Origin of the sequence: Phyllobacterium endophyticum, from assembly GCF_003010935.1 — a bacterium.
Classification (GTDB): Bacteria; Pseudomonadota; Alphaproteobacteria; order Rhizobiales; family Rhizobiaceae; genus Phyllobacterium; species Phyllobacterium endophyticum.
Window position 1 is genome coordinate 57672 of sequence record NZ_PGGN01000006.1, and the last position, 55718, is coordinate 113389.

Sequence of the window (55718 nt, forward strand, 5' to 3'; positions counted from 1 at the left end):
CGCCGCCTGCCCATCGACGGACGGCCCTTGCGACGAACGCATCATCTTGACGGTCCAAAAGGATGCCACCCGCCGCAAGCTGATTGCGCGTTTCGAGCGGGATGACAGCACCGACCGCAACGAACTTGGCGGGACACTCAGTCTGAACGGCTTCACCGGCTCCGCGCGCTGCGACATGCCGATAGGCGGAGACTACAGCGCGAGTGGCATATGCACTCCAGCCAGACTGGACGCATTCGATTTATTGTCCATTGCCGATCATCTTCAACTTGCCTGGTCTGCGCCAAATGCCTCGGTCGTCACCGACCTGAGGGGACTTTCTGCAAGAGGCATGGATTCGCTTACCTTCCGCATTGGCGTGGTGCGCCCCATGGGCCAGGAGGTACTGGTCACACTAACTGACGGCGCGAGCAGGACTGCAACCTTGACGGCAAGCGATTTCAGCAATGCGCTCTACAATGCACCAAGAGCAAAGGCGGACGGCCGACCACTGGTTGACCATCCCGACGATGCAGCCTTCGCCTATCAGGGCGAGGTGAAGATCCTCATGAACATGGTCGCCATCCCGCTTGCCGCCTTCGAGGGTGTCGATACCAACAACCTCAAGGAGTTGAAACTCGTCTTCCCCAAGGAGGGCGGCAAGGTGGCGATTACCGATATCGAGCTTCAGAACCTTGGCCGGGACAAGCCGGCACAAAAGCTCGCCGGGAAATAGGAGTGTCGCAAGCTTCACCCTCCCCTTGACGGGGAGGGTGGGACCGCAAGGCCGGGGGGCGCTATAGAGGGTTCAGGTTGCGACCGAGACATACTCTCGTCCGCCACCTTTCTGTCATCGCATCCCCTTCCGTCATCCTCGGGCTTGACCCGAGGACCCACACTTTCTCGAAGAAACAAGAACGCAGTGCTGGACACCCCAATGGGTCCTCGGGTCAAGCCCGAGGATGACGGAGGGGGGTACGTTCACCTGAAAGGCTCTAGGCACCCACCCCGAGTTCTTTCAGCCGCTGCACCGCTGTTGGCGGCATGGGCGGCGGATTTTCCGATTTCGCCGCTTCGATCAGGAGCTCGTCGCAAGCGGCTTCGGTGACCTCTTCGAGCTTTTCGAGGAAGGCATCATTGTCCAGGCCGGGCTGGATAGGCGGCAGGATCCGGCAGCGGATTACCCCGGGATAGCGCATGAACTTGCGCCGCGGCCAATAGAGGCCGGCATTATGTGCTATCGGAACGACAGGCACGCCAAGTTCGCCATAGATATGCGCAACGCCATATTTGTAATGCGGCGGCGCGCCGGGTGACGTACGCGTGCCCTCGGGATAGATCATCAGCTGCCGGCCTCCCGCGACAGCCGCGCGCGCGCCCCTGACCGCCATTTTCATGGCCGCCGAACGCTTGCCGCGATCGATAGGCACCATTTTCATCTTCTGGATGTACCAGCCGAACAGCGGAATCCACGTCAGCTCCCGCTTGAGGATATAGACCGGGTCGTCGATATGCGGCAGGAAGGCATAGGTGTCCCAGAAGGATTGGTGCTTCGGCGCGCAGATATACGGACCGTCCGGTATGTTCTCCAGCCCTTCGATTTCAAGGTCCGTGCCGACGACCGCTTTTTGCAGCCACAAGTTCGAGCGTGCCCAGTTTTTCGGAACGCTCCACGCCTGCTTGCGCGGGCTCAGGAAATAGTAGGGCGTGAAGATGATCATCTGGACGATCAGATTCAGGTAGAAGAGCGTGTTGAAGGCGAGTGATCGAATGATCGTCATTAAGAGCCTCTTGCGACAATATTGGCGTAGTTCTGTTTCTCGGATGGCGAGGCGATCCACGCGGAAGGTGGCGAGGTCGATGCTTTTCCATCGTCCCACGCCGCCTGACAAAGTGGTTGGCCGCCAGCCGGAAACCCAGCCGTTGGTTTGCTTTCGCAAACCAACAAGCTTTTAAACCCGCTGATCGAATTAACCGCGTTTCGCAGAAAACGCGGTTCGATCAGTGGGCCGGGAGAATTCGAACCAAATCCATCGGGCTTCGGCATCGTCCGAGGAAAGGCATCGGCCTCGCCATACCTCTTGACCTTGTCCACAAATTCCTCCGGCAGAACACGTCAATAGTGTCGCAAGAGGCTCTCAGGTCGGGACTCTGGGTTGGCCTGCGGCCTTCCTATACCAATGCGGCGCTGCCGTGAACTCTCAAAACGACGGCAGGCTGTTGCGCACCGATCCCGCCAGTCCGGCAAAGCTTGCAGGAAGACGCGAGCGGATTTCGGCGCCGATATATTTGATATATTCGACCAGTAGCACCCGCAGCACCATGCCGCGTGTAATCCAGTCGCCGTCGCGCAAATTCGTATTGATGATCGGATAGGGGATGAACTCGATGTCCTGCGACACGCGCCGCAGTTCCACCATCGTGCGCGGGATATGATAATTGTTCGTGACGACAATCACGCGCTTGTAGCGATTGGAGTGCGCCCATTTTACGCTTTCGGCAGCATTGCCGACCGTGTCCATCGCCGAGCGATCGATGTCGACGCAACACTCGAACAGGGTGGCGTCGCCGCCGGTCACGCGCTGCAACTGACTGCGATTGGTGGTCGGATGCACACCGCTGATGAACAGGCGCTCTCCCCGCTTGTTCTTGAGAAGGTCGAGCGCTCCTTCGATGCGGGAATAGCCGCCAGTCAGCACCACGATCCCATCGGCAGCCCGTGTCAGGTCCGGTGGCTCCAGCGTCGTCACGCGATCGGCAAAAAAGATGAAGCCGCCAGTGAACAGGACTATACCGGCGATGCAGATGATGAACAGCGGCAGCACCACCCGCCGGCGCACGAATGAAAGCATTCGGTCCGCGCGGCCCGTAGCCATGTGATCAGTCTGCTTGCTGTCGTTTGCGCCGTCCATGATGGATCGAAATTCGCCTTGCTCGAGATAATATAAAATTCAGTCGTTAAAATGAAGTAGTGGCCGTTCAGGTTTCGTGGCTTTCGCCGCTGCGCCCGTCGACTCGTCTTAAATGGGCTATGACTGTCATTCGTGTTGTAATCATGGTCAAGATGCTGACGGCGAGTATGATGAGAACCACGCCCGTATAACCGCCGGATCCGATGGAGAAATTGCCAAACAACGCTGTTGCCTGGTCCGCCTCGGGCGTTGCCAGATTATGGGACGACCACCACCCGATGCACAGGAAAATGATGATTGCCAGTGCTCCGCCGCATGCTGCGCCCTTGAGTGCAGTCCAGAAGAAATGCCGCTCGAATTGACGCGCCACGAATTTCTGTTCCGCACCGATGAAATGCAGCACCTCGATAATGTGTCCGTTGCCGGCCATCGCCCCGCGCGTCGCGAAGATGACGGTCAGCACGGTCGCTGCCACGACGAGTGCAAGCACCGCCGTGCCGATCAGGACAGTCGAGCGCGCCATGGATACGAGACGGTCGACCCAATTGCGGTGATCGTCGAAACTCGCACCCGGAACCTCCTTGACCAGCGCCGTGCGAAGAGCGGCGAAATTTGGCGGAGACGCTTCGTCGAGCGTCACGATAACCAGCCGGGGCACTGGCAGTTCGTCGATGTCGAGCCCGGTCCCGAGCCATGGCTCCAGCAGGCGCTCGGTGGCGGCGCGGTCGACGATGCGCGTCGATTTCACGCCGGAAAAACCCTGCGCGATGGTGCTTGCCTCGTTGAGCAGCGCCTCCATGTCCTGGCCCTCGACCGGGCGTATCTGGATGGTGGCTTCGGTCGATATCTGGCTCTGCCAGGTCGCGGCGGTCGATTGAACGAGACTGACCGCGCCGATGGTGAGGCAGGCAAGGAAAGTCATGATGGCGATGACGATCATCAGGGCGTGGCCAACCACATTGCCGGCGGGAACGATGGGAGCCTGGCCGCTCGTGGCGCGAAACCGCTCCATGCCCCGCCCGAACAGATCGAGCGCCAGATATTTTATCCGGGCGGCATCAATCATAGACATCGAGCCTTCCCTGGTCGAGGATCATCCGGCGCGCATTGATCTGGTCCATCAGGGTCAGGTCGTGAGTTGCGATGACCACCGCCGTGCCCGATCGGTTCAACTCGCCGAAAAGCCGCAGAAGACGTCTCGCCAGCGGCGGATCCACGTTGCCGGTCGGTTCATCCGCCAGCAGGATCTCGGGCTGGTCAATCAGCGCACGCGCGATTGCCGCGCGCTGCTTTTCACCGCCGGAAAGCACTGGCGGCAGAACATGCATGCGCTCGCCAAGGCCCACCCAGTCCAGAAGCTCTTCCACTTCGGCCCGGTAGGTCGCCTCTTCCTTGCCGCGCACACGCAACGGCAGCGCGACATTCTGATAGGTCGTCATGTGGTCGAGCAGGCGGAAATCCTGGAAGACAACGCCGATCCGCCGCCGCAGCAGCGGCATTTCCTTCGACGAAATCGTCGCGATATCCTTGCCGAATACGTTGATCAGGCCGCGCGTCGGCTTCAGCGTCATGAACAACAGGCGCAGCAGGGATGTCTTGCCGGCGCCCGACGGGCCGGTCAGAAACTGGAACGACCTCGGTGAAATGTGAAGGCTGACGTCGCGCAGAACCTCCGGACCCATTCCATACCGCAAACCGACATTCTCAAAGCGAATCAAGCGTAGCTTTCCGATCTCATATCCATGCATGTTCTATTTTGTGTGGATCGCTTTGACCACCCATCAAACGCGCTCAGTTGTGACCGAAACATTAATTTTTATCGGTTACGGTTCGCCATGATTCGGAACAAGTTGCCTGCATGATGGAGGCTGCCCGAAAAACCGTTCGCAAAGATCGATACCATGGAAGCCAACGACAATCCGCAATCTGCCTCCACCTCGTCCACCGGCGAAGCCGCTTCCTGCATGGACAGAGACGGTGCCGAGGACGCGAGCTTCGAAAGCCTGGCGCCGCGCCGTGCCAGCAGTCAAGCGGGTGCTGATACGTGGCAGCTTCTGTTGCCGAGCGACGAGGCGATGACGATATTGCAGGCTTCGGAAACAGCCGGCAGACGTGCGCCCGGTTTCGGTTATTGGCTAATGGTCGCTCTGGTTGCAGGATCGGTCTTCTGGATTTCGGGCGGTCACGTCTTGGTCGCGAACGGCCCGTCCGCAAGCGCACCGATGATCGATGCATCCATGACAACGGGGTCGATCGAGCACGGGAACGAACCGGCCCGCTAGGTCTAAACCCTGGAGTTTCGAGCGACCTGGCTGCAAAACTCGCATGACCTGAATTTTGGACCGGCACTGGATTTGCCGGCAGCGATCGGGCTATAGCGGTTGCAGTCAGGGCCGCCACGGCAGAATATCCTTCGGGCTCTCAATCAGGAAGAACTGCATGCCAAAAGTCGGCGGTAAGAATATTGACGTACTTTTCAGCGCCGAGACCATCGCGGCACGGAATCTCGAGCTGGCGAAGGCAATCGTAGCGCGCAATTTCGAAAACTTGCTGGTCATCTCCATCCTCAAGGGATCGTTCATTTTTGCCGCCGACCTCATCCGCGCCATGCATGATGCAGGAGCGGAGCCGGACGTGGAGTTCATCACGGTCTCGAGCTACGGCAAGGGCACCGAGAGCACCGAGGTGCGGCTTCTCCGGGATATAGACAGCGACGTGCACGGCCGCGACGTGCTGTTGATCGACGACATTCTCGAATCGGGAAAGACACTGAAATTCACCCGCGAGCTGATGCTGCAGCGCGGCGCCCGCAGCGTTTCGATCGCCGTTCTTCTCGACAAGAGCGTCAAGCGGAAGACCGACATAGAGGCCGATTTCAAGGGCTTCGAATGCCCGGATTATTTTGTCGTGGGATATGGCATGGATGTCGGCCACTCTTTCCGGCAACTGCCCTATGTGGGTGTAGTCACCGAGTAGCTTGCGATGTCGATCTCCCCCCTTGTGGGAGAGATGATCGGCATCCGCGGTGTCAATCGAATTTCAGCAATCTCTCGAGATATTCTTTTTCCATTTGCGGGCTGAGGGCGTTGCCGAGGCGTTTGCGAATTTCTTCGAGGATTTCGCGCGCCCGCTGAATATCCAGTTCTTGCGGCACCATGTTCTTGGAATCGTCGACGAATTCACCGGTGGCGCGCTGGCGTCCGAGGGGATCGAGCCTGCCGTTTTGCTGCTGCTGTCCGTTGGGTCCGCCGGTCTGGCCTTCCTGACCCATCGCCTGCTGCATCTGCTTCATCATGTCCTGTCCGCCGCGGCGCAGGGCATCGAGCGCATTGCTCTCCTTGTCGAGCGCCTGGCCGCCATCGGCCTGGCCCAGCGCCTTGCCTGCCTCGCCCATCGACTTGTTGGCATCGCCAAAACCCTCGCCGGGGTTGATACCCAGACCCTTCAGGTCCTTCATCATCTGCTCCAGGTCAGACTGCACCTTGCCCTGCCCTTCTTGCAGGCCGCGCAGGGCCTTGGCGATATCCTCTTCGGACATCTGGCCCTGTTGTCCCTCCTGGCCGTTTTGCCCCTGCTGTCCCTGGTCCTGCTGCATGCCGTTCTGACGCTGCTGCTCCAGCCGGTGGGTCTTGTTCATCAGGTCCTGCTGGCGCCGCATCAATTCGCCCAGCTTGTTCATCTGCTCCTTCATCGGGCCTTGCTGGCCCTGCTGATTTTGCTGCTGCTGGCCCATCTGCAGGTTGTTCATCATGTTTTCAAGCTCGGAGAGAAGCTGCTGCGCCTGATCCTTCGCGCCCTGCTTGGCCAGATCCTCGATACGGTCGAGCATCTTGTCTATGTCTTCCTGCCGCAGTTCCTGCATGTTCGGATTTGGCAGCTGGGCCATGTTCGGGTTCTTCTGCGCTTTCTCGGCAAATTCACGCAGGTACTCGTTCATCGCCTCGCGCAGTTCCGTCATGCGCTTTTCGATTTCCTCCTGGCTTGCCCCCTGCTCGATAGCCTGTTTCAACGCCTCCTGTGCCTGGCGCAGACGCCTTTCAGCATCCGAGAGAGCGCCATCCTCGATGCCGCGCGCGACCTGCCACATATAGGCAACGACATCGCGCAACTGGTCGTCGCTGCGAGCGAGATTGAGTCGCGAGCGCACACTGCGCAGCGCGAGATAGTGAGAAGCATTCTTGATGGTCTCTTCCGGCCAGATCGTGATCGCATCCACCATGTCGAGAACAGCCGGCTTGGCATTGGCGTCCAGCGCCAGAATACGCCTCTGTTCGATGACAGCCTTCGCCAGCGGATTGGCGAAGGGGCGCTCGGGCATGACCAGCATCTTGGTCTCGCTCCTCGCCTCCTGCTTCGCGTCGTCAGTCGCGACAAGGGTCATCCGGATTTCGGATCCCGCCCATGGATGTTCGGTAAGATCCTTGGTGGTCTTGGTTTCCTTGGGCTGGTCGCCCCGCCGCGGCATGGCCAGTGGCAGTTCAGGCGCCTTGAAAAGCGGGCGGGCGTTCTTGTCCGCCGGCAGTGACTGTTCGATCTGCGCCACGGCGCTTGCCGCGCCATAATCATCCTTGATCTCGTAGGAAACCTCCATCGTGCCATTGGCAGCACTCGAAGGTTCTTTGGTGAAACGGATCGACGGCGGCTGGTCGGGCGTCACCGCAAACGTCCAGCCTGCAAGCACATTGCCATCGTCGGACAGGCTTACCGAACTATCGACCTTTATCGGCATTTCGAAATTCTTTGGACGTGCTTTGGCCGTTGCCGGGTTTTCCTCCGTCTTGCCCTGTTCCTTCGCGGCGATATCGGCTGCGTCACCGTCCATCGTCGTCTGCGTGACCTTCTCGGACCCGCTGCCGCCAATGATGCGAACGACCAGCGTACTATCCTGCGGAACGGTAAACTGCTTTTCCTCGGCATTGGCTGCGGATGTCAGAAACAGCGGCGCACGCCCGGTATAGCGCGGCGGTGTTATCCACGCGTCTATGCGCGGCGGAACCGCTTCGCTCTTGCTGTGACTGCGAAACGCATCGCTTATCCGCCCGCCAAGGGGTCCACCGGAAAAGGCAAAGGCGATGACGAGAAACAGCCCGATGACACCGCGCACGGCCCAGGGATCACGCTCTGGAATACGGGTCTGCGGCAGGCCGCTCTTCAGGTTGTTGATGCGCTCCGCCATGCGCTTGCGGTGTTCGTCCCACAGCGCCTGTGCAAATGGATCGATGGTCCTGTTGGCGAGTTCTTCCGATTGTACGCTGATCGGCTGGTGATCCAGCTCATTGACCTTTTCAAGCCGTCGGCTGATTTCCCCATGATCCGGAAGCCGGAATTTCAGCAGGAGATAAAGGCAGGCGGGCACGCAAAGAGCAAAAAGCGCCAGCAGGCCCAGGCGCAGGACATCTGGAACGATCCGGAAAATACCAAACCAGGACAGGCACAGGAAAACCGCGATTGCCAATAGAAGCGGCAGCACCAGCGGCCACAAACGCTCGAAAACAACGGTCAACCACGTGGACAAACGAAGGCGATCGATACTCCTGAAAATATCGAACCTGAACCTGATCGCGTCCCCCTGTTCGGGTTGTTGATCGGTCATGCGCGCTCCATCTCGCCGGTATCGAAAGGTATCGGCCTCCCCTGACAATACCATTCATCATGGCAAAGGCGAGGCCTTGGGATCAAAAAGCGATCATAGTTTTGTGTAGAGGCGAAATTGGCCTCCCCGCCGCTTCGCTCTGTCCCTTCCCACATGGCAGGGCCAGGCGCTAGCTCATCTATCCCAGAGAATTGCATGAACGTGCATTGATGGTGCACCGGTCCCGCCCTCCCCCCTTGTGGGTAGGGAGGCTGCGTAGCAGCAGGGAAGGGTCTATTCGAGGAATGCTAAAGCCACTCCGGAATGGAATCCAGTCCGATCAGCTCATCATAGGTCGTGCGCGGGCGCACCACATGGAACAGGTCGCCGTTCACCAGCACCTCTGGCACGAGAAGGCGGGTGTTGTATGTTCCCGCCTGCACGGCGCCATAGGCGCCCGCCGTCCCGATGGCGATCAGGTCGCCGGGTGCCGGGCGCGGCAAATCACGGTCAAGGCCGAGATAATCCCCGGTTTCGCAGACCGGACCGACCACATCCCCGCGGATGCGCGGAGCATTGGCGCCGGGCTCCTTGACTGGATGCATGATGTGGAACGCATCGTAGAGCGTCGGCCGGATAAGATCGTTCATCGCCGCATCGACGATGACGAAGTTCCTTGCGTCGCCTTCCTTGAGATAGATGACCTCGGTAACCAGAATTCCAGCGTTGCCGACGATGAGGCGGCCTGGCTCGAAGATGGTTTTCAGGCCCAGCGGCTTGATATGCTTCTGCACGATCTGCGCATAGGCGTCGGGAAGCGGCGGCGGGTTGTTATCGAAATGGTAGGGAATGCCAAGGCCGCCGCCGAGATCGACATGCTTGATGTCGTGACCGTCCGCCTGCAACTGCGCCACCAGTTCGGCCAGCAGCCTGAAAGCATTGTCGAACGGCTCGAGATCGGTGATCTGGCTGCCGATATGCATGTCGACGCCGGTGACCTTGAGGCCGGGCAGTAGGGAAGCACGCGCATAGATGGCGCTGGCCTTCGCCAGCGGAATTCCGAACTTGTTCTCGGATTTCCCCGTCGAGATCTTCTTGTGGGTCTTGGCATCGACATCCGGGTTGATGCGTAGCGATACCGGGGCGATTTTTCCGGCAGCAACGGCGCGCGCCGAGAGCATTTCTAGTTCCGGCTCGGATTCGACATTGAAACAATGGATCCCCGCGGCCAGGGCAAAATCCATCTCGCCCTGTTTCTTGCCGACGCCGGAAAAGACGATCTTGCCTGCAGGGATGCCTGCGGCGAGTGCCCGGCGCATTTCACCCTCCGAAACCACGTCGGCGCCCGAACCGAGGCGAGCCAGCGTCTTCAGGACGGCCTGGTTGGAATTGGCTTTCAGCGCATAGGCGACAAGCGTGTCCATGTCGGCGAATGCTGCCGAGAAAACCTTGAAATGCCGCTCGATCGTCGCCGTCGAATAGCAATAGAAGGGGGTTCCGACCGCCTTGGCGATATCGGGAATGCTGACGCCCTCAGCATGAAGGACGCCGTCTCTGTAGCCGAAATGATTCACTTATGTGCCTAGATCAATGGGTCGAGAATGAAGCGCTTGTCCTCAACGGGCGGTTTTACCGTCTTCGGCTCGCCGGGCATGGTCGTGACGGAGGCTGGCGGCAATTCCGGATCGCCTTTCCGGCCACATGCCGAAACAGCGCTTGCGATTGCAATCGACATCACAATTGTCGTCAAAAAAGAACGGCTCGTCATAAGTTTTATCCCGAATAGCGTTTACTCTGTCTAGCGTATGAAGGCGCGCTTTGCACCCCCATCGCCAACCGATTATGGTTTAGAGTTTCCCGAGGCGTTTTTGCCAGAACCTGATCTGGCGTCGTACCTCGCCCGGGGCGGTCCCCCCATAGGATTTTCTGCTGCGCACCGACTTGTCGATCGTCAGGTAGCCGAACACGGCATCCGTTATTCCGGGATGTATCGCCTGCATATCCTCGAGCGCCAGCTTGCCCAGGTCGACCTTCTGCCGCTCCGCCAGCGCCACCGCTCGTCCGGTTACGTGATGCGCCTCGCGGAAAGGCAGGCCAAGCTCGCGCACCAGCCAGTCTGCAAGGTCGGTCGCGGTGGAATAACCGGAACCCGCCGCCTTCTTCATCGCGGCGGTGTTGATGGTCATGTCACCGACCATGCCGGTCATCGCGGCGATGGCGAGTTCCAGCGTTTCCGCCGCATCGAAGACCGCTTCCTTGTCTTCCTGCATGTCCTTCGAATAGGTCAGCGGCAGGCCTTTCATCACGGTGAGCAGCCCGACGAGAGACCCGGTTATGCGGCCTGTCTTGGCACGTACGAGTTCCGCCGCATCCGGGTTCTTTTTCTGCGGCATGATCGACGAGCCCGTCGAGAAACTGTCGGACAGCCGCACGAAACCGAATTGCGGCGTCGACCAGATGACGATTTCCTCGGCAAGCCGTGACAGGTGCGTCGCGGTGATTGCGGCAGTCGAGAGAAATTCCAGCGCATAGTCGCGGTCCGAAACACTGTCGAGCGAATTGCGTGTCGGTTCCCGGAAGCCGAGCGCCTTGGCGGTCATGTGCCGGTCGATCGGAAAGCCGGTTCCTGCGAGGGCGGCAGCGCCCAGCGGCGATTCGTCCATGCGCTCGATAGCGTCCCTCACCCGGCTCAGATCGCGGCCGAACATTTCGACATAGGCCATGCAATGATGCCCGAACGTCACCGGCTGGGCCGTCTGCAGATGCGTGAACCCCGGCATCAAGGTCGTGGCATGCTCGGCGGCGCGTTTCAAGAAAGCTTCGATGAGCATTTTCAACGCTATCGCAGTTTTCTCGAACTCAGCCTTCACCCAAAGCCGGAAATCAACGGCAACCTGGTCATTGCGCGATCGGGCCGTGTGCAACCGGCCGGCCGGCGCACCGATCAATTCGGCCAGTCTCGACTCGATATTCATGTGAATGTCTTCGAGCTTGCGCGAAAAAATGAACTTTCCCGTCTCTATCTCTGACAATATCGTGTTCAGGCCCTTTGCGATCTTGTCGTGGTCGTCGCCTGAGATTATGCCGGTTTTCGCAAGCATGGCTGCATGGGCAAGCGAACCCTGGATGTCCTGGGCGTAGAGTTTCTGGTCGAAGCCGATGGAAGCGTTGATCTCTTCCATGATGGCGGCAGGACCGGAAGCAAAACGGCCTCCCCACATTTCATTGCTGTTCTTCTTGTCGGACATGAATTGCGCCTTGGGTGAGAAGCGAGACGGTGACAAATGACGGACGGCCACGAAATTCAGAAAACGCCACGGAGCGGCAGCAGGAAAATCATTCTCCTTGCAGGGCTCGCAGGCATCGTTGCCGGTGCGGTTGCGGTATACGTGATGGAGCGGCCCTCTGGCAATATTGTCGCCGGGACAAATCCGGCTGATCAATGCGCCATGAAAACTGCTGATGCCAGGAAGCTGGACAGCGCGGCAGTCGGTGCCGTTGCGGCCATGCGCGGCGCGGATACGCCCCAGTCGATGTCGGCCTTGACCTTCACCGCGCCCGACGGAAAGCCGGTTCGACTCGGCGACTTCAAGGGCAAGACGCTTCTCGTCAACCTGTGGGCGACATGGTGCGTGCCGTGCCGCGAGGAAATGCCTGCGCTCGATGCGCTGGAGACCAAGAAGGGCAGCGACAATTTTCAGGTCGTGACCATCAATATCGACACGGGCGACGACGAGAAGCCCAAGGCGTTTCTGAGCGAGATCGGCGTCAAGTCGTTGCAGCTATACCGCGATGCATCGATGGGCGTGTTCAACGATTTGAAGCGCAAGAATCTGGCCTTCGGCCTGCCTGTGACCATGCTCGTGGACAAGGATGGCTGCCAGATTGCGGCAATGAACGGGCCCGCGGACTGGTCCAGCGATGACGCCGCCCGTTTCGTCGAGACAGCGACGGGCCTCTAGGCTGCAGGACCTGTCTGCCTGGATTCACGTCGAGGCGAGACGAAAACGCTGATTCGCGCACCGGAGCACCGGGCAACGCTGTTTGCAGGCCGCATAGCGTGAATCACCGGTCAACCGCCGCGACGACCGCCTCCATCCAGTGGTCGCGGATTTTCATCTTGTGCATATGCTCCAGCGTACTGTGTACATAGTCCTCGTTGCGGCCGGATTGACCAACCGAGCCGCGCACGGCAGCCGCGGCCTCATCGACGGAGAGCGCACCGGCATATTGTACGTGGTTGCGATCCACGACATAGGTCAGCGCCTCCACCTTGCGCCCGTCCTCCAGCCTGATACCCAGTCGCCGCTCGATATAGACATGCGTGACCAATTCGCGCTCGCGCAGATAGGCGACCACCTCATCTTCAAGATCGCCTGGCACGCGAAACGCCATCCCGAGACAGGATCCGCCGCGGTCGAGCCCGAGAACCAGCCCTGGGCGCTCGGGGGTTCCGCGGTGCACATAGGATCGTACGCACAGCGCCCTGCGATAGCCATGCAGGCGCGCGTGCAGGGTCTCGACATGTGCAAAGCCGGGCTTCCACATCAGAGAGCCATAGCCAAAGACCCAAAAATCGCCCATATCCGTCCTGATAGATTTCTTTGATAGTGATTTGCCAGAAAGACCGTTCGAGATCGGCCCGGCGAGTCAACTGGTGTGGTTTTGTCGGGCCCGGAGCGCAGTGGACATCACGTCCATGAGCGCCGGAAACACAGAAAATCGCATCAGATGACCGCCGGGTTGGATTGTCAACTGACCGATAGCGAGACCAGCACGATGCCGTCAAGCACTGCCGACAATATCCGCAAGCCTTCAAGAGCGCCCCTTATCATCGGCGGACTTATTGTCCTTGCTGCCTTGCTGTACACTGCGGGCTGGTACTTCCTGGCCAATCAGCTCGAGAGCCGCGTTGCCACGAACATCGCAGCATTCAAGCAACAGGGGATCGATGCCATCTGCGAAAACGCCACTGCGAGCGGTTATCCCGTGCGCGTCGGTCTCGATTGCTCGAGGGTCGGCTGGGTCGATCAGGCCAAGGGCATATCGATAACCGCAGGCAGCTTGCGTTCCGCCGCCCGGATTTACGATCCCCTGCAGATCGCCAGCAGCGTCGAAGGTCCTGCTACAGTCAGCGTTCCGGGTGTTCCACCCCTCGACGTAAAATGGCACAGTCTCGCCACGAGCATACGCCTCGACAAACCGCTGCCCAAACACCTGTCCATCGAAGGCAGCAATGTCATGGTCAACGAGCGCGAAAAGCCTGGCGATCCTGCCGCGCTCGCTGTCATGCAGACCGGAAAACTGCAATTCGACGCCAGCGAGCCGCAGATGGACATCGCACTTGCCTTCGACAGGCTGAAGTTTGCAGACAACGTGGTCTTCAACCGGCCACTGCCGGAGTTGACCGGCGCTGCCGAGGTCCAGCTTGCCAATGGGTTCGCGCTTCTGGGGAAACCGGGGCGCGATCTTTCCGTTCTGCGCGGCCAGACCGGTACGCTTCGCAAGGTAGACGTAGCTTTTCAGGATGGCAGCGGGATCTCGATCTCCGGTCCGTTTTCCGTTGCCGATGACGGCCGCGTAAGTGGCGATTTCAAGGTCACCTTGCGCGATCCGGAGGGCGTCGCCAAGGTCATGCAGGCCATATTTCCTGAAGCAGACAACACGATCTCGACGGTCGTCCAGGCAATGGCGTTCGTCCCGAAGGATGAGAGCGGCGCGCCTACGCTCCCGATCACGGTCAAGAACGGCAAAATGTCGGTCGGGTTCATCAGTATCGGACGGCTGCCTGCGCTTTGATTTAAGAATACGGCATCAGTCGTCTTCAAACAGAAACCTTTCATAGTTCATCGCACTATTGAGGACACGCAAAACATTAACTGTTTCGCGACCTGCAATATAAAATATTGCATAGTTGCCATGAACCGCCCGTCGGATGCTTGTCCCCGCATGACGTGAGAGCAACGCGATGGCCTCGGGAAAATCCCCGATAGCCAGGCAACGGGCTTGAAGTTCGCTCATGAAGGTCAGTGCTCTCCGAGGATTGTCACCAGCAATTTAATCGCCGATCGCGAGCAAATCCTGGCGTGCTTCCTCTGTGAATTGAACCTTCAAAGGCCGCGTTCTTCCGCCATCTTGGTGTAGCGCGCTTTCAACTCGTCAAAGACATCTTGTATCGGCCGGACGCGGCCCGCCTCGACATCGGCCAACCCCCGCGCCAACGCAGCATCGAGTGCCTCCAAACGCCTCTCCCTCTCGTCAACGAGCCGGATACCTTCCCGCAGGACTTCGCTCTTCGAGTTGTACCGGCCGCTTTCAACCAGCCGATTGAGAACGGATTCCAGATTGCCAAGTTCGACGCTTTGAGCCATTTGCCGCACCTCCAATAACTACTATATGAAGCCTTGATAATAGTTATCAAGCAAAAATTGCCAATGAACCGCCCATTCGCTGTCACTTCGGCGGAACTGCTGCCTTTTGCCGTCCGAAGTCCGGCGCATCCACTTCCTGACCCGCGTCGATGATGCCGCGCCGCACGGCACGCGTCCGGGTAAAGAGGTCGAAAAGCGCGTCGCCGTCGCCCCAGCGGACCGATCGCTGCAACGAGGCGAGATCCTCGGAAAACCGCGACAGCATTTCAAGGATGGCATCCTTGTTGTGCAGGCACACATCGCGCCACATGGTGGGATCGGATGCCGCGAGACGGGTAAAATCGCGAAAGCCGGAAGCCGAATATTTGATGACCTCGGAATTCGTGACTTCTTCCAGATCGCTGGCCGTCCCGACGATATTGTAGGCGATCAGGTGGGGAAGATGCGAGACGATGGCGAGCACGCGGTCATGATGCACCGGGTCCATGGTGTCGAGCCGCGAACCGCAGACCTCCCAGAACCTCGTCAATCTGACGATAGCGTCCGGATCCGTTCCCTGCAGCGGCGTGAGGATACACCAGCGGTTGATGAACAGATCGGCGAAACCGGCATCGGGGCCGGAATATTCGGTTCCCGCCAGCGGATGCCCCGGAATGAAATGCACGTTGGCCGGTAGTTCCGGCTGCATCTGCGCAATCACCGAACTCTTGGTCGAACCCACGTCGGTGACGATCGCCCCCGGCTTCAGCGAACCGGCGATCTGCCGCGCCACTTCGCCGGACGATCCCACAGGCACCGAAACGATGACGAGATCGGCGCCCTTGGCGGCCTCGGCGGTGTCAAGCGTATAGCTGTCGCCAAGACCGAGTTCCCTGGCACGAGCCAATGTGCTTTCGCTGCGGGTGGAAATGACGATCTTGTCGGCAAGGCCCTCGCGCTTGATGACCCGCGCCAGCGACGAACCGATAAGGCCGATGCCGATCAGTGCGATTGTATCGAAATGAACTTTGGACATTTTCTGACCTGCTGATTCACTTAATGCTGTGTCGGAATTTCGTGTCAGGACGGGGCGAAAATGGTGGTTTTCGAGCACCGGAGCGCAGCGTACTTTAGGGTACGTGAGCACCGGAGCACAGAAAACGCCATTTGCAGCCCGTCATGGCACAAAACTCAACGAAGAAATTCGGAGAGTGCGGCGACCACGCCGCGATTGGCTTCTTCGGATCCGATGGTAAGGCGCAACGCGTTCGGAAATCCGTATCCCGTGACGCGGCGCAAGATATAGCCCTTGCTCGTAAGATAGGCATCGGCCGTCTCGGCCGACTTCGCGGCGTCGTCGGGGAAATGCACAAGCAGGAAATTTCCGACAGATGGCGTCACCCGCAGGCCAAGTGCCGTCAGTTGCTCGGTCAACCAGACACGCCATGTCTCGTTGAACGCGGCAGCCTCCGCGACATGCGCCCGGTCGCGGACAGCGGCAGTCCCGGCGAGAATGGCCGCCGAGTTCATGTTGAAAGGACCGCGTATCCTGTTGACCGCATCGATGACATGGACCGGTGCGAACATCCAGCCGATGCGAAGCGCCGCCAGCCCGTAAATCTTGGAAAAGGTCCGCGTCATCACAACGTTTTCAAAGGACGATACGAGTTCGACACCGGCTTCGTAGTCGTTGCGGCGCACATATTCAGCATAGGCAGCGTCGATGACCAGTAATACGTTCCGGGGCAGACCGTCGTGCAGGCGGCGCACTTCCTCGAAAGGCAGGTAGGTGCCAGTCGGGTTGTTCGGGTTGGCAAGGAAAACTATCTTCGTGCGCGGCGTGACCGCGCTCAGGATAGCGTCGGCCTCGGCCCGTTCATTGTTCTCCTTGGCGATGACCGGCGTTGCGCCTGCGGCCATGATGTAGTTTCTGTAGACCAGGAAACCATGTTCCGTGTAAATCGCCTCGTCCCCGGGCGAAAGGTAGGTCTGGCAAAGCAAACCGAGCAGTTCGTCGGAACCGTTGCCGCAAAGGATGTTCCCGGCATTGAGACGGTGCACTTCGGCGATCGCCTTCTTCAGCGCGGTTGCCTGGCCATCCGGGTAAATCTCAAGCTTGCCGGCAGCCTCGCGAAAGGCCTCGATAGCGTGTTTGCTGGCGCCAAGCGGCGTTTCATTGGCCGACAGCTTATGGACCTTGGCGACACCCGGTGCATGTTCCTTGCCGGGGACATAGGCAGCTACGTCGAGAATGCCGGCTTTGGGCGTTGGTCGCATGTCTTGTCGTGTCATTGTCATAATTCGTCGGGTCCGCAAGGGGCAAAAGCACCGTGCGGACATAACTGCCAATGGGATCAATGTCGAGAAAAATGCCGCGACCGGCGCAAATTCACGAAGAACCGTTCGTGAAGCGTACTGTCCCCTGACCGCCGCTTACCTCTCTGTCATCCTCGCCCACGGCACCCCTATAGCACCGCCTTCTCCGTCATCCTCGAGCCGGCCCCGTCCGGTTGTTCTCCGCATGAACACAGCCTCTCCGTCATCCTCTGAAACTCGACCTCTCCGGGTTATTCCCGGCCATAACACCACCCTCTCCCGTCATCCTCGGGCTTGACCCGAGGACCCCTAGGGCTACGCGCTTCATCTGGTTCAGGGGATGATGGAGGGCTGTGATTTCCTCTCCTCGACGGGGAGAAGGTGGCCCGAAGGGCCGGAGGAGAGGGCGAGAACCCCGACCGAACTGGCACGATCATTGCTTTGTCGATTGATGTGAGCCTGTGCGCATGAATCCGTGCGGGCGCATGACTATTTGCCATCCCATATTTTTTGTCTTTTCACGGTCGATTATTTCAAAGAATGCGACCTCCAGTTGAGGAATATTTACAATGACGCAGTGGTTGAAACCTCGCACGCGTTTCGCGTGCAAACTTGCACAAACAGCGTGCATATCGGCGCTGCTTGCTGCCGCTTTATCAGGCTGTAACGAGGACAAGACGCCGGTATCGGGCTCTACGTTCGATCCGGTGGCCACGACGGCGGTGGTCGAGACACCGAAGCTCGATCCGAAGGACGAGCCGGTCAAGGGAACCATAACCGTCGGCAAGCCGGCAGGCGATCCGGTCACGACGGGAGGCCTTGCCACCCCGCTGCCGGCAAAAGTCGGACGCTTCACCGAAATCGCGCCCGATACGGCAGGCGGGGCGACATTCCGCTCATCGCCGGAGATGGAGTATAACCTTGGCAACCTTGTTGCTTCGGAGGCCAAAGACCTGACCACTGGGAAGGACGACAATATCTTCATTGCACCGATCGCCGGCGGGTTGAATTTTCCTCAGCAGCCAATCAGCCCGCTTGCCACCAAAGGCCGCTTTCCAATCATCCTCTTCGAGCATGGCATGGGAGATACAGGGAGCTACAAGGGCTATGACTATCTGGCCCAGGAACTCGCCAGCCATGGCTATGTCGTCCTTTCGATAGACGCAGACGCCGCCAACGATGTTGATGAAAACGATGGTCAAGCACGGGCACAGCTGATTCTCGGCACGCTCGACCGGCTACGCCAGATCGACAAAAACGGGCAGGTCAATGAAGATGGGGATGCTGGCCCACTCGACGCGCTGAAGGGCAAGCTCGACTTCACCCGCATCGGCATCATGGGCCACTCGCGCGGCGGACAGGGCGTGTCCAGCGCAATCAAGTATGACGCAACACGGGTGGGTGTCAGTCCCAATGATCTCAAAGAGGCGGTGAAGGCAGACCCAGATTTCTTCCAAAGCAAATTTCCGGACCTCGCAGCCACTGTAACACCGGAAGTCAGCTATGAAGCGGCAGTGAAGGAAATACCGGCAAGCATTGATGAGGAGAAATTTAAGGCGGCCATTGTGAAATACAATGGAGCGTTTGACGCTAGCAGCATTGAGAGCATGAAAGCGACCTTGATCAGCGATCCCTCTGCCTTCGATAAGGCTTTCCCGGATTTGAAGACTGCAATCGTACCGGCGGTTCCAGCCGTGCCGGTGGTTGCTCCTGTGCCTGCCAGCCTCGACGACGAAAAGTTCAATAAGGCAATTGACAAGTACAATCTATTCTACGCTGCGGGCCGGGAAAGTGTAGCGCCTTACGACTTCAAGGGTGCGTTTATGCTGGCTCCAATGGACAATAACGGCAATCTCGGCGTCAATAATGTCCCGCTGGCGAACCTGCTGCCGCAATGCGATGGTGATGTGAACGATCTGGCAGGTGCCTCTTCTTTTGATCATAACCGCTATGGTGCCACCGCCGACATCGCGCCGCGCTATCAGATATTTGTCAAAGGTGCGAACCACGGCTACTACAATCGCGTGTGGGGAAAAGACAAGGACAGTACAGCTTACTGCGACACTCCTCCCGTCGGCAGCATGCGGCTCACCCGATCTGCTCAGGAAAGCAATGGCCTATTCCTCATCAACTCCTTCATGCGTTATCATGTGGGGGGCGAGCAAAAATTTGATGCTTATTGGAACGGCACGGCACAGTTGCCGGACGCCGTCTGCGAGTCGGGAGTTGGCCCCTGTGACGAGCGGGTTGTGCTGACAGTGCAAAAGGGAAGCAACCGGCGCAAGGTGATTGCGCGTTTCGAACGGGACGACAGTATCGAGCGCAACGAACGCGGTGGGAGCATCAAGTTCAGTGACTTCAACGCCATAGGCCGTTATCCAATGGTCTGGGGTGGAGGAGGCGCGCTCGATATCAGTGAGCCGGCTCGTCTGCCCGGTTTCGCCTATGACTATAACTCGGGTCGCGGCTTCCAGGTGGTTGCCGACCATGTTGAGCTCGTTTGGTCGAGCCCTAACCCTTCCATCGTCATCGACCTGAAGGGCCTGTCCGCGAGGCGCATGGATTCGCTGACCTTCCGCATCGGCGTGGTACGTCCCATGGGCCAGGAGGTACTGGTCACGCTGACTGACGGCGCGAACAGGCATGCAACACTGACGGCAAGCGACTTTTCCGATGCGCTCTACAATGGGCCGAGGAAAAAGGGGGAGGGCGTGCCGCTCAAGGACCATCCCGACGATGTAGCATTCGTCGGTCAAGCAAAAGGTCTCTTGAACATGGTCGCCATCCCGCTTGCCGCCTTCGAGGGTGTCGATACCAATAACCTCAAGGAGCTGAAACTCGTCTTCCCGAAAGAAAGCGGCAAGGTGGCGATTACCGATATCGAGCTTCAGAACCTTGGCCGGGACAAGCCGGCACAAAAGCTCGCCGGGAAATAGCCGGCCTTGACACTGCCTCCCTCCCCTTCCTGTCACCACAGCAAGGGGAGACTCTCCCGAGGGCCCGTTGAGATTCGCTTCTGACGGCTGCAAACGCCGGTTGCAGGCCGTCAGAGCGTGAATATCGGCGGTCGTGAAGCAAACAAATCATTGACTTTGCCGTGGCTGCCACCATACCTAGCCCGCACCCAAAATTGTGCAGCCAAAATCCGGTGTGATGATCAAAGCCAGCCGTCCATTCGCTAGAAAAGTTCAGCAAAGCCAGGAAGCGACAAATCCCCATAGCCCGGTGGTGGATTTTGGCGCTGACAAGCCGTTGCATCTGGACAGCGGTGTATCGCTTTCGCCGTTTCGGATCGCCTATCAGGCTTATGGCGAGCTTAATGCGGACAAGTCCAATGCGATCCTCGTCTGCCATGCGCTGACCGGCGACCAGCATGTGGCCAATGTCCATCCGGTAACCGGCAAGCCCGGCTGGTGGGAGCTCTTGATCGGGCCTGGCAAGCCGATCGACACGGATCGATATTTCGTCATCTGCTCGAATGTGCTCGGCGGATGTCTCGGCTCGACCGGCCCTGCCTCCATCAACCCCGAGACCGGCAAGCCTTACGCGCTGGACCTTCCGATCATCACGATCGCAGACATGGTGCGCGCACAGGCCATGCTGGTTGAACATTTCGGCATCGAGCAGTTGTTTGCCGTGATCGGCGGTTCCATGGGCGGCATGCAGGTTCTCGAATGGGCATCCAGCCATTCCGACAAGGTGTTTGCCGCCGTTGCAATCGCGACTGGTGCACGCCATTCGTCGCAGAATATCGCCTTCCATGAAGTGGGCCGCCAGGCGGTCATGGCGGACCCGGAGTGGAAGGAAGGCCGTTATCTCGAGGCCGGCACTGTCCCGCGCAAGGGGCTCTCGGTTGCCCGCATGGCCGCTCACATCACCTATCTGTCCGAGACGGCGCTGCACAACAAGTTCGGCCGTAATCTGCAGGATCGGCAGAACGTGACATTCGGGTTCGATGCCGATTTTCAGATCGAAAGCTATCTGCGCCATCAGGGCACGACATTCGTCGAGCGTTTCGATCCCAACTCCTACCTCTATATGACCCGGGCCATGGACTATTTCGATCTTGCCGCCGAGCATGGCGGCAGGCTGGCTGACGCCTTCGCGGGTTCGAAGACGCGGTTCTGCATCGTCTCGTTCACAAGCGACTGGCTCTTCCCCACCAGCGAAAGCCGGATGGTTGCGCATGCCTTGAATGCGGCGGGCGCATCGGTTTCCTTCGTCGAGATCGAGTCGGATCGCGGCCACGATTCGTTCCTGCTCGACGAGCCTGAAATGTTTTCCACGATCACCGGTTTCATCCGGTCTGCCGCTCGCGCCAGAGGCCTTGTGCCGTCATGAGCATCAACGTCCATCCCCGCGTCGATTTTGCCGTCATCGCCTCGCTGGTCGAACCCGGATCCCGTGTGCTCGATGTCGGCTGCGGCGATGGTGAATTGCTGGAGCTTCTGCAGACCACCAAGGACGTGGACGGGCGCGGTGTCGAACTCTCGCAAAAAGGCGTCAACGATTCGGTTGCGCGCGGACTTTCCGTCATCCAGGGCGATGCGGACAGCGATCTGAAATATTATCCGGATGGCGGTTTCGATTACGTGATCCTGTCCCAGACATTGCAGGCGACGCGCAATCCGAAAAATGTTCTCACCGAACTTCTGCGCATCGGCGAGAAGGCGATCGTGTCGTTTCCAAATTTCGGTCATTGGCGCGTGCGCGCTTCGCTCGCCCTCAACGGGCGGATGCCGGTGACGAAGGATCTTCCCTACAGCTGGTACGACACACCAAATATCCATTTTTGCACGATCAACGATTTCGTCGACATGACGAAGGAAGTCGGTGCTCAGGTCGAGTCAGCCGTCGCCCTGAATGCCTTGGGGGAACGTCTCGGATTCAACATGCCCTGGGGCTTCTGGAACCTCTTCGGCCAGCAAGCGGTATTTCTGCTCAAGAGCTAAACAAAATCGCGCAGGAGAAAAACCGAAACCCCGGCTTTTGAACGAGAAGTCGAACGTTTGGTTTCAAAACCGCCGATTTTGGCGCGAGAAACTCAACCCGCGCGGGAAATTTGGTTGCATCAACGCGAACTCGTGCTTGCGGTGCCTTGCGGCGCAAGGACCGGCACGAACACGCGGCGCGACGCGCGTTTGGCGACGGGCAGTCCCTGATAGATGCGTTTTTGCGCTTCGACGATCAAAACGCCAGAAAACATTGGCCAGAACCGCCTGCCTGCCCGCTCGAACAACGATGCCGGGCGCATCATCGATTTTCGCGAAGACGGCGGAAAGAACAGCGCTTCGCACCAGGGACCCGGCGTGAAATTCGCCTCCCTCAGCAGGCGGGTCAGCTGGCCCCGGCTATAGGGCCGGCCGCTTCCGAACGGCGTATGTTCGAACCTCGCCCACAGCCCGCGCCGGTTCGGAACGACGATGACGAGCCGGCCGTTGGGAGCAAGCGCCCGCCACATTTCCTTGAGCGTTTCGCGTGGATCTTCGGCATGTTCCAACGCATGGATCATCAGAATTCTGTCCACTGCCGAGTCGGGTAACGGCAATTCTTCTTCGAAAATCAACGCTGTAGCCGATGGCTCGGCTGGCGGCCAGCTCGCAGCGCCCTGTCCTGCCGGCATGAATGCGAACGTCCGCTCCGTATCGCCGCGGAAACGGTCGAGGTAAGGAACGGCGTAACCCAGACCGACGAGGCGCTCACCCGGCAGCTTCGGCCAGATCGGTGCCAATGCCATCGTAATGAAGCGCTCGGTCAGGCGGCCGAGAGTCGAGGCGTAGAATGAACGAAGATCGATTATGTCGAGATGCATGGGCGCAACGTAACATGGAAGATGAGAACATCAACAATCGGCTGAGTCATGGGTTGCGGCGCTGGCGCCAGCAGGACTATCGTGCGCCTCGAAAGAAAGAGAGAACGGCCATGTCCCCATTGCAGATAGAACAGTTCGCGGCGCGCAGTGATAATTTCGGCGTGCTGGTCCACGACCCCGAAACCGGTCTGACCGCGTCCATCGATGCCCCCGAGGAACAGCCAATTCTCGACGCGCTCAAGCGACGCGGCTGGAACCTTACTCATGTCTTCACAACTCACCATCACACGGATCACGTCGAAGCCAACCTCGCGCTCAAGAAGCGCTTCGGCGTGGAAATCATAGGGCCGGAGGACGAAAAATCGAAAATTCCGGGCTTGGACCGCGGCGTTGGCCATGGCGATCGCTTCAAGTTCGGCAGGTTTGATGTGGAGGTTATTTCCACGCCAGGGCACACTGCCGGCGAGATCTCGTTTCACATCCCCGCCGCCAAGGTCGTTTTCACTGGCGACACGCTGTTCTCGCTCGGCTGCGGGCGGCTTTTCGAGGGTACGCCTGTCACCATGTTCAAGTCGCTGCAGCGACTGCTCGCGCTGCCAAGTGAAACGGAGATCTATTGCGGCCACGAGTACAGCGAGAGCAATGCCCGCTTCGCCCTGACGATCGACCCGGAAAACTCGGCGCTCAAGGAACGAGCCAGGCAGATCAACACGTTGCGGGAAGCGGGTCTGCCCACATTGCCGACAACACTCATGCGTGAGATGGCGACCAATCCGTTTCTCCGCTGGCACGATGCGGCAATTCGCAAGAATCTGAACATGGAAGATGCAACCGACGAGGCGGTCTTTGCTGAGATTCGTAAACGCAAGGACAATTTCTGATCATGCTGACCGCAGAGGATATTCGCCGACACCTTGGACTTGAGCCCCATCCGGAAGGCGGCTCTTATGTCCAAACTTTCCGCGACAACCAAGGCGACTGGCCACAGGGCGGTCGCGGTTATTCCACGGCCATCTACTTTCTTCTTGAGGAAGGCCAAGTTTCGGCCTGGCACCGTGTCAGGGATGCCGCCGAGGTTTGGCACTGGTATGGTGGAGCGCCTTTGCTCTTGACGATTGCCTCCCAGGGATCACCGCAGGAATCTCACACGCTCGGGCTTGACCTCGCGCAAGGACAGCGCCCGCAAGCTGTTGTTCCGGCAGGACAATGGCAAACTGCCAGGAGCCTTGGCGAATGGACCCTTGTCGGCTGCACGGTCGCACCTGGATTTGATTTCGCTCAGTTCGAGATGGCAGAACCTGGCTGGGAACCCTGACGGCGTCTGAAGAGCATGTCTTTGGCGGCGATGACCGCACCCAGTGTAATCAAGAGACAAGCCAGCGTCACGCGCTCCGTCGGCTCCGTCACGCCCGCGATGATCAGCACGAGCGTCGAAAGCAACGGCGCCGCATAGCTGGCAGCGCCAAGTACCTGTATATTGCCGCGCTTGACGCCGTAGTCCCAGACGTAGAAGGCCGCTCCTACTGGAAAGAGACCGAGGCCGAGCACGGCGAGCCACTGAACGGACCCTTCCGGCCAGACCGTCTGCTCGAGCAACAGGTGCGAAATCAGCGAGAATATCGACGTAGCTATACAAAAGCCGGTCACAGCGTCCGTGGGGACTTCAGAAAAACGCCGCGAAAGCAATGAATAAGCCGCCCAGGTCAGGGCGCAAAGCCCCGCCATCGCGTAGCCGAAGGCGAACCGCGGATCGAACCCGGGGCCGCCGCCTTTCGTTATGATCAGCACTGTCCCAGCCAAGCCCAGAACTGTGCCGAGAACGTGGAACCAGCGGAGCTTTTCGCCCGGCATCAGCGCGGAGCCGACCACGATGAACAACGGCCACAGGTAGGCGATGAGGCTCGCGTCGACAGCCGGTGCGTTGCGCAAGGCTGTAAAATAGAGGAAGTGATAGCCGAATAGCCCGGCAACACCGAGCAGCCAGACCTTTGCGGGCTGGCGCAGATGCCGCGCAGCGCCCGGACGCCAGAGCCACGAGACCACCCCGAGACACGCTCCGATCGCAAACGTCATGGCGGTCAGCTGAAATGGTGGAACTTTCCCCGAAATATCAGTGAAAAGCGCGAGCATCGCCCACATGATAATCGCAAGAAAACCAATGAACGTAGCCAAACAGCACCCCGGGTTCGAAGGCGGCTATCTGGCCGCGTCTATTGCGTCTTTTCAAAACGGGTTGCGTAAACAGTCACCGTCCCGATCTGCGTGCCGATCTTCGCCTGCACCGGCGAATAGATAGCGGAGTTGCCAAGAGATGCAAAGGTGAGACTGATCTTGCTGGAGTTCTTCAGGTATTCGATGGCTTTCCGACCTGCCTGGAAGCCCGCGAGGGGGACGAACTTGGCTGAGCACGTGATAGCGTTTCCCTTGAAACCTTTGGTCGCGAAAGGCCGTGCCCTGCCGGAAGGAGAAAGTTTCAGATCAACGCGCGTCTGGCCATCGAACAGGTGCAACGTCTGGCGGCAGACCTGATCAAGACTGTCTGCTGCCACCATCACCCCCGAAATGGGATCGGCGACCGATCTAAGATCAGCAGGTTTCAAGTCTACCCAATTGTTCTTCTTTTTAATCGGAGGCACATTGACAGCATTCGTCACATTGCCGTCCGCAAAGGCGATCGATGTGCTCTTGTCGCGGTTCCCGTGCCGGTATTTTACCGCATAGTGAGTCGGCATGGGACCAGTGTTGGCGAATCGGCCGGCAACATCGAGCCTGCCGCTCGTGTCGTCGAACAGGCTGGCCAGACCCGAGCTGGAAAGAGACCCGACAACCTTATAAGTCCGGTCATCGGAAACATCGGTTGAAAAACTTGCCTTGGCGATCGACAGGCCGAAAAGCGAGACACGATAATCTGTTTGATAGGACTGAGCGCCCTGCGCTGAACATGTCCCCAGCATCAGCGTAGTGAGCGGCATTAACATGAATGTGCGGATGGCATACTGCTTCTTGGCTTCCATTTTCGTCATTCTCGTCCGAAGCATCCCTGCAATCATTGTTCGAGCGCACAAAGCAGGCAAAGTTGTGATAAACATTGCAAAGCTGGCGTGCATTATACAAAACCGGCGTCAAACATGGTATATGTGCACTTGACGCGCACGACCCATATCACTATAGAAACGCGACTTCCCAATAGGCCGCCCGTCCGATAAGCGAGCCGCTGCACGGCGACGTGCGATGGTAGCAGGAAATATCCGGACACAGGCGAATGAAAAAATTAAAGGTGAGACCAGATGTCCCGCACATGTGAATTGACCGCTAAGTCGGTACAGTATGGTAACAATGTGAGCCACGCGAACAACAGGACGCGCCGCCGCTTCTTGCCGAATCTTTGCCATGTCACGCTTATCTCCGAAGCACTCGGGCAGAGCTATCGTCTTCGTGTATCGGCACATGCATTGCGCACCGTTGAGCATCGCGGTGGTTTGGACGCATTTCTGGTCAAGGCTGACGAGAAGGAGCTGTCGCAGCGCGCTCGCCTCCTGAAGCGCCAAATCGCCAAGAAGCTTCTCGAAGCTCCTGTCGCTGCTTGATCAGCAATCCCGTCCGTTTCTAGTCGTCAGGGCCAGCACATGCTGGCCAAGAGCTGGTTCCATTACCCAGGATAAAAAAATGTCGCTGCAACGCGCCTATAGCTTTTCAGACTTCATTCTTCCCGTTCTGGCCATGTGCGCGGTGGTTGCCGCATCGAACATCCTGGTTCAGTATCCTTTCAATCATTTTGGAATGGGGGACATACTTACCTATGGCGCCTTCACCTATCCCATAGCATTTCTGGTCAACGATCTTGCAAACCGCACATTCGGCCCGGCATTTGCGCGCAGGGTCGTCTACGCCGGGTTCACTATTGCCGTCATTCTGTCGATCTGGCTTGCCACACCACGCATCGCAATCGCTTCCGGCACTGCGTTCCTGACAGCCCAGCTCCTTGACATCACTGTATTCAACAAGTTGCGCCAATTGACCTGGTGGAAAGCGCCTTTCGCCTCGGCCATCTTCGGTTCACTTCTCGACACGCTCCTGTTTTTTTCGATCGCTTTTGCCGCAAACTTCGCCTGGATCGACGCCGCCACAGGACACGCCGACTCGTCGCTTGCCATGCTGGTGCCTTTCTTTGGCAGGGAAATTCCCTTGTGGATGTCGCTTGGCATCGGCGATCTGATGGTCAAGATGTTCATGGCTGTCGTGATGCTCGTGCCGTATGGGGCCATCCTCGCGATTTTCGCGCCTGCTATCTACTCGGCAAGCCGGAATTCCAGATAAAGATTCCGCTGCACGATAGAGTGGTTGTCGTCTGACACGAGTGAAAGTCGGGTAGAACCGTCATCCGCCTGCCAAACGTCAAGTCCCTCCATGTTGTCTATCTGGTCGCGCATGTCGGCGTGCAGGATGAACGGGCCATCTACCGTTGCGCCCGGCCTGATATCTCCTGCAGCGATCCGCCGTATTCTAAGGACCACGCCGCTTGCCATGCTGAAGCGGCGCTCAAGTAGCAGCAAGTCGCCGTTGGGGAGGAAATCCCCATCGCTGACGTCGAAGTCATCCAGTCGTTTGACGAAGAAGACACCTTTCTGCGGCCCCTCCAATATGGCGCCAAACATATCTCCGGCCCTGTTGATGCTTTTTTCAGTCACGGCAACGCGCGCGCCGCGCAGCGGGCTTGACGCTGGCGCCACGGCAACAGCTTCGAGGCCACGATTGTTTCGCAGCTCGTCACGCGGGATGGGTAGGGGAATATTCTTTGGCGTCGAAGCGAAGTTCTCAACGTCCAACCGATATTCTTCAATTCGGTGAATGCGTTCGAACGAGACTGTAACGGTATCGCCGGAAACACTCATCCCTTCGGCATCGGAGTTCCACTTGCCCTCGACGGGAATACCCTGGTCGCTCTGAATCGGCGCCAACCGGAAATTTGCAATCGATGCAGGCCTGCCCTTCTCGTCGCGCTGCATTGTGCCGGCATACCAGAAGCCTGTATCAGTGACGCCAAGAAATCTGCTCCCGGAATCGAGGTAGCGAAAGGCGGAGAGCCCGCCAAAATCGGAACTTGCAGAGGCCATTTCCAGACCGCCGACGAATTCCAGCGCACCGAATTGCTTCGCCGAAGATCCAATACGAAAATTCGAGATAACACGGCAGCCTATGATCGCAGGCGAAACACCCTCGCTCTCTTCTGCCACAGTTGGAAAGGCACCGATGATTGTAAGGCAAACTGCTGCGCGCCGAAGAACCTGCGCGGTTAGGCTCATGCTATCGCCGCGCCGATTTTTTTGGGCTCGAGCGCTCCGGTTCTTCAAATAGCGAAGCCAGCTGTTCCGTCATGGCACCGGCAAGCTCCTCTGCATCGACGATGGTGACAGCGCGGCGATAGTACCGGGTCACATCATGACCGATACCAATGGCGATCAACTCAACCGGCGAACGTGTTTCGATTTCCTCGATCACGGCGCGCAAATGCCGCTCCAGATAGTTGCCCGGATTGACGGACAGCGTGCTGTCATCGACCGGAGCTCCATCCGAGATCATCATCAGGATGCGCCGCTGCTCGGGACGACCAAGCAGCCGCTGGTGCGCCCATATCAGCGCCTCACCGTCAATATTCTCCTTCAGGAGGCCTTCCCGCATCATCAATCCAAGATTGCGCCGCGAGCGCCGCCATGGGGCGTCAGCACGCTTGTAGACAATGTGGCGCAGATCGTTGAGACGACCGGGATTGGCGGGTTTGCCGCGCTCCAACCAGGCTTCACGCGCCTGACCGCCCTTCCAGGCCTTTGTGGTGAACCCGAGAATTTCAACCTTCACACCACAGCGCTCCAGCGTTCTCGCCAGAATATCCGCGCATGTAGCCGCAACTGTAATAGGCCTTCCGCGCATTGAACCGGAGTTGTCGATCAGGAGAGTGACCACAGTGTCGCGGAAGTCTGTGTCGCGCTCCTGCTTGTAGGAAAGCGGTTGTGTCGGATCTATCACAATGCGCACAAGACGGGCGCTGTCGAGGTAGCCCTCTTCCAGATCGAAATCCCACGAGCGGTTTTGCTGTGCCATAAGACGGCGTTGCAGCTTGTTTGCCAGGCGTCCAACGACGGCGGAAAGATTGGCGAGCTGCTTGTCGAGGAAAGCCCGCAAGCGTTCCAGTTCGGCCTCGTCGCAGAGCTCTTCCGCGTCTGTCGTTTCGTCGAACTCCTGCGTGAAAATCTTGTATCCGCTTTCACTGCCGAGATTGGAGAAAGGCTGGTTGGGGCGGCGCGCCTCGCCAGGGATCTCCGCATCCGCGTCTGAATCTTCATCCATATCATCGGACGATGCATCGGCGGCTTCGGTTTCGCCGGACTGGCTGTCGTCGCTCGAAGTATCGGATTCATCATTCTCGGACGCGTCACTGCCTTCGTTCTCGTCCGACCCGCCTTCGTTGTTTTCTTCAGGTTCGGGCGAGTCTTCGTTGTCGTTCTGGCTGTCGTCTTCCTGGCTCTCCTGCGCAAGCTCTTCGGCCATCTCCATGGAAGCCAGCATTTCACGCACCACCCGAGCAAATGCGTTCTGATCGTTTATCTTGGCACCGAGATGATCGAGATCGTCCGAAGCTTTTTCCTCGATCCAGTCACGCCACAGGTCAAGCACGTTGCCGGCTGATACCGGAGCCTTGCGGCCGGTCAGCTTCTCACGGACCAGCAGTGCCACTGCTTCTTCCAGGGGGGCTTCTGCTTTATCCGTTATTGCGGGGAAATTGGCACGGGCATATTTGTCTGACAGCATCGAGGTCAGGTTCTCGGCGACGCCATCCATACGCAGTGCGCCGATAGCCTCCACACGGGCCTGCTCGACGGCGTCGAAGATCGCCCTCGCCTGTTTGCCTTCGGGCGCCAGCGTCGCGTGAATACGATCATTGTGGCAAGCTTTGCGCAGCGCCATCGAATCGCCTAGGCCGCGCGTGACAGCAACGTCATTGGCCGTCGGCCGTTTGGGCAAATCGGGGAGCCGCGCACGATGGCCTGTCAGCGCCGGCTTGTCATTACCGAAGCCGACTTCCATCTCATGGTCACCGGCAATTGCGCGCATGCACGCGGTGAGCGCGCGCTTGAAAGGCTCGGCATCAACCGGCCCTTTCGGGTTTGCACGTGAATTGTCTCCCGGGCCCGCCATCTGACCGGACGCTCAGCCAATGACTACATTGGCTGTGGACTCTGGCAGTTCCTTGCCGAAGGCCCGCTGATAGAACTCGGCAACGAGCGGGCGTTCCAGTTCGTCGCACTTATTGAGGAAGGTCAGGCGGAAGGCAAAACCCACATCCTTGAAGATATCGGCGTTTTCCGCCCATGTGATCACAGTGCGCGGGCTCATGACAGTCGACAGGTCGCCATTGATGAACGCAGCGCGCGTCATATCGGCAACGCGCACCATCTTCGAGACGATCTCCTTGCCTTCCTTGTTCTGATAGTGCTTGGCCTTGGCCGCAACGATGGCTGCCTCGTTGTCGTGCGGCAGGTAGTTGAGCGTCGTCACGATGGACCAGCGGTCCATCTGAGCCTGGTTGATCTGTTGCGTTCCATGGTAAAGGCCCGTCGTATCACCAAGGCCAACCGTGTTTGCCGTTGCGAACAGGCGAAACGCCGGGTGTGGGCGGATAACGCGGCTCTGATCCAGCAACGTCAGACGGCCCGATGATTCGAGCACCCGCTGAATGACGAACATTACATCCGGACGCCCGGCATCGTACTCATCGAACACCAGGGCGACGTTGTGCTGGTAGGCCCACGGCAGAATGCCATCCCGAAATTCGGTAATCTGCATACCTTCCTTGACGACGATCGCGTCCTTGCCGACAAGGTCGATGCGGCTGACGTGGCTGTCGAGGTTGACACGCACGCAGGGCCAGTTCAGCCGCGCCGCGACCTGCTCGATATGGGTCGACTTTCCAGTACCATGGTAACCGGAAACCATGACGCGGCGGTTGAAGGCGAAACCCGCGAGGATGGCCAGCGTCGTTTGTTTGTCGAACAGATAGTCCGTATCGATTTCCGGCACGTAGGCGTCGCCCGCCTTATAGGCAGGAACCATCATATCGGTGTCAAAACCAAACAACTTCGCAGCAGAAACCGTTGTATCCGGCAAATTCGCAATATCGCGATCAACCTTATTCATCATGCCTCCAGCGCGACTGCACGCGCAGACGCATAAAGATAGTTTGGAACCCCGCTGTGAGGTCCCGAATTCGGCTCAATAACGCGTTAGCAGAAACCAGCGGCTTTGAGCAATTGATAGGCCTGGATTACGTCACGGAAACGATCCTCGGAAGCCCTGTCACCGCCGTTAGCATCGGGGTGATGGATCTTCACAAGTTCCTTATAGCGCGACTTTATGTCTTCGCCAGTGGCTTTTGCGCCAAGCCCGAGCGTATCCAGTGCTTTCGACTCCAATGGCTTGAGCTTGCGGACATGCACCCGAGCCTCATTGAAAACGCTATTGGGGTCACGAAACCTGTTCTGATATGCCGCGCGACCCGAACGCAATTTCGAGAAATCGGGAGACGTCTTGGCGCTGGCGCTCGCTTGAGCGCGGGTACTGGCGCTGGCTCCCGCCCCGCTTCCGGGCAACCCGGCGACAGTCCAGGTCGGGCGGTCACCTGTCAGCGCTTCCTTCTGGTAGCGCGCGACCTCGGCGTCCGAGAGGCCGGAGAAATAATTGTAACCTTTGTTATACTCGCGCACATGGTCGATGCAGAAATGGAAGAACTCGCCTTCCTTCTCCCGGCCAACGGGCGCACGATGCGGACCGGGCTTGTCGCAACCATCCCACTGGCAGACGGGCGTGCGCGATTTCTCCTCGTCCGCCTTTTTCGGGCGGATGCGGATGCTGTCAAAATATTTCGAACTAGAGGTCATTGAATCAGAATCATCAACGGATCGGTTTGTGGAACAAGAATTGACATTTACCCATGGATCGACCTAACGCCTGAAATGGCGGTAAATTTGTGATCATGAATGGATTTGCCAAGTGAAACTACCATATGGGCGCGGGAGAACGAAATGTCCACTCAGTCAGTGATCGAAAACAAACTGATGCAGGCTTTTCATCCTGTTTCGTTGGCAGTCATCAATGAAAGCCATCTGCATGCGGGCCACCATCATTCTGACGGGAACCATCATGGCACATTTGACGGTTCAGGCGAAACGCATTTTCGTGTGCGGATTGTCGCGGAAGCCTTCGCCGGCCTGTCGCGTGTGGCGCGTCACCGGGCCATCAATGAAGTGTTGCAGGAAGAGCTGAAGGGCAGCGTCCATGCGCTGGCACTTGAACCCGCGGCGCCGGGAGAGGCAACCCGCGGGTAGCGGGCGGCTAGCTCGCCTTGTCGTCATCTCCGATAGGCCGGATGCGCAATCGCGTGATTCGGTTCTTCTCCCGCTTAAGTATCGTGAACCGCTTGCCGTGAAAGGTGAATGCCTGCTTCTCCTTGGGGATACTCTGGGTCTCGTGAATCACGAGTCCTGCAATCGTCGTCGCTTCCGCGTCGGGCAATTGCCAGTCGAGAGCCCGATTAAGATCGCGTATCGGCACTGATCCATCCACCAGAACCGAGCCATCCGGTTGCGGCCGGCACCCCTGAACGTCGATATCATGCTCGTCGGCGATATCACCGACAATCTCTTCAAGGATGTCTTCAAGGGTAATCAATCCCTGCACGTCGCCATATTCATCAACAACGATGGCAATATGGGCTTTTCGTCTCAAGAACGCGTTGAGCTGATCCTGAAGGCTGGTCGTGTCCGGAACGAACCATGGCTTCGTCGCCACCTTCATAATGTTGATCTTCGAAAAATCCCGGTTCGCATCGCGAATAGCACGCACGAGATCCTTTGCATGGACAACACCGACGATATTGTCGTTCGCATCTTTCCAGATCGGAATTCGGGTATGATGGCTGGCAAGGATTTCCGTAATTATGGTCTCGATGGGATCATCCGCATTGACCGAGTCCATATCGGTCCGGTGAATCATCACATCATAAACTTCTAACTCCCGCAGGTCGAGGAGGCCGCCGATCTGATCCCTGTCGCCCTTAACGACCGAACCTTCCTTGTGCAAGAAATCGACCGTGCCACGCAGTTCTTCCTGTGCGGACAACATTGAGGCGCCTGCAGCGAGATTGATGCCGAACAATGCGAGTATCTGGCGCACGATCCAATTGACAAGGTCCGAGATGGGGCCGAACACGAACACGGCGGTTTGGGCAAAGCGGACAAGCGACAGCGCATTGCGATCCGGATTGGAGACTGCCCAGGATTTCGGCAAAACCTCAGCAAAGACGACGAGCAATACAGTCATGATTGCCGTCGCATAAGCGACGCCCGCCTGCCCAAAGAGGTCCAGCAACATGCTCGTTGTCAACGAGGAGGCGAGAATATTGATCAGATTGTTGCCGATGAGCATGACACCGATGAGCCGGTCGCGTTTCTCGATAAGGGTGTCGACTATCTTTGCCCGGCTGTCGCCGCGATTTGACAAGCGATGCATCCGCGCTCGTGATACGGCGGTCAGTGCCGTTTCGGAGCCCGCGAACAATGCGGAAATGAGGATCAAACCGAATATAACTCCGCAAAAGATCCAGATTTCCAATGTCATGTCGGGTGCTTCTCCTGCAAAAAGCTTAGCACAGCGGAGGGGGGGACGTCCTTTGCGATAAAGGCTTGACCAATGCCGCGAGTCAAAATGAAGGTGAGCGCTCCGCGCGCAACCTTCTTGTCCTGGGCGATGTAGTCCATCAGCTTCTCCGCGGAAGGTAGCTCTCCAGGAATGTCCCCAATCGAGACCGGCAGTCCCACCTGCCGAAAATGTGCCTCAACACGGCCCGCATCATCCTGGCTGGCCAGGTTCATCTTCGTGGAAAACTGATGGGCCAGGACAATACCTATCGACACGCCTTCTCCATGCACCAATCGTGCCGAATCGTAATTTGTCGCGGTTTCCAGCGCATGGCCAAATGTATGGCCAAGGTTTAGCAGCGCCCGGTCACCGGTTTCTTTCTCGTCACGAGCAACCACGTCCGCCTTGGATTGACACGATACCGCAATGGCTTCTGTTCGCTCCGGGCCACCATCGAAAATGCCGCGCCAATTCTTCTCCAGCCAAGCAAAAAAGTCAGAGCGGTCAATCAGACCGTATTTTGCTACCTCTGCGTAGCCGGCCCGAAATTCGCGCGGCGTCAACGTATCGAGAACGTCTGTGTCCGCCAGAACCAGCTGCGGCTGATAAAAGACGCCAACGAGGTTTTTGCCGTGCGCTGTGTTGATGCCCGTCTTGCCGCCGACGGATGAATCAACCTGCGCCAGCAGCGATGTCGGCATCTGGATGAATCTCATGCCACGGCGGGCTATGCCAGCCGCAAACCCAGCGAGGTCTCCGATGACACCGCCGCCGAAGGCAATCACCACATCTCCGCGCTCAAGGCGCGCGGCGAGAATTGCGTTGGTTACCGCCTCCAGAGTAGCAAAACCCTTGGATTTTTCCCCGGCGGTAACCAGGATGGGCGTAGAATCGATACCGGCACCCGACAAGCTCCGCGTGAGCCGATCAAGATGCAGAGCGGCGACGGTTTCGTCGCTGACAATCGCGACGCGCACCGAACCTGCGCGGCTCGCAATCGCTGCTCCGGCCCGATCGATCAGTCCTGCGCCGATGAGAATGTCGTATGAACGATCGCCGAGTTTCACGGGTACCGTGGTGATCGCAGGTGCATCGTTCATGATCTGGATACCTCATTGCTGGATGTATCGCCTTGGAGATGACCGGCAATTGCTTCCATGGCTTCCAAGGCAATGATCTCCTTCTTTTCATCGCGCGAGTTCACGACCAGATCGGCGAGCGAATAAATCGGGTGACGCTCGACCATCAGCCTCTCCATCACGCCACGAGGATTGTCGTTTCTCAGAAGCGGCCGGTTCTGCTTGCGGGCAACACGGGCCATGAGCACGTCGAGTTCGGCTTTCAGCCAGAGCGAAATACCTTCCGACGCAATCGCCTCTCTTGTGAGTTCACTCATGTAGGCTCCGCCGCCAGTCGCAAGTACGATGGGCCCACTCTCGAGCATTCGCGCGATTACACGCCGCTCGAGATCTCGAAATTCGGCTTCTCCATAGGCTTCGAATAGCTCTGGAATCGTCATGGTCGAGACTTTTTCAATCTCGTTATCCGCGTCGAAGAATGGCAGCTCGACCATTGAAGCCAGCTTTTTTCCGACCGTTGATTTGCCCGCGCCCATCAATCCGACAAGCACGATGGACTTGTGCCCAAGGCGTTCCCGGATCGATTTTGCGAGCTCGGGTACTCGCATTGCCCCAGCGATATTTTCGGTCGAATTCATAACTGCGTTTCGACAGGAAAACCGTGCTGCCGTCAAGCAACTATAAGCCGAGAGCCTCTAAGCGCTTCATGAAATCATAAGGGTTCTTGTTGCAAGGTTATGGAACCCAATATTCAGACATAAAAAGACGATACGAACAGCAAATGCCGACACTTACGCGATTGATCATCACCCTCGCCATTCTCGCCGCCCTGATATATGCGGGAATGATCGCCCTGGTGACTTTCGTGCACCCGACGCAGACGGAAATGACTATTCGCGTCCCGTCTGAAAAGCTGAATCCGAAACCAGGTACGCCGAAGTAAGCCGATGCGAGCAGCAGCAGCGATAGAAACTTTTCTTGAAATGATGAGTGCCGAACGGGGCGCCGCCCAAAACACGCTGGACTCGTACCGCCGGGACCTCGAAGACGCCGCCGGATTCAGCCTGGCAACAGGGGTTCAACTGACTTTTGCAGAACCCGGAACGATTCGTTCCTATCTCGATGAAATTGCCGGCCGAGGCTATGCGGCCACCTCGCAAGCGAGGCGACTTTCGGCCTTGCGCCAGTTCTTTCGCTTTCTATACATGGAAAATATTCGAACAGACGATCCGACCAGCACACTCGATACGCCAAAAAAAGATCGATCACTGCCAAAAATCCTCAGCGAGCCTGACGTTGAAAAACTGCTTGCCCGCGCAGAGGTAGAGACCCTTGACGAAGAATTATCCGATGCTGGTCATCTCCAGGCGTTGCGCCTGCATGCTCTTCTCGAAATTCTCTACGCAACTGGGCTGCGCGTTTCCGAGCTCGTCGGGCTGCCGGTGACGGTTGCCCGCTCAGACGGCCGGTTCCTCATGGTGCGTGGAAAGGGATCGAAGGACCGCGTTGTTCCTTTGTCCGGCAAGGCCCGGGACGCGATGGCCAGATACCTGGCAGTTCGCGATACGCGGCCAGATTTATCGGCCAGCGTCTGGCTGTTCCCCGCCATATCCGAAAGCGGATTTCTGGCGCGACAGGTGTTTGCACGGGAACTAAAGGGGCTTGCCGCGAGAGCAGGTCTCAAGGCATCGGTGATATCGCCGCATGTGTTGCGCCATGCCTTCGCCAGCCATCTGTTGCAGAACGGCGCGGACCTGCGTGCCGTTCAGCAATTGCTCGGCCATTCGGATATCTCGACCACCCAAATATACACACATGTGATGGAGGAACGGCTGCACCAGCTTGTCACGGAGCATCACCCCCTGGCAGACTAAGCCAATGGCGCACTGATGAGTGGCCTACTCAATGGCGGATCGGCCATGTGGCGACTGTTGAAAAGACTGATTTCCGGCAAGCCGGCGAACCGCAAGATTCCGGCCAAATAACCATCACACCTTTGCCGGAATCACCACTATAACGTGCGCGGCCAGCTTATGATCTCGGCCGTGCTTCCTTGACATGAGCCTCGGCAACAGCCAGTTAGGTCGTGAAAAATCCACCGTTTTGCAGGCAGACCCCTCGTCCATGTACAACTATCTCGATTTTGAAAAGCCGGTTGCCGATCTCGATGGCAAGATTCTCGAGTTGAAAAAGCTTGCCGAGGAAGGCGACGCTCTCGACACCAATGATGAGATTGCGCGGTTGGAGAAGAGGTCCGCCGAGGCCTTGCGCGATCTGTACCGCAAGCTCACCCCATGGCAGAAGGCGCAAATTGCGCGGCACCCGGACCGCCCCCATTGCGTCGACTACATCTCGAAGCTGTTCACGGACTTTACGCCGCTTGCCGGTGACCGCAACTACGCTGATGATGATGCCGTCCAGGCGGGACTTGCACGTTTCAATGGCCAGGCCGTTGCCGTCATCGGACAGGAAAAAGGCAACGACACCAAGACGCGCCTCAAGCACAATTTCGGCATGGCCATGCCAGAAGGCTATCGGAAAGCCGTTAGGATCATGGATCTCGCCGATCGCTTCAACTTGCCTGTCATCACCCTGGTGGATACAGCCGGCGCTTTCCCGGGGATCGCTGCGGAAGAGCGCGGGCAGGCCGAGGCCATAGCCCGCTCGACTGCTGCCTGCCTCAACGTCAAGGTGCCCATCGTATCCGTGATAATCGGTGAAGGCGGGTCGGGTGGCGCCATTGCGATCGCGACTGCCAACCGCGTCTATATGCTCGAACATTCCATCTATTCGGTGATCTCACCGGAAGGCGCGGCGTCGATTCTCTGGCATGATTCGACCAGGGCCAAGGATGCGGCGACGTCCATGCGCATCACAGCGCAGGATCTCTACGAGTTGAAGATTATCGATGGCATCATACCCGAGCCGACGGGCGGTGCGCACCGCGGCAAGGAAGCGGCCATAGAGGCAACCGGCAACATCATCAACGTCGCGCTCAAGTCGATGGGCAATATGGATCGCGATATGTTGAGACAGGACCGGCGCGACAAATATCTGGCCATCGGCCGGAATCTTTAGCCTCCAAAGAAATCTCGACTCGTGAGGCATTGTGAAAATAGTTGCGGTTTTTTGACCGAACTGGCTTGCAATTCACGGCTCAACCGATTACCAACCGCGCTGCGCAGACCAACGCGCATGTGTGGCACGCGCCCGTAGCTCAGCTGGATAGAGCACCAGACTACGAATCTGGGGGTCAGAGGTTCGAATCCTTTCGGGCGCGCCATTTCCATTGTCTTCCATGTTTACCTGGATCCAATGCGGAACATTTTCCGCTTCGGACGATTATGTCTTTGGGTTTGGTTATGGAGGCGTCATGATCGGGAAAACCTTCGCGGAAATCGCCAACTACGTTGCAGTAGCGGCAGGTAAGCCATTAACATTCATTTCTTGCTGCTTTTTGATATTGGTGTGGGCGGCGAGCGGCCCCATTTTCGGATTTTCCGATACGTGGCAACTGATTATCAATACCAGCACCACCATCATCACCTTTTTGATGGTTTTCCTCATCCAGAACACGCAGAACCGGGATGGCGTGGCCATTCAGGCGAAGCTAGATGAGTTACTTCGTGTAAGCGAAGCAAAAAACGCCTTCATAGGCATCGAACACCTGCCCGAAGAAGAAGTCGAAAAATTCCGTGCACAGTGCGAAGCTGCTGCCAAGGAAGCCGGCAAGCTCCTTGAGGACCGGGCAGCGAGAAGATCGAAGACGCGTCGCTCGACTTCGAAACCCACCAAAGCGAAGGCACGGGCCTGAATTCAGGACCACCTACTTTCCGCTTGGAAACCCACTGAACTCGCCTGCGCGATCCCTCATTTCATTGCAGACCAGCTATGCAAACTTGTCACTGCAAGTTTTGGCGGCTGTCTACTATATGAGCACCATGATCGAAAAATGATCAAACAAACAAGAAGTTACAAGGTGAGTGAAATGAACCTGATCCGCTCTTACAACAACTGGCGCCGCTACCGTGACACTGTAACGGAACTGAATCGCCTGTCCGCACGTGAACTGAATGACCTCGGCATCTCCCGCGGCGATATTTCTTTCGTTGCCAAGAAGGCCGCCTCGGCTCAGTAGCCTAAATCGAACAACCGTCGGGGCATTCTCCTCCCCCAGCCCGGACGGTGCAAAGACCGACACTCCTCCCAGCCGGTCTTACAAGTAGCACCCACCGCTCCTCCCGCGGTGGGTGTTGTTTTTTGGGAAATACACTTCTGAGCGTTGCGCCGGCGCTATTCACTCCGTAACAGTCCTGGCGACATCCCGGGAGACACTCATGACAGGCGGCATCCACCACATCACGATGATCACGCGCAAGGTTCAGGCAAACGTCGACTTCTATGCCGGCTTCCTGGGTCTGCATCTTGTCAAGCGCACGGGCGGTTATGAAGACGCAACCCAGCTCCATCTTTTCTATGGAGATGCATCGGGAACGCCTGGCTCCCTCATAACCTTCCTCGTCTGGGAGGACGGCTCGCCCGGCCGCGTGGGCTACGGTCAGCCAAGTGAGATCTCGCTCGCTATTCCTCCTGAAAGTATCGGTTTTTGGCTGACACGAGCGCTGCAGTTCAACATCGCGACTGCCGGCCCGATGCAGGAATTTGGCGAGCCGGTGCTGCGTCTGCGCGACCCGGACGGCATCATCATCAAGCTTGTCGGCACACAGGCGGTAACGGCTCCCGCCGTCTGGACAACCAAAGATGTGCCGGAGGCGGACGCGATACGCCGCATTCGTGGTGCAACCATCCTCACGGAAACACCTGAAGAGACATCCGCTTTTCTGACAGATCATTTTTTGTACACGTCTCACGCGCACACCGAAACAATCATGAGAATGATCTCAGCGTCGGGCGACTGTATCGACGTTCGCGACGCAACTGGATTTTGGAGCTCTGCTCCAGGAACTGGGACCATCGACCACATCGCCTTTCGTGCAGCGGGGAAAACAGAAGCGTTGGCGACGTTCGAACAGCTCATTGCTGGCGGCGCAGAAGCGACAGCTTTGCACGACCGCAAGTATTTCCAGTCGATTTACGTGCGGGAGCCTGGGGGTACGCTGCTCGAGTTAGCCACCGATGGACCTGGAATGCTGATCGACGAAGAACCCGCTGCGCTTGGCACCCAATTGTTTGTTCCGCCGCACTTCCATGAAGATGTAGAGAACCTCAAGGTGGTCCTGCCCCAGTTCGGCCTGCCCGGAGAAGTACGTTTCATCTATCGGGAGCTTCCATTCACTCACCGCGTCTACATGCCGGAGATCTCCGGTGGGCATACGTTCGTTCTTTTGCACGGAACGGGAGGCAACGAGACCACTCTCATGCCGTTTGCCTCGCAAGTTGCTCCAGACGCAACCCTCATCGGGGTGCGCGGGCGCAGCACGGAAGAGGGCTCGGCCCGCTGGTTCCGGCGCTTCGGACCGCTTAGTTTTGATCAGGGCGATATTCGAGCGGAAGCCGCGGCATTTGCCGCTTTCGTCGATGGCGCTGTCGACGCCTATGGTTTGGATCTCCAACGAACCACATTTCTCGGCTATTCCAATGGCGCAAACCTCCTCGCAGCGCTCATGCAGCTTCATCCGGGGCTCATCCGCAACGCTGTTCTGTTGCGTGCGATGAACGTGCTGGAAGAAGCGCTTGAGGCTGATCTTGCCGACACAAGGATACTCGCAATCGCCGGCGACCGCGATCCGATGAGAGCCAAGGCGCGCCAGCTCGAAGAGGGGCTAGGGAAAGCGGGGGCTGATGTCACATCTGCGGCTGTCTCTGCCGGCCACGAGCTTGGACCTGGTGACATGGATATGGTCCGAGACTGGTTGAGCCTATAAGGACAGGCCGAAAATATTCCGCCCTGTCCAATTCGGTTACGATAGAGGTTTGAGCCCTGCTTCGATCGAAGCGCGTTTGCTTTCTAGAAATGGGGGTAATGAGAGGCCTTCGCCCAAGGTTTCCAAGGGCTCATCGACCGTGAAGCCCGGGCCATCCGTGGCGATTTCGAACAAGATGCCGTTGGGTTCACGGAAATACAGTGAGCGGAAATAGTAACGTTCTACCTCTCCACTCGACGGCATCCGGAATCCCTTCAGCCGCTCGGTCCATTCATGCAATTGCTGCACATCCGGTGCGCGGAATGCGACGTGGTGCACAGAACCAGCGCCCTGCCTTGCCGGCGGAAGGTCCGGTTGAACAGCCACGTGCAACTCAGCAGCAGGGCCACCCTCGCCCATGGCGAACACATGAATATGCCCTGCACCATCTGGCGATGGGTAAGAATTGACCTGGCGCATGTTCATCACATGCAAAAGGATCGCCTCGGTATTTGTGATGTCGGGTACGCTGAGGGTGATCGGACCAAGCCCGCGGATCTGATGCTCTGCCGGAACGGGGCTTTTGTCCCATGGATGCGAACCGCCGGCACCACCATCATTGATCAGCCGAAACCGTTGACCTTCGCCGTCTTCGAAATCGAGAGAATCGTAGCCGCCAACCTCGGCAATCTCACCGCACGTCACCCCCAACTGAACGAAACGGGCTTTCCACCATTCCAGAGTGGTTTTGCTGCCCACCCGCAAACCTGTACGCGAGATGCTGTGTGTACCACGGCTTTCGGGGCCGACGGGCCAATCGAAAAATGTAAGGTCGGTGCCAGGTGTTGCCTTTCCATCGGCATAGAACAGATGATAGGCGCTGGTGTCATCCTGATTGACAGTTTTCTTGACCAGCCGCAGGCCAAGCGTTTGGGTATAGAAGCGCAGGTTTTCCGGTGCATTCGCCGTTACGGCAGTCAGATGGTGAATGCCTGTAAGTTGTAAGGTCATGATAGCCTCCTGAATCGGGTCGTTCGGGCACAATCGCCATTGGGTGAATATCTGCGTCGCCGGCACACCTATAAAGAGCGATTTTCCCCAACCCATGTTCGAAAAAAACGAACGAAGTCAACCTGAAGGTGTTTCAAACCGGCGCAGCGTTCACTATAAGAAAACCATGAAATGGCGCTTCGATGATCTTCTCACTTTTCTTGACGTAATGGAAACCGGAAGCATTACCGCGAGCGCGGCGCGTCTGAACCTTTCCAAATCCGTCGTGAGCAAGCGGATTTCCGATCTGGAGGGCGCATTGGGGATCGAACTGTTTCAGCGGTCCCCGCGCAGATTGCTTGCCTCAGACCACGCCCGCGACTTTGTCGAGCGCATCCGGCCATTGGTTCGCGAGATTGTTGAGGCTGCAGAAACAGTTGGTGAGCGACATAGCGGGATTCGTGGCAGCTTGCGCATTGCCGCTCCGATGTCATTCGGCACACTCTATCTTGGACGTATGATCGCCGACTTTGCCCGGCAATACCCCGACGTGGAAATCGCAGTCGAATTCGAGGACCGAATGATCGATCTCGTGCGGGACGGCTATGACGTCGGCATTCGTATCGGCATACTCAAGGATTCAAGCCTTATAGCTCGCAAGCTCTGCACGGATGCCAGGATGATTTGCTGCAGTCCGGATTTTGCAGCCGGCAACGGTGTGCCAAACACGTTGGAAGAGCTAAGCTCCTTCGCCTGCATCGATTACTCAAACGTCAATACCAGTCAGTTGTGGCAGTTCGAAAATCCCGCATCTTCGACTGAACCGATCTCGGTTGCGATGCGTGGCCGTATCGTCGCCAACAACGGCGAGGCCATGCGTGACATGGCAATTGCTGGACTCGGGTTGGTCTTGCTACCGATGTTCATTGCCGCCGAGGCGCTGCGCGCCGGAACTCTCATTCCTGTCCTGCCTGACGCCAAGCCACTTCCCTACAATATCTACGCTGTCTATCCGCCAACCCGGCACGTTTCGGCGAAAGTTCGCGCTTTCATCGATCACCTCGTACGCCATATAGGCGATCCGCCGATATGGCAGCTGGAGCCTTTCAAGGTCTTCGGGCGCTGAATTCCAGGTGGAATTACCCGAATCACTTCCGGCTGATTGCAAGTCTGGCCCGAACACAATCCCCGATTTCGTGACCGGTTTCGCAAAAAACCCTGTAAACACTGGGTATAAACCCGCTTTTAGAGCGTTGTCACTGATGACAGAGCGAAAATCGCGTGCCATACAGACGCCTCCGATCAACGAATATACTGAGGAAACCGCCAAAATGAATACGTCCGATCTCATTGAAAAGCTCGTCGCTGATCAGGGTCTTACAAAGGTTCAGTCCAAGGCGATTGTTGATAGCGTACTTAAGGGAATTACTGATTCCGTCGTCGCCGGCGACGAAGTTTCTCTGCCAGGCTTCGGCAAGTTCAAGGTTCAGTCGCGCGCCGCTCGCGAAGGCCGTAACCCTGCAACGGGCGCAACCATCAAAATCGCAGCTTCCAAGAAGGTCGCTTTCCAGCCTGCCAAGGCACTTAAAGACGCACTGAACGGCTAATCCCGTTCTACAGAGTTCAAAAAGGCGGTGCAGGATGCGCCGCCTTTTTTGTTGTCACGGATAGAGAGCTCCGCTCGCCCCGCTGGGCATTAGTAATCCTGCCATAAATCCGCCCAGTCTGCGTTGCAGTGACGTTTGCGCGATTGAGCTATTTGCTTAGGCCAAGTAAGGCTTTATCAACTATAACGGATGCATTTATGGTGTGGCGAGTCGGGGATCCGTGCGTTCAGGCTCCTTGCAAACTCTATTCGGCGAACTGGTAACAGCTGCAACAATGAAGATACTGACACACATCCTTGCGGCATTGATGCTCACCCTGCTTGTTGCAGGTTGTCAAAATTCATCAGTGGACGACCTGGCTCCCAACGGCGCCGGGACGCAGCTGCCGGAGAAGCTCGTCCAAAGCATGAAGGCGAAAGGCATGAGTGTCACTTCGCCGGTCATGTTCCGCATTTTCAAGGAGGAGAACCTCCTCGAAGTATGGAAACGCAAGGACAATGGCCGTTACGACATGGTCACCAGTTATCAGATCTGCAAGTGGTCCGGTAAACTTGGCCCCAAGTTCGTCGAGGGCGACCGTCAGGCGCCGGAAGGATTTTACGCGGTTCGCCCGGCGCAGATGAATCCGAAATCCAGCTACTATCTCTCGTTCAACACCGGCTTTCCCAACGCTTTGGATCGTGCCCTCGGCCGCACGGGTGCAAATTTGATGGTACACGGCGCGTGCTCCTCCTCTGGCTGCTATTCGATGACTGATGCCCAGGTCGCCCAGATTTACGCCTTCGCCCGTGATGCGTTCAAGGGCGGTCAGGAATCGATTCAGCTTCAGGCATATCCATTCCGCATGACTCCGGCCAATATGGCACGCTACAAGGATGACCCGAACTACACCTTCTGGAAGAACCTGAAAGAGGGTTACGATCACTTCGAGATTACCAAGGTGCCGCCAAAGGTGGATGTATGCGAGAAGAAATATGTCTTCAACCACACGTCCGACCCCAATGCGCCGATCGCAGCGACAGCAACCTGCCCGCCTGCCGACCAGCCGGAATCGCTCAAAATGGCGTATCAGTCTTATCAGACCAGCTATGAGACAGCTTTCACCACCATGGTCGGCAAAGGCAAGATAACTCCGCCCAGCCGATCCATTCAAGGAATCGCAGAAGCCAAGATCATCGCCGAATGGAGCGCGCGTCGTGCTCGTGGCGAGCGCGTGACACAGGAACCGCCATCGCTCTCGCCCCAGGACAGGGGCGCAGCAGCCAAGCCGCAGGTCATGGTTCGTCTGGCTTCGGCTGTCGCAGCTGACAAGGCCAAGGAAGAGCACGAAGCCTCCAAAAGAACCCGCATGGGAAGGACCATGGCATCAGCCGCCCCAACCCCCATCACGCTCGCGCCATCATCGGCCCAATCGGCTCCCGTCAAGCAAGCTGAGCCTGCCCCGCAAACAACGGCGGCGGTTTCACCCCAAGCTCCTGCAGCGGCCGTCGAGCAGCCTGCCCCCGCCAAGAAAGCCTGGTGGAAGATCATCGGCAACTAGCGCGTCGGGAAAGCAAAAATGGACGCCGAGACTTACGATCTTCGCGGGTTGAATTGTCCCCTGCCGGTGCTTAAGACGCGCAGGAAACTTGCGGATATGACTGCCGGCAGCCGAATTTGGGTCGAAACGAGCGATCCGCTCGCAGTGATAGACATGCCGAATTTCTGCCAGACCGAGGGCCACCGACTGATCGAAACCATCAGCATTCGCGGCGGTCATCGATTTCATATCGAACGCGGCTCAACCTAACTTCACACCGGATATTGCAAGCGGATTGTTAAACAGCGCAGCGCGATCCGGCGTATCAATTTGTGGCCGGTTCAGGAACGCATCGAAGAGTTGACGAACATAGCTCTCCGGCAGGTCCTTTACGATCATGACGAGACGCGTTTCGCGAACGCCGTCGGCCCACCCGGCCAGCCGCACCGGAGGATGGAAAATCTGTTGCACACCATGGATGACAAGGGGCCGCTCCGGATCGTCCTCCAATTGTACAATGCCTTTCACGCGCAGCAGTTTGTCGCCATGGACCGAGCGCAACAGGTCGAGGAACAGGTCGAAGCTGGATAGCGGTATCGGTGCTTCATGCTTTAGCGAGAAGGAACGGATGGCAGCATCGTGCCTGTTGACGTCGTGGTGGTGGTGATGACCATTGTGATGGTGATGATCGACTGGACCATGGTCATGCTCACGATAGGCCTCAGCTTTGAGCCACCGTTGTACATTGATCGTTTTGCTTTCGGGATTGTAGACACCGCACTCGAATAATGCGCCATATCCCGTATGCGGATCGCCAGTATCGATCTGGTCTGCCCCCGGATTCAGCGCCGACAGCCTTGCTCGCAACGCCGGAAGTTCGCCTCGCGCCCCCGGCAAATCTGTCTTGGTTATGACAATGCGGTCGGCAACGGCGGCTTGTTTGACGGCCTCCTCATGCGCATCGAGCGTAGCGATACCGTTGATGGCATCGACCGTCGCAATGACTCCATCGAGGCGAAAAGCCTGTAATAGCACCGGATGTCCCATGATGGCATGCAATACCGGAGCAGGGTCGGCAAGTCCGGTGGTTTCAATGATCACGCGCCTCAATCGCTGCAATCTGCCCGTCTGCAATCGATCGACCAGATCAGAGAGCGTGTCGACCAATTCTCCACGGACCGTACAACATAGGCAGCCGTCTGATAGCTCGATAATGCCTTCGTCAGCCTTTTCAACCAGCAGGTGATCGATACCGACATCGCCAAACTCGTTGATGATGACCGCCGTATCGACGAGAGCCGGATCTTTCAAAAGCCGGTTGAGCAGCGTCGTTTTCCCCGACCCGAGGAATCCGGTGAGCACTGAAACGGGTATGGGAGCGTCGGTCATCAATTGAGTGCTTTCAATCTGGTGGCACTCGCATCCGTCAGCGACGAGCGCTCTGGCCGCGGCACTGGAACCGGAATCCGGTTCAAGTCAATCCCCAGCGAATTTACCTTCGTTGGAAGGAGCGCAACTTTCTCCGCCGCCGGCTCACGATCCATCCTGTTCATGTACGGAGAGCCCTGGACGATATGCCCCTCCAGGTCCTTGCCGTCCCATGTATCGGATCCTGATTCCTTCGAACAGACGCTCTGGCGCATATTGACCGCCACGTCGCGGGTCGGAGCCCCATAGGACTGCAAGGCATCTATGGTAGTGCCGCTACCCTTGGTCTCAAAGCCTTTTGCGAGCAGCTCGGCAGCCTTCGTTGCCCGTGTGGCGAGTTTCAACTCGCCCAGAACGACAGTAATGATGGTCCTGCCATTGCGCGTTGCCGAACCGATCAGATTGTAGCCTGATGGACACACAAATCCCGTCTTCATGCCGTCGGCCCCTTGAAATCGCCCAATAAGGGCATTCAGATTGGGCTGAAGCTTCTTGCCGCCATAGTCGATGGCTTCAATGTCGAAATAGTGCGCGTATTCTGGAAACTCGCGCCGCAAATGCAATGTCAGAATCACGAGATCACGCGCCGTCGTATAGTGATCATCCGAATGAAGACCGTTTGGATTAACGAAGTGCGAGCCCGTCATGCCAAGGCGTTTGGCCTCCGCGTTCATGAGTCCTGCAAACTTGTCCGAAGAACCGCCCAACGTCTCGCCTACTGCCATGGCCACGTCATTGGCAGACTTGACCATCATGATCTTGAGCGCGTTATCCAGCGTCAGCTCGGAGCCAGCCTTGTAGCCCATCTTGCTCGGCGGCTGTTTGGCAGACAGGGCCGTGATCCTTATTGGCGTATCCAGCGTGACCTGACCCGATTTAATCATTCGAAATGCCACGTAGACAGTCATCAGCTTGGTCAGGGAAGCCGGATACCAGCGCTGGAAAGCATCCTCCTGGGAGAGGATTTCACCGGTTGCAGCATCGACCGTTATGTTCGCGCCGGCAAGCGCTGTCGATGCAGCGGTCATCGAAATGACGCAACCCGAAAGAAAGAGTGCTACAGTTTTCCGCATTCCTGAAGTCCGACCTGTCTATATAAAAGCCCGGAAAGGCATTAAGCCGCGCTTCACGCCAGCTATCAATGCCCTTATCTATCCTATGTGGCAGGCAAAAGGCAAAGCGCCCTTGTTGCGGGCTGGTGAATTGGAGTTGATGTGTAATGCCGTTGCTCAATCGCGCAATTGAAATGCAAGACGATGTTTCCGGGTGGCGCCGTCACCTGCATGAAAACCCCGAACTTATGTTCGATGTGCACGGGACAGCGCGGTTCGTCGCAGAAAAGCTGCGTCAGTTCGGCTGCGACGAGGTCCAGACTGGTATCGGGCGCACGGGGGTTGTCGGCGTCATTCATGGCAGTCACGGCCAAGGGCAAACGATCGGATTGCGCGCCGACATGGATGCACTGCCGCTCACCGAAACCACTGGCAGGCCTTGGGCGTCTCGCACGGCTGGCAAGATGCACGCTTGTGGCCATGATGGGCACACCGCCATGCTCTTGGGTGCCGCACGATATCTTGCAGAAACCCGCAACTTCAAAGGTTCAGTAGCGGTGATTTTCCAGCCGGCCGAAGAAGGCGGGGGCGGTGGACGCGAGATGGTCAAGGACGGCATCATGGAAAACTTCTCCATTTCAGAAGTTTACGGCATGCACAATATTCCGGGACTTCCCATTGGTCAGTTCGCCATCCGCAAAGGCCCAATCATGGCCGCCACCGACGAGTTCACCATCACCATTGAAGGTCAAGGCGGTCATGCGGCTCAACCCCATCGCACTGTGGATCCTGTCGTAGTCGGCGCTCAACTGGTGAACACACTGCAAACCATCGTCTCGCGTGGCACCGATCCACTCGATTCCGTCGTCCTGTCTGTAACCAAATTTCATGCCGGCGATGCTCACAACGTCATTCCTCAGAGGGCAGAGCTTGCGGGAACGGTCCGCACATTAAGGCCAGAGATGCGCGACTTTGCGCAGAAACGCCTGATTGAGGTCGCCGAAGGCGTTGCCGGGGCCTTGGGCGCGAGCGCTAACGTCCATTATGTCCGGAATTATCCCGTGACGTTCAATCATTCGCGCGAGACCGATTTCGCGGCGAATACGGCCCGGCATGTGGCGGGAAATAGCGCTGTCGACGAGGCCGTCGCGCCTATGATGGCCGGGGAGGACTTCTCCTATATGCTGGAATCACGGCCCGGAGCCTTCATTTTCATAGGCAATGGTGACAGCCCTTCGCTTCATAGTCCCTCTTATGATTTCAACGATGATGCAATCCCTCATGGCATCAGTTATTGGGTGCAGTTGGCCGAAGCGGCTCTGCCACCTTCCATCTGACTGCCGTTGAAGGACACGAATTTTGAATGATGTTCAGACTTGGCGTCCGCTACGAAAAACAGTATGTCAGACAGAATGGTCCCGTAGCTCAGTAGGATAGAGCGACAGATTCCTAATCTGTAGGCCACTGGTTCGAATCCAGTCGGGATCACCATCAGCTTCAATAGCTTAGATGTAATTTCCCTCACCCATCCGTCGTTGGACAGGATTTCTCTGCCGCTTTGCGACACGAGCGGTTTCGAGAACTTCCTTCGACACATCGCTTCCAAGCGGCAAGTCGAACTGGTGCCGCGTCGTGACAACGTAATTTTTACCGCCGTACTCGATCAAAGTCGCCGTAGCTCTGCGAGCCAAAAGGCAGCCACCGGTCGATAAGGACCATGCGACAGGACTGCGCGACCACCTTGAATTCATAGTCGCGCCACGACCCGCGATTACCTCAAGGTCTGTGCGTCACGCCCGACTCGCCCGAACGCTCAGCCACCGATCATGGGGCTTTCCGACGCACCGACGTATCTCGCTGACGATCCAGCCGGCGTCTGTGAGTGCGGCCCGCAGGGCAGACTCGCGCCAGTACGTCCCGACGTAGCGCCGCGGCGCTGCAGCATTGCCGTGTGTGCACACATCCTCGCCGTCACCCTCTCTAACCGAGGCGTGCAGCCGGCCACCGGTCCGGGTCGCCTCGGCAAGCCGTCCAAGCACCGTGCCGAGATCCTGGCGCGCGACGTGAATCAGGCAGGCACATGCCCAGATCCCGTCGTATGGCGTGCCAGGACGCTGCGGGTCAGCCAAGTCTTCGGTGAGCGGGTCCAACAGGTCGGCCTCGAGGCCACTCTCGCGAAGCAGTTCGACGAAACCCTTCGAAATGTCGGTGCGCCGGACGCTAATCCCCCGCTTCTCAAGCTCAAGCGCATCTCGGCCACCACCGCTCCCGATCTCCAGCACCCTGCCCGAGCCACCCAGTTCAGTCACGAACAGATCAATCTCTGTCGCGACCCATTCGGGCATGGCCGCGGCCTCGGCAGCGTACTCCGCCGCGACCATATCATAGGACTGCACGGTATTCCGGTCGGTGCTCATTCTAGTGCTCCTCCTTCAAGACAAGAGGCTCGATGAGCGAGAGGCCCATCCGCCCGTTGCAACTTTCACTCTTCGGCAGTTGATGACATCGAAGGCGATTTGCTCCTAACTTTAGCAGAAATGCGCTCAGAGACACCTACCGATTGCCATGCTGCCGTGCGGCCGCCGTTCTGCGTACGGTATCTGGTTGTCCAGTTCGGGGTGGAAAACTAATCGTCTAGTTTAACGTTTCGACTAGCGTGATGACGCACGATCAGTTTCCCCGCATCAGTTGATGATTTCGCCTCGTTCGTCTGAGCGCAGCGCGGTCAGTCGTTCTTTCCATACCTGTAGTGCTTCGGGCGTCAATCTGGTGAAATGCGTGATTTCGCCAATGACCTTGAGCGGTGCGCTACTGCGATACGACCGCGTGGGGTTGCCGGGAAATTTCTTGTCGGTCACGTTCGGGTCGTTCTCGAATGTCCCAGTCGGTTCTACGGTGTAAACACGCGGGACCGCGCCGCCTTTGGTGAGTTCAGCCGCGATTTCAGCGGCAAGTCCGGCACCTTCAACGATGGCAGTGAAGTAGATATGGTTCATCACCACTTCAGGACGGTAGTTTGACCGGTATCCTGCGGTGAGGAGATCACCCACGCGCAAATCCGCCATTGTGCCGTGGAAGAAGGGCCCCTCATCCAGCGCTGCGGTCATCATGATCGTCCTTATTTGTGAGTCTGCTTGTAGTCAGTGATCTAAGCTATCCAACGTCCACGATGGGACGAAAGCTGCGCGACGCGCGAATAGCTGCGGAACAACATCTTAAGTCGCGCCAATCGCTTGGCTCTGCATCTCCGGCAGCGTTTGGACTAAATGCGGTGGTTGCCCATCCGCATCAAGAGCGTCTCTCGAGCGGGTGAGCATGAAGCGCAAATCGAGCCTCGATGATATACTGGGGTTTTCGATCTCACCATCGGAAAGAGGATGATGTGCTCGCTCATTTCACACGTTCAGGTGGGCCAGACGGACTGAAGTTTCTCGCCTGACAAAATCCTGTCGCGGGCAGTAGCTTCATTTTTCCCCAGTGCGTCGGCAGCCTCGGCCACGTCGCGGAGCCGATCTTTCGGGATAGCGATAACTCCATCGATGTCTCCGAAGATGATGTCACCGGGGCGTACCGTAACCCGCCCGATATTTACTGGCACCTGTGACTGCTTTGGTTCCTTCTTGCCTGTGACTCCCACCGGGCTGGACAACGTTCCGAACAACGGATATCCGAGCGCGCGAACCTGTGCCAAGTCGCGTACAGTGCCGTTGACGATAGTGGCCGCTGCTCCGCGCGTTTTGGCGCCGGAACTCATGAGCTCACCGGAACACGAACCTGGCGCACAGGATGCTTCGCATACGAGGATCCCTCCTTCGGGGGTATGGTCGATGGCGTGGTGATAGACGTCCTGTGGCTCGCCCTTTCGGTCTGACACTTCGAAGAGCACGGTCACTGCTGGTCCGCAGACCACCTCGCCTGCCCCAAGTGAGCCGAGCAGCGAAATACCCTCCAGATGTCCCCATAGGCCGAGATGCTCCATGCTGTCATGCACATCACCAGAATACCATTTCTTGAGTCGTGAAATGGAATCCCAGTCGGTGTCGGAGTAATCAAAATCAGGCATTCTCATTGTCCTTGTTCTTAGCGTTTTCGATCGCCACGCGGAGATAAGCGGCGCTATTATCTATCTGGGCCCGCATGAGCTCTTTTGCGCCCTTTTCGTCGCGGTTTTGGATCATCGCGAAGATATCGGCATGCTCCGCATAGGCGGCCGCCAGCGACTTGCTCGGCACTCGACTGGTGACCCGGATGACCTCGGTTATGAGGCCGTAGAGGTTGTCATAGAATACAGAGAGAATTTCGTTATCTGTGGAATGTACCAGCGCCAGATGGAACGCAGCATCCGCCTCGGTGAAGCCAATGAAGTCGCCCTTGTCTCTGGCCACACGCATCGCATCGAGTGCTGCCTCGACCTCAGTATTGGCCGGCGTCTCTTTGGCTGTCAGAAGCCCAACGACCTCTGTCTCGATCATGCGTCGTACCACCATCAGCTGGATCAAGTACTGAGGATCGGTGGAAAACAGCTGACGCACGGTAATGGCCAAGGTGCCGAGATACTCGCTAACGTCGTCGCGCACCACAATCGTGCGCTCGCCGTGCCGGCGTCGGACGAGACCTTTCGTCTCAAGAATTTGTATAGCCTCGCGCACTGAGCGCGTGGAGACACCAAATGCACGGGCGATTTCACCCTCCGACGGAAGGCGCTCCCCAATCGATAACCGGCCAGACATGATCTGGGCTTCGAGTGAACCGGCTACCGACGAGTGGAGCCTGTCGCGGGCTCTCATCTGCTCGGGCGGTGTCTGTTCGTGGCGTGGCATGTGTCCTCCAGCAGACTTTTGAACTGAGCTTGAGCGCACACTAAAACCATCCATTTTATAGCGCCCTTGGCATCGGGTTCGGGTCGAATAATTTCGAATGCACTTGACTGATACTTATGTCATAAGTCATATGTCAAGAGCAAATCAAGGTACGGGCAAACTGGCGTCCACCCGAATAGATCACGTTTTAATCCTCAGGGCGCTGCTGGCCGAAGAAAAATGGGAGGAACTGGAATGATAAGAGATTACGCTCGTCGTACGGCGGTTTCATTCGGACTGGCAACAATGCTGGTTCTGTCGATTACTGCGTCATTTGCTCAAACGACTGCGGACTTGGCCAAGAAGGGCACGGTCACGATAGGCGTTCTGACGGGCATCCCGCCCTATGATACAGTTGATGCATCGGGCAACACAGACGGATTTCTGGTGGATCTTGCACGGGAGGCGGCGAAAGCTCTTGAAGTGAAGCTGGAAGTCGTTCCGGTCAACAATGCATCGCGCGCCGCAGCGCTGGAGTCAGGTCGGGTTGATTTTCTGATCGCACACATGACGGCGACTCCACAACGCGCCAAAACCTTTCTCATGACAAATCCCTATGGCGCCTATGAGATGCGCTTTGTTGCGGCCAAAGACATGAAGTTGACGACTCTCGACGACCTGAAAGGCAAACGCGTGTCCGTACCCAAGGGTAGCACGCAGGATGTTGCGATCAGTGGCTACGGGTATCGAAGGACTGGAAGTCGTTCGCTTCGACGATGATGCCTTGGCAATGCAAGCCTTGATCTCGGGTCAGGTCGATGCAACGGCTGCCGTGGCAGCTGTCGCCAATGACGTGATTACCAAGCGCAAGCTGGACAACCTCGAAGTCAAAAGGGAGGTGCCTCTGTTCACGCTTTACTGGTCCATGGCGACACGCAAGGACGCGACCGAGCTTCACCAGTGGCTGAACAACTTCATCTACTACGCCGAGGTCACAGGAAAACTCGATGAACTCCACAAAAAGTGGATCGGTACGCCCATACCCGGAGGAAAGTTGCCCACGTTCTGATGATCCGGAAGGGTTCTGTACCCTTCGTGCACGGTCCGGCGCCTTTTAAGCCGGTCCGGGCACCCCAGGAGAGTTTCATGGCATACGAGATGAATTTCACGCCCGTCTTCGCGCGGACGCCCGAGCTGATCAGCGGCACGATCGACACCATTGTCCTTTCCGGCCAATCGATTGTCATCGGTTTGACGATCGGACTGGCAGTATCGATACTGCGCGTGGACGGGCCGAAATGGGCTGCGGCAGCGAGCGCAGGATACGTGGAGGCGTTCCGGAATACGCCGCTTCTCGTACAGCTCTTCCTGTTGTTCTTTGGGCTCCCCTATATCGGCATCCGTCTTAGTGCGGATCACGCGGCGATCCTGGCGATCTCATTGAACCTCGGAGCCTATTCTGCGGAAATTTTTCGCGCAGGTTTGCTAGCGATCCCCAAGACGCAGATCGAGGCAGGATTGGCGCTGGGCCTCTCACGACTGCAGGTCATGCGATACGTGGTCATCATTCCGGCGCTCCGCGTGATCTATCCCGCCCTTACCGGACAGCTTACGTTGACGCTTCTTGGAACGTCGATTGCTTCGGCAATATCGGCTACCGAATTGACGCTGGCCGGCGCCAAGATCGAGTCGCAAACCTTTCGAAGCCTCGAGACTTTCCTCGTCCTTGCGGCCATTTACATCTCGATTACCTTCGCTTTCCGGCTACTCTACTGGATCGTCGGTCTCTGGTTGTTCCGCCGAAGTGTGCCGAAAACGGGATCGGCAGTAGCTACACTCAGCCTGCCTCGGGAGGCTGAAACATGATCCAGTCATTCGGATGGCAAAGTGTACAATTCCTGTTCCACGGGTTGATCTGGACGGTCGGGCTTTCGGTGTGCACGTTTGTCTGCGGCGGCATCTTCGGGCTGATCTTTGCGCTCGCTCGTGCTCTCGGGCCTCGATGGCTGCAATTGATAGTCGCCGGATATATCCAGCTCGTTCAGGCCACGCCATTGCTGATCCTGATCTTCCTGGCCTTTTATGGATTGAGCTTTGCCGGGTTTTATTTTCCGCCACTCGCAGCAGCGGCCATATCGCTCAGCATCTATGCGACGGCGTTTCTTGCCGATATCTGGCGCGGCTGCATCGAGGCGATACCGCGGACCCAATGGGAAGCTGCCGATGCTTTGGCGCTGAGCAGAATCCAGCGTTTGCGATACGTGATCTTGCCCCAGGCTTTCCGCATTGCCCTTGGACCGACTGTCGGGTTCATGGTCCAGATCGTCAAGAACACGTCCGTCACAGCGCTCATCGGCTTCGTCGAACTGACCCGGGCGGGCCAGCTTCTGAATAACATGACGTTTCAACCCTTCCACGTCTTCCTTACGGTCGCAGCATTCTACTTTGCCGTTTGCTACCCGCTCTCGTGGTGGAGTGAAAAACTCAAGGAGAGAAAAAGTGCCGGCCCTGCGCATTGAAAACCTCAAGAAATCCTACGGTACAGTACCGGTGCTCAAGGGCATCAACCTCGCTGTTGAAAACGGCGATGTTGTTGCAGTGATCGGTCGTTCCGGATCGGGTAAGAGCACCATGCTTCGCTGCATCAACGGCCTCGAGCCCTTTCAGGAAGGTTCGATCGTGGTAGCCGGCCATCGGCTGGACCAATCCAGAGCCAACCTGCGCGATCTGCGCAAGGAGGTCGGCATGGTTTTTCAGAGCTACAATCTTTTTCCGCATCTGTCCGTAGCCGAGAACATCATGCTCGCCCCCCGGGTGGTCAAAGGACTGCCCCGTGATCAGCGGGAATTGCTTGTAAGAGACGTTCTTTCCCGTGTCGGGCTGGCTGAAAAGGCAAGTGCCTATCCGGATGAACTGTCGGGCGGACAACAACAGCGCGTGGCCATCGCTCGTTCGCTGGCGATGAAACCGAAGGTCATGCTGTTTGACGAGGTAACATCGGCGCTTGATCCGGAACTCACCGGCGAGGTGCTGAAGACGATCGCCGAACTCGCAGAGGCGGGCATGACCATGGTTCTGGTGACGCACGAAATGGGCTTCGCCCGCCGCGTCGCCACACGAACTGTGTTCATGCATGAGGGAAAGATCTGGGAAGAAGGACCGTCTGCACAGATCTTCGCTCATCCCGCCACACCCGAACTACGAAGCTTCATCGCAACAGACTTGAAGTGACGTTGCGCAATCAACAGGGCGGTGATGTGACCGCCCGAACAAGGAGTAGAAATTTGCCCGGACCGCAAAATTCCAAACTGAGAGAGAAACTTGAGCGCGGTGAAGCCACATTCGGCGCGACATTCTACACCGGCTCGACTGTAGCGATCGAAGCGGCGGCGAATTGGGGGCTGGATTTTGCCTTCATCGATGCCGAACACACCCCGGTCAACGTCGACGCGCATATGGAAAAGCTGATTCTTGCTGCATTGCTGGCAGGCATAGCGCCATTGGTGCGGGTGCGAGGCACCAATGAATGGGATATTCGCAAGTCACTGGAATTCGGCGCGACCGGCGTGATCGTCCCGCAAGTCGGTACAGCCGATCAGGCGCGCGCTATCATCCGTGCCGCCAAGTTCCCGCCTTACGGGCGGCGCGGCGGAGATTCGAGTTGTCGGGCGGCGGGGTTTGGTGGTCCAGGCTTTCAATGGTCGGCCTATATGGAACATGAGAATGCCACCCGGCTCGTGATACCGA

General features: G+C 57.6%; 60 protein-coding genes and 2 tRNA genes (2 of these 62 cut by a window edge). 32 read left to right on the plus strand and 30 right to left on the minus strand.

Features of this window, described 5'->3' with window-relative positions; all coding sequences use genetic code 11:
• Positions 1-715, plus strand: partial view of an alpha/beta hydrolase family protein gene (locus tag CU100_RS23305; protein WP_106719038.1) — the 3' portion only. It extends 1772 nt beyond the left edge of the window; only the last 715 of its 2487 coding nucleotides appear in the window; its start codon lies beyond the left edge, outside the window; its stop codon occupies positions 713-715.
• 259 nt (positions 716-974) lie between these two features.
• Here CU100_RS23305 and CU100_RS23310 read toward each other — a convergent pair whose 3' ends face one another.
• From CU100_RS23310 to ftsE, 4 genes are all read right to left on the minus strand, one after another.
• On the minus strand, positions 975-1760 hold the full coding sequence (locus CU100_RS23310) for a lysophospholipid acyltransferase family protein (protein ID WP_106719039.1): 786 nt from the start codon (positions 1758-1760) through the stop codon (positions 975-977).
• Positions 1761-2180: 420 nt separating this feature from the next.
• The gene (locus CU100_RS23320; RefSeq protein ID WP_245419212.1) at positions 2181-2855 is read right to left on the minus strand and encodes a YdcF family protein; all 675 of its coding nucleotides are present in this window, start codon (positions 2853-2855) and stop codon (positions 2181-2183) included.
• Between the two features lie 103 nt (positions 2856-2958).
• Entirely contained in the window at positions 2959-3903 is a 945-nt protein-coding gene (locus tag CU100_RS23325) for a cell division protein FtsX (RefSeq protein ID WP_407070375.1), read from the minus strand.
• Between the two features lie 46 nt (positions 3904-3949).
• A complete protein-coding gene (gene ftsE, locus CU100_RS23330; protein ID WP_106719223.1) occupies positions 3950-4609 on the minus strand; it encodes a cell division ATP-binding protein FtsE in 660 nt (219 codons plus the stop codon).
• A 183-nt stretch (positions 4610-4792) separates the two neighbouring features.
• Between ftsE and CU100_RS23335 the strand changes: the two genes are divergently transcribed.
• Both CU100_RS23335 and hpt read left to right on the plus strand, forming a co-directional pair.
• Positions 4793-5173, plus strand: a complete 381-nt coding sequence (locus CU100_RS23335; RefSeq protein ID WP_106719042.1) for a hypothetical protein — start codon at positions 4793-4795, stop codon at positions 5171-5173.
• A 157-nt stretch (positions 5174-5330) separates the two neighbouring features.
• On the plus strand, positions 5331-5867 hold the full coding sequence (gene hpt / locus CU100_RS23340; protein WP_106719043.1) for a hypoxanthine phosphoribosyltransferase: 537 nt from the start codon (positions 5331-5333) through the stop codon (positions 5865-5867).
• Between the two features lie 52 nt (positions 5868-5919).
• Here hpt and CU100_RS23345 read toward each other — a convergent pair whose 3' ends face one another.
• From CU100_RS23345 to argH, 4 genes are all read right to left on the minus strand, one after another.
• Positions 5920-8484, minus strand: coding sequence for a TIGR02302 family protein (locus CU100_RS23345; RefSeq protein ID WP_106719044.1), 2565 nt, complete (start codon positions 8482-8484; stop codon positions 5920-5922).
• Positions 8485-8771: 287 nt separating this feature from the next.
• Complete coding sequence (lysA, locus tag CU100_RS23350; RefSeq protein ID WP_106719045.1) at positions 8772-10037, minus strand: diaminopimelate decarboxylase; 1266 nt, start codon at positions 10035-10037, stop codon at positions 8772-8774.
• An 8-nt stretch (positions 10038-10045) separates the two neighbouring features.
• Complete coding sequence (gene lptM / locus CU100_RS23355) at positions 10046-10231, minus strand: LPS translocon maturation chaperone LptM (protein ID WP_106719046.1); 186 nt, start codon at positions 10229-10231, stop codon at positions 10046-10048.
• 79 nt (positions 10232-10310) lie between these two features.
• Positions 10311-11711 (minus strand): argininosuccinate lyase, encoded by a 1401-nt coding sequence (gene argH, locus CU100_RS23360; RefSeq protein ID WP_106719047.1) that lies wholly within the window; start codon positions 11709-11711, stop codon positions 10311-10313.
• 36 nt (positions 11712-11747) lie between these two features.
• On the opposite strand from argH, the gene tlpA reads away from it, so the two are divergent.
• Positions 11748-12425: a thiol:disulfide interchange protein TlpA gene (gene tlpA / locus CU100_RS23365; RefSeq protein ID WP_106719048.1), complete on the plus strand. Its 678-nt coding sequence runs from the start codon at positions 11748-11750 to the stop codon at positions 12423-12425.
• 103 nt (positions 12426-12528) lie between these two features.
• Here the strand turns inward: tlpA and CU100_RS23370 are convergent, their stop codons facing one another.
• The gene (locus CU100_RS23370; RefSeq protein WP_106719049.1) at positions 12529-13047 is read right to left on the minus strand and encodes a gamma-glutamylcyclotransferase; all 519 of its coding nucleotides are present in this window, start codon (positions 13045-13047) and stop codon (positions 12529-12531) included.
• 147 nt (positions 13048-13194) lie between these two features.
• On the opposite strand from CU100_RS23370, the gene CU100_RS23375 reads away from it, so the two are divergent.
• A complete protein-coding gene (locus CU100_RS23375) occupies positions 13195-14262 on the plus strand; it encodes a DUF2125 domain-containing protein (RefSeq protein WP_106719050.1) in 1068 nt (355 codons plus the stop codon).
• Positions 14263-14277: 15 nt separating this feature from the next.
• On the opposite strand, the gene CU100_RS23380 is transcribed toward CU100_RS23375, so the two are convergent.
• The 4 genes from CU100_RS23380 to hisC all read right to left on the minus strand — a co-directional run bounded on the left by CU100_RS23380 (position 14278) and on the right by hisC (position 17105).
• The gene (locus CU100_RS23380; RefSeq protein WP_280951633.1) at positions 14278-14520 is read right to left on the minus strand and encodes a type II toxin-antitoxin system RelE/ParE family toxin; all 243 of its coding nucleotides are present in this window, start codon (positions 14518-14520) and stop codon (positions 14278-14280) included.
• Between the two features lie 53 nt (positions 14521-14573).
• Positions 14574-14834 carry a type II toxin-antitoxin system ParD family antitoxin gene (locus CU100_RS23385; RefSeq protein WP_106719052.1) on the minus strand — a complete coding sequence of 87 codons (261 nt, stop codon included), beginning with the start codon at positions 14832-14834 and terminating at the stop codon, positions 14574-14576.
• Between the two features lie 82 nt (positions 14835-14916).
• Positions 14917-15849 carry a prephenate/arogenate dehydrogenase family protein gene (locus CU100_RS23390; RefSeq protein ID WP_106719053.1) on the minus strand — a complete coding sequence of 311 codons (933 nt, stop codon included), beginning with the start codon at positions 15847-15849 and terminating at the stop codon, positions 14917-14919.
• Between the two features lie 155 nt (positions 15850-16004).
• A complete protein-coding gene (gene hisC, locus CU100_RS23395) occupies positions 16005-17105 on the minus strand; it encodes a histidinol-phosphate transaminase (protein ID WP_407070373.1) in 1101 nt (366 codons plus the stop codon).
• A gap of 593 nt (positions 17106-17698) precedes the next feature.
• Between hisC and CU100_RS23400 the strand changes: the two genes are divergently transcribed.
• From CU100_RS23400 to metW, 3 genes are all read left to right on the plus strand, one after another.
• Positions 17699-20065, plus strand: coding sequence for an alpha/beta hydrolase family protein (locus CU100_RS23400; RefSeq protein WP_146141896.1), 2367 nt, complete (start codon positions 17699-17701; stop codon positions 20063-20065).
• Positions 20066-20282: 217 nt separating this feature from the next.
• Positions 20283-21470 (plus strand): homoserine O-acetyltransferase MetX, encoded by a 1188-nt coding sequence (metX, locus tag CU100_RS23405; RefSeq protein ID WP_106719055.1) that lies wholly within the window; start codon positions 20283-20285, stop codon positions 21468-21470.
• Complete coding sequence (gene metW, locus CU100_RS23410) at positions 21467-22081, plus strand: methionine biosynthesis protein MetW (protein ID WP_106719056.1); 615 nt, start codon at positions 21467-21469, stop codon at positions 22079-22081. Before metX ends, metW begins: the two co-directional genes overlap by 4 nt.
• Before the next feature lie 119 nt (positions 22082-22200).
• Here the strand turns inward: metW and CU100_RS23415 are convergent, their stop codons facing one another.
• Entirely contained in the window at positions 22201-22941 is a 741-nt protein-coding gene (locus CU100_RS23415) for a class I SAM-dependent methyltransferase (protein ID WP_106719057.1), read from the minus strand.
• Between the two features lie 110 nt (positions 22942-23051).
• Between CU100_RS23415 and gloB the strand changes: the two genes are divergently transcribed.
• Positions 23052-23822, plus strand: coding sequence for a hydroxyacylglutathione hydrolase (gene gloB, locus CU100_RS23420; protein WP_106719225.1), 771 nt, complete (start codon positions 23052-23054; stop codon positions 23820-23822).
• Between the two features lie 2 nt (positions 23823-23824).
• Complete coding sequence (locus CU100_RS23425; protein WP_106719058.1) at positions 23825-24256, plus strand: cupin domain-containing protein; 432 nt, start codon at positions 23825-23827, stop codon at positions 24254-24256.
• Here CU100_RS23425 and yddG read toward each other — a convergent pair.
• Both yddG and CU100_RS23435 read right to left on the minus strand, forming a co-directional pair.
• Positions 24220-25113 carry an aromatic amino acid exporter YddG gene (yddG, locus tag CU100_RS23430; protein WP_106719059.1) on the minus strand — a complete coding sequence of 298 codons (894 nt, stop codon included), beginning with the start codon at positions 25111-25113 and terminating at the stop codon, positions 24220-24222. The two genes, CU100_RS23425 and yddG, sit on opposite strands and share 37 nt — an antisense overlap.
• 38 nt (positions 25114-25151) lie before the next feature.
• Positions 25152-25964: a DUF3108 domain-containing protein gene (locus CU100_RS23435; RefSeq protein ID WP_245419213.1), complete on the minus strand. Its 813-nt coding sequence runs from the start codon at positions 25962-25964 to the stop codon at positions 25152-25154.
• A gap of 264 nt (positions 25965-26228) precedes the next feature.
• Here CU100_RS23435 and rpmB point away from each other — a divergent pair, with 264 nt between their 5' ends.
• Complete coding sequence (gene rpmB, locus CU100_RS23440; RefSeq protein WP_106719061.1) at positions 26229-26528, plus strand: 50S ribosomal protein L28; 300 nt, start codon at positions 26229-26231, stop codon at positions 26526-26528.
• 79 nt (positions 26529-26607) lie between these two features.
• Complete coding sequence (locus tag CU100_RS23445; protein WP_106719062.1) at positions 26608-27258, plus strand: queuosine precursor transporter; 651 nt, start codon at positions 26608-26610, stop codon at positions 27256-27258.
• On the opposite strand, the gene CU100_RS23450 is transcribed toward CU100_RS23445, so the two are convergent.
• The 4 genes from CU100_RS23450 to CU100_RS23465 all read right to left on the minus strand — a co-directional run bounded on the left by CU100_RS23450 (position 27231) and on the right by CU100_RS23465 (position 31874).
• Positions 27231-28244, minus strand: coding sequence for an esterase-like activity of phytase family protein (locus CU100_RS23450; RefSeq protein WP_106719063.1), 1014 nt, complete (start codon positions 28242-28244; stop codon positions 27231-27233). The two genes, CU100_RS23445 and CU100_RS23450, sit on opposite strands and share 28 nt — an antisense overlap.
• A 1-nt stretch (position 28245) precedes the next feature.
• Entirely contained in the window at positions 28246-30135 is a 1890-nt protein-coding gene (gene cobT / locus CU100_RS23455) for a cobaltochelatase subunit CobT (RefSeq protein ID WP_106719064.1), read from the minus strand.
• A gap of 12 nt (positions 30136-30147) precedes the next feature.
• Positions 30148-31134: a cobaltochelatase subunit CobS gene (gene cobS, locus CU100_RS23460; protein ID WP_106719065.1), complete on the minus strand. Its 987-nt coding sequence runs from the start codon at positions 31132-31134 to the stop codon at positions 30148-30150.
• An 86-nt stretch (positions 31135-31220) separates the two neighbouring features.
• A complete protein-coding gene (locus CU100_RS23465) occupies positions 31221-31874 on the minus strand; it encodes a J domain-containing protein (protein ID WP_106719066.1) in 654 nt (217 codons plus the stop codon).
• A gap of 144 nt (positions 31875-32018) precedes the next feature.
• On the opposite strand from CU100_RS23465, the gene CU100_RS23470 reads away from it, so the two are divergent.
• Positions 32019-32321: a BolA family protein gene (locus tag CU100_RS23470; protein WP_106719067.1), complete on the plus strand. Its 303-nt coding sequence runs from the start codon at positions 32019-32021 to the stop codon at positions 32319-32321.
• A 7-nt stretch (positions 32322-32328) separates the two neighbouring features.
• Here CU100_RS23470 and CU100_RS23475 read toward each other — a convergent pair whose 3' ends face one another.
• From CU100_RS23475 to CU100_RS23485, 3 genes are read right to left on the minus strand one after another with little or no spacing between them, the layout of a single operon-like run.
• Positions 32329-33612 (minus strand): HlyC/CorC family transporter, encoded by a 1284-nt coding sequence (locus tag CU100_RS23475; protein WP_106719068.1) that lies wholly within the window; start codon positions 33610-33612, stop codon positions 32329-32331.
• Entirely contained in the window at positions 33609-34733 is a 1125-nt protein-coding gene (gene aroB / locus CU100_RS23480) for a 3-dehydroquinate synthase (protein ID WP_106719069.1), read from the minus strand. The genes CU100_RS23475 and aroB overlap by 4 nt, the downstream gene beginning before the upstream one ends.
• Positions 34730-35350 carry a shikimate kinase gene (locus CU100_RS23485; RefSeq protein ID WP_106719070.1) on the minus strand — a complete coding sequence of 207 codons (621 nt, stop codon included), beginning with the start codon at positions 35348-35350 and terminating at the stop codon, positions 34730-34732. Before CU100_RS23485 ends, aroB begins: the two co-directional genes overlap by 4 nt.
• Positions 35351-35493: 143 nt before the next feature.
• On the opposite strand from CU100_RS23485, the gene CU100_RS23490 reads away from it, so the two are divergent.
• From CU100_RS23490 to CU100_RS23520, 7 genes are all read left to right on the plus strand, one after another.
• Entirely contained in the window at positions 35494-35655 is a 162-nt protein-coding gene (locus CU100_RS23490; protein WP_106719071.1) for a histidine kinase, read from the plus strand.
• Between the two features lie 4 nt (positions 35656-35659).
• On the plus strand, positions 35660-36586 hold the full coding sequence (gene xerD / locus CU100_RS23495; RefSeq protein ID WP_106719072.1) for a site-specific tyrosine recombinase XerD: 927 nt from the start codon (positions 35660-35662) through the stop codon (positions 36584-36586).
• A 250-nt stretch (positions 36587-36836) separates the two neighbouring features.
• A complete protein-coding gene (locus CU100_RS23500) occupies positions 36837-37790 on the plus strand; it encodes an acetyl-CoA carboxylase carboxyltransferase subunit alpha (protein WP_106719073.1) in 954 nt (317 codons plus the stop codon).
• A 128-nt stretch (positions 37791-37918) separates the two neighbouring features.
• Positions 37919-37995, plus strand: a tRNA-Arg gene (locus tag CU100_RS23505).
• Positions 37996-38085: 90 nt separating this feature from the next.
• On the plus strand, positions 38086-38526 hold the full coding sequence (locus CU100_RS23510) for a low affinity iron permease family protein (RefSeq protein ID WP_106719226.1): 441 nt from the start codon (positions 38086-38088) through the stop codon (positions 38524-38526).
• Positions 38527-38700: 174 nt separating this feature from the next.
• Complete coding sequence (locus tag CU100_RS23515) at positions 38701-38850, plus strand: DUF1127 domain-containing protein (protein WP_106666964.1); 150 nt, start codon at positions 38701-38703, stop codon at positions 38848-38850.
• A 199-nt stretch (positions 38851-39049) separates the two neighbouring features.
• Positions 39050-40597 carry a VOC family protein gene (locus CU100_RS23520; RefSeq protein ID WP_106719074.1) on the plus strand — a complete coding sequence of 516 codons (1548 nt, stop codon included), beginning with the start codon at positions 39050-39052 and terminating at the stop codon, positions 40595-40597.
• A gap of 36 nt (positions 40598-40633) precedes the next feature.
• Here the strand turns inward: CU100_RS23520 and CU100_RS23525 are convergent, their stop codons facing one another.
• On the minus strand, positions 40634-41587 hold the full coding sequence (locus CU100_RS23525) for a ring-cleaving dioxygenase (protein WP_106719227.1): 954 nt from the start codon (positions 41585-41587) through the stop codon (positions 40634-40636).
• Between the two features lie 166 nt (positions 41588-41753).
• Between CU100_RS23525 and CU100_RS23530 the strand changes: the two genes are divergently transcribed.
• The 4 genes from CU100_RS23530 (at position 41754) to CU100_RS23545 (ending at position 44962) form a co-directional block, all read left to right on the plus strand.
• Positions 41754-42692, plus strand: coding sequence for a LysR family transcriptional regulator (locus CU100_RS23530; RefSeq protein ID WP_106719228.1), 939 nt, complete (start codon positions 41754-41756; stop codon positions 42690-42692).
• A 205-nt stretch (positions 42693-42897) separates the two neighbouring features.
• Positions 42898-43173 (plus strand): HU family DNA-binding protein, encoded by a 276-nt coding sequence (locus tag CU100_RS23535; protein WP_099997835.1) that lies wholly within the window; start codon positions 42898-42900, stop codon positions 43171-43173.
• A gap of 274 nt (positions 43174-43447) precedes the next feature.
• Positions 43448-44713: a L,D-transpeptidase family protein gene (locus CU100_RS23540; RefSeq protein ID WP_106719075.1), complete on the plus strand. Its 1266-nt coding sequence runs from the start codon at positions 43448-43450 to the stop codon at positions 44711-44713.
• A gap of 18 nt (positions 44714-44731) precedes the next feature.
• On the plus strand, positions 44732-44962 hold the full coding sequence (locus CU100_RS23545; RefSeq protein WP_106719076.1) for a sulfurtransferase TusA family protein: 231 nt from the start codon (positions 44732-44734) through the stop codon (positions 44960-44962).
• Here the strand turns inward: CU100_RS23545 and CU100_RS23550 are convergent.
• Together CU100_RS23550 and CU100_RS23555 are read right to left on the minus strand one after the other, a co-directional pair.
• Positions 44954-46081, minus strand: coding sequence for a CobW family GTP-binding protein (locus tag CU100_RS23550; protein ID WP_106719077.1), 1128 nt, complete (start codon positions 46079-46081; stop codon positions 44954-44956). The two genes, CU100_RS23545 and CU100_RS23550, sit on opposite strands and share 9 nt — an antisense overlap.
• Complete coding sequence (locus tag CU100_RS23555; RefSeq protein WP_106719078.1) at positions 46081-47193, minus strand: D-alanyl-D-alanine carboxypeptidase family protein; 1113 nt, start codon at positions 47191-47193, stop codon at positions 46081-46083. The genes CU100_RS23550 and CU100_RS23555 overlap by 1 nt, the downstream gene beginning before the upstream one ends.
• Positions 47194-47339: 146 nt before the next feature.
• Between CU100_RS23555 and CU100_RS23560 the strand changes: the two genes are divergently transcribed.
• Entirely contained in the window at positions 47340-48509 is a 1170-nt protein-coding gene (locus tag CU100_RS23560) for a M20 aminoacylase family protein (protein ID WP_106719079.1), read from the plus strand.
• Between the two features lie 77 nt (positions 48510-48586).
• Positions 48587-48663: transfer RNA gene (locus CU100_RS23565), tRNA-Arg, on the plus strand.
• Between the two features lie 299 nt (positions 48664-48962).
• On the opposite strand, the gene CU100_RS23570 is transcribed toward CU100_RS23565, so the two are convergent.
• The 4 genes from CU100_RS23570 to CU100_RS23585 form a co-directional block, all read right to left on the minus strand.
• Complete coding sequence (locus CU100_RS23570) at positions 48963-49589, minus strand: class I SAM-dependent DNA methyltransferase (protein WP_106719080.1); 627 nt, start codon at positions 49587-49589, stop codon at positions 48963-48965.
• Positions 49590-49856: 267 nt separating this feature from the next.
• On the minus strand, positions 49857-50282 hold the full coding sequence (gene arr, locus CU100_RS23575; RefSeq protein WP_210204114.1) for an NAD(+)--rifampin ADP-ribosyltransferase: 426 nt from the start codon (positions 50280-50282) through the stop codon (positions 49857-49859).
• 293 nt (positions 50283-50575) lie between these two features.
• The gene (locus CU100_RS23580) at positions 50576-51235 is read right to left on the minus strand and encodes an RraA family protein (RefSeq protein WP_170113947.1); all 660 of its coding nucleotides are present in this window, start codon (positions 51233-51235) and stop codon (positions 50576-50578) included.
• Entirely contained in the window at positions 51228-51992 is a 765-nt protein-coding gene (locus CU100_RS23585; protein ID WP_170113948.1) for a FadR/GntR family transcriptional regulator, read from the minus strand. The genes CU100_RS23580 and CU100_RS23585 overlap by 8 nt, the downstream gene beginning before the upstream one ends.
• 234 nt (positions 51993-52226) lie before the next feature.
• Between CU100_RS23585 and CU100_RS27525 the strand changes: the two genes are divergently transcribed.
• From CU100_RS27525 to CU100_RS23615, 6 genes are all read left to right on the plus strand, one after another.
• Positions 52227-52751: a transporter substrate-binding domain-containing protein gene (locus CU100_RS27525; protein ID WP_170113949.1), complete on the plus strand. Its 525-nt coding sequence runs from the start codon at positions 52227-52229 to the stop codon at positions 52749-52751.
• Positions 52705-53040: a type 2 periplasmic-binding domain-containing protein gene (locus CU100_RS27530; protein WP_170113950.1), complete on the plus strand. Its 336-nt coding sequence runs from the start codon at positions 52705-52707 to the stop codon at positions 53038-53040. The genes CU100_RS27525 and CU100_RS27530 overlap by 47 nt, the downstream gene beginning before the upstream one ends.
• Positions 53041-53117: 77 nt before the next feature.
• Positions 53118-53837, plus strand: a complete 720-nt coding sequence (locus CU100_RS23600; RefSeq protein WP_106719085.1) for an amino acid ABC transporter permease — start codon at positions 53118-53120, stop codon at positions 53835-53837.
• Positions 53834-54490 carry an amino acid ABC transporter permease gene (locus CU100_RS23605; protein WP_106719086.1) on the plus strand — a complete coding sequence of 219 codons (657 nt, stop codon included), beginning with the start codon at positions 53834-53836 and terminating at the stop codon, positions 54488-54490. The genes CU100_RS23600 and CU100_RS23605 overlap by 4 nt, the downstream gene beginning before the upstream one ends.
• Complete coding sequence (locus tag CU100_RS23610) at positions 54471-55202, plus strand: amino acid ABC transporter ATP-binding protein (RefSeq protein WP_106719087.1); 732 nt, start codon at positions 54471-54473, stop codon at positions 55200-55202. The genes CU100_RS23605 and CU100_RS23610 overlap by 20 nt, the downstream gene beginning before the upstream one ends.
• Before the next feature lie 53 nt (positions 55203-55255).
• On the plus strand, positions 55256-55718 hold the 5' portion of the coding sequence (locus tag CU100_RS23615) for an HpcH/HpaI aldolase family protein (RefSeq protein WP_106719088.1). The gene runs 347 nt beyond the window's last position; the window shows 463 of its 810 coding nt (coding positions 1-463); the start codon lies at positions 55256-55258; its stop codon lies off the right edge, out of view.

Coding starts and splice junctions, on each gene's coding strand:
- CU100_RS23310 (WP_106719039.1), bottom strand. CDS start 1,760: ATGACGATCATTCGATCACTCGCCTTCAACACGCTCTTCTACCTGAAT.
- CU100_RS23320 (WP_245419212.1), bottom strand. CDS start 2,855: ATGGCTACGGGCCGCGCGGACCGAATGCTTTCATTCGTGCGCCGGCGG.
- CU100_RS23325 (WP_407070375.1), bottom strand. CDS start 3,903: ATGGAGCGGTTTCGCGCCACGAGCGGCCAGGCTCCCATCGTTCCCGCC.
- CU100_RS23335 (WP_106719042.1), top strand. CDS start 4,793: ATGGAAGCCAACGACAATCCGCAATCTGCCTCCACCTCGTCCACCGGC.
- hpt (WP_106719043.1), top strand. CDS start 5,331: ATGCCAAAAGTCGGCGGTAAGAATATTGACGTACTTTTCAGCGCCGAG.
- CU100_RS23345 (WP_106719044.1), bottom strand. CDS start 8,484: ATGACCGATCAACAACCCGAACAGGGGGACGCGATCAGGTTCAGGTTC.
- lptM (WP_106719046.1), bottom strand. CDS start 10,231: ATGACGAGCCGTTCTTTTTTGACGACAATTGTGATGTCGATTGCAATC.
- argH (WP_106719047.1), bottom strand. CDS start 11,711: ATGTCCGACAAGAAGAACAGCAATGAAATGTGGGGAGGCCGTTTTGCT.
- tlpA (WP_106719048.1), top strand. CDS start 11,748: ATGACGGACGGCCACGAAATTCAGAAAACGCCACGGAGCGGCAGCAGG.
- CU100_RS23370 (WP_106719049.1), bottom strand. CDS start 13,047: ATGGGCGATTTTTGGGTCTTTGGCTATGGCTCTCTGATGTGGAAGCCC.
- CU100_RS23375 (WP_106719050.1), top strand. CDS start 13,195: ATGACCGCCGGGTTGGATTGTCAACTGACCGATAGCGAGACCAGCACG.
- CU100_RS23385 (WP_106719052.1), bottom strand. CDS start 14,834: ATGGCTCAAAGCGTCGAACTTGGCAATCTGGAATCCGTTCTCAATCGG.
- CU100_RS23390 (WP_106719053.1), bottom strand. CDS start 15,849: ATGTCCAAAGTTCATTTCGATACAATCGCACTGATCGGCATCGGCCTT.
- hisC (WP_407070373.1), bottom strand. CDS start 17,105: ATGACACGACAAGACATGCGACCAACGCCCAAAGCCGGCATTCTCGAC.
- CU100_RS23400 (WP_146141896.1), top strand. CDS start 17,699: ATGACGCAGTGGTTGAAACCTCGCACGCGTTTCGCGTGCAAACTTGCA.
- metX (WP_106719055.1), top strand. CDS start 20,283: ATGATCAAAGCCAGCCGTCCATTCGCTAGAAAAGTTCAGCAAAGCCAG.
- metW (WP_106719056.1), top strand. CDS start 21,467: ATGAGCATCAACGTCCATCCCCGCGTCGATTTTGCCGTCATCGCCTCG.
- CU100_RS23415 (WP_106719057.1), bottom strand. CDS start 22,941: ATGCATCTCGACATAATCGATCTTCGTTCATTCTACGCCTCGACTCTC.
- gloB (WP_106719225.1), top strand. CDS start 23,052: ATGTCCCCATTGCAGATAGAACAGTTCGCGGCGCGCAGTGATAATTTC.
- CU100_RS23425 (WP_106719058.1), top strand. CDS start 23,825: ATGCTGACCGCAGAGGATATTCGCCGACACCTTGGACTTGAGCCCCAT.
- CU100_RS23435 (WP_245419213.1), bottom strand. CDS start 25,964: ATGACGAAAATGGAAGCCAAGAAGCAGTATGCCATCCGCACATTCATG.
- rpmB (WP_106719061.1), top strand. CDS start 26,229: ATGTCCCGCACATGTGAATTGACCGCTAAGTCGGTACAGTATGGTAAC.
- CU100_RS23445 (WP_106719062.1), top strand. CDS start 26,608: ATGTCGCTGCAACGCGCCTATAGCTTTTCAGACTTCATTCTTCCCGTT.
- CU100_RS23450 (WP_106719063.1), bottom strand. CDS start 28,244: ATGAGCCTAACCGCGCAGGTTCTTCGGCGCGCAGCAGTTTGCCTTACA.
- cobT (WP_106719064.1), bottom strand. CDS start 30,135: ATGGCGGGCCCGGGAGACAATTCACGTGCAAACCCGAAAGGGCCGGTT.
- cobS (WP_106719065.1), bottom strand. CDS start 31,134: ATGAATAAGGTTGATCGCGATATTGCGAATTTGCCGGATACAACGGTT.
- CU100_RS23465 (WP_106719066.1), bottom strand. CDS start 31,874: ATGACCTCTAGTTCGAAATATTTTGACAGCATCCGCATCCGCCCGAAA.
- CU100_RS23470 (WP_106719067.1), top strand. CDS start 32,019: ATGTCCACTCAGTCAGTGATCGAAAACAAACTGATGCAGGCTTTTCAT.
- CU100_RS23475 (WP_106719068.1), bottom strand. CDS start 33,612: ATGACATTGGAAATCTGGATCTTTTGCGGAGTTATATTCGGTTTGATC.
- aroB (WP_106719069.1), bottom strand. CDS start 34,733: ATGAACGATGCACCTGCGATCACCACGGTACCCGTGAAACTCGGCGAT.
- CU100_RS23485 (WP_106719070.1), bottom strand. CDS start 35,350: ATGAATTCGACCGAAAATATCGCTGGGGCAATGCGAGTACCCGAGCTC.
- CU100_RS23490 (WP_106719071.1), top strand. CDS start 35,494: ATGCCGACACTTACGCGATTGATCATCACCCTCGCCATTCTCGCCGCC.
- xerD (WP_106719072.1), top strand. CDS start 35,660: ATGCGAGCAGCAGCAGCGATAGAAACTTTTCTTGAAATGATGAGTGCC.
- CU100_RS23500 (WP_106719073.1), top strand. CDS start 36,837: ATGTACAACTATCTCGATTTTGAAAAGCCGGTTGCCGATCTCGATGGC.
- CU100_RS23510 (WP_106719226.1), top strand. CDS start 38,086: ATGATCGGGAAAACCTTCGCGGAAATCGCCAACTACGTTGCAGTAGCG.
- CU100_RS23515 (WP_106666964.1), top strand. CDS start 38,701: ATGAACCTGATCCGCTCTTACAACAACTGGCGCCGCTACCGTGACACT.
- CU100_RS23520 (WP_106719074.1), top strand. CDS start 39,050: ATGACAGGCGGCATCCACCACATCACGATGATCACGCGCAAGGTTCAG.
- CU100_RS23525 (WP_106719227.1), bottom strand. CDS start 41,587: ATGACCTTACAACTTACAGGCATTCACCATCTGACTGCCGTAACGGCG.
- CU100_RS23530 (WP_106719228.1), top strand. CDS start 41,754: ATGAAATGGCGCTTCGATGATCTTCTCACTTTTCTTGACGTAATGGAA.
- CU100_RS23535 (WP_099997835.1), top strand. CDS start 42,898: ATGAATACGTCCGATCTCATTGAAAAGCTCGTCGCTGATCAGGGTCTT.
- CU100_RS23540 (WP_106719075.1), top strand. CDS start 43,448: ATGAAGATACTGACACACATCCTTGCGGCATTGATGCTCACCCTGCTT.
- CU100_RS23545 (WP_106719076.1), top strand. CDS start 44,732: ATGGACGCCGAGACTTACGATCTTCGCGGGTTGAATTGTCCCCTGCCG.
- CU100_RS23550 (WP_106719077.1), bottom strand. CDS start 46,081: ATGACCGACGCTCCCATACCCGTTTCAGTGCTCACCGGATTCCTCGGG.
- CU100_RS23555 (WP_106719078.1), bottom strand. CDS start 47,193: ATGCGGAAAACTGTAGCACTCTTTCTTTCGGGTTGCGTCATTTCGATG.
- CU100_RS23560 (WP_106719079.1), top strand. CDS start 47,340: ATGCCGTTGCTCAATCGCGCAATTGAAATGCAAGACGATGTTTCCGGG.
- CU100_RS23570 (WP_106719080.1), bottom strand. CDS start 49,589: ATGAGCACCGACCGGAATACCGTGCAGTCCTATGATATGGTCGCGGCG.
- arr (WP_210204114.1), bottom strand. CDS start 50,282: ATGATGACCGCAGCGCTGGATGAGGGGCCCTTCTTCCACGGCACAATG.
- CU100_RS23580 (WP_170113947.1), bottom strand. CDS start 51,235: ATGCCTGATTTTGATTACTCCGACACCGACTGGGATTCCATTTCACGA.
- CU100_RS23585 (WP_170113948.1), bottom strand. CDS start 51,992: ATGCCACGCCACGAACAGACACCGCCCGAGCAGATGAGAGCCCGCGAC.
- CU100_RS27525 (WP_170113949.1), top strand. CDS start 52,227: ATGATAAGAGATTACGCTCGTCGTACGGCGGTTTCATTCGGACTGGCA.
- CU100_RS23600 (WP_106719085.1), top strand. CDS start 53,118: ATGGCATACGAGATGAATTTCACGCCCGTCTTCGCGCGGACGCCCGAG.
- CU100_RS23605 (WP_106719086.1), top strand. CDS start 53,834: ATGATCCAGTCATTCGGATGGCAAAGTGTACAATTCCTGTTCCACGGG.